This window comes from Brevibacillus nigriterrae, assembly GCF_049846925.1.
In the GTDB taxonomy this organism is placed as follows: domain Bacteria; phylum Bacillota; class Bacilli; order Brevibacillales; family Brevibacillaceae; genus Brevibacillus_H.
In genome coordinates, this window is record NZ_JBNCMT010000032.1 from 1 (window position 1) to 57,671 (window position 57,671).

Consider the following 57,671-nt stretch of genomic DNA (forward strand, 5'->3'; position numbering starts at 1 on the left):
GGTGGCTTCCTTCAAATCTGGAGAATATATTGCAGAAGTTCTCGACATTATTGGACCAAAAGTGTTGATTCAAACATTAGCAGTACATAAGTTTCCTCTTCAGGGAGACCTCCATCATCCGTATCAGGCAAATGTACCAGTTTTTCACCAACGCAAAGCACTTTCCTATAGAGAGCGTGTGATGGTTCCACAAAACACGATCATCCCGTTTAACGGAGAGGTTCCTGATTATACAGATTCACTGAAGAGTGCGTTGGAAGCTGACCTGCAAGAGTTCCGATCTAGATCAGGGAAATGGGAAGAGATGGCTGTTACAGCCTTAGAAGAATTGAAAAAAGAATACTTCCCGAAGTAATGTCAAGAAAACCACCTTGTTTTGAGGTGGTTTTTTCTATTTCCGAACTTTTCCTGGGAAAGCGCAGATTCAGACAAAAGACGCATATAACATCTGATCTTGTCGTAAAAAGACAGAATATTCAGCTTGTTAGAAGTACGGCAACTCTATTATTCTAGTTGTATATTCTACTAATGGATCTGGAATCATAGGAAGGAGCAAAGGACATGTCCATCGAACGGAAAGAAATTATCAACATACTTCAGGGTGAGAAGGAAAGATACGACCAACTGATCGAAAACAGTAAGAATGAAGAGGAAATCAAAATGCTACAATCACTTTTGAATCACATTCTGTTCAAGTTAAAAATTCTTGAAATCAAAAACCACGCCTCCTAGAAATTTCAAGAGAGGAACAAACAAATGGAAGGTTCCAATTGGTCACAAATCGTCGTTATTCTGATCGCTATATTCTTGCTTGCAGGTGTTGCCTACTATATTTATAAATGGAGATGAGGGAGCTGTTGGGGCTCCTTTTTTGTGTGGGCAAACACCTATCTGAAATCATCAGAATATACTTCATTATCCCGATAAGAAGTTCAAAAAGTCCGGGAAACATAGCGTTCGAATTTCTGCGTTGCGTTGCCCCTCCGCTGCTCACGTAGACTCACCTACGTTGCGCTGCTCGGTTCTTCCGCGCCTTGAACTTCGAGGCTCTGTTTGTCCTCCTTTTTGAACAAGATCCTCATGGGAAAGCAGTCTGTTAGGAGTGAATCTGATGACAGCAAGGCATATTTTTGCGTCAGGCAACACAGCAAGGGGCTACTTTGATCTTTATGACTCCGTTTTGCAAAATGTAGAGCTTGTTCATTTTCTGATTGGAGGTTCAACATTTGCCAAATCAAGAGTCATTCAATCAGTGGGAAATCGTTTGGAGGAAAATGGAATACCCGTCGAATATATTCATTCCCCGATGCACCATGAACAGTTGGAAGGGCTCGTGTTACAAGAGCAAGGAGTTGCAATCGTTGATGTCCTTGCACCACGCCACTGGCAACCCAGAGCGATTGGGGTAATTGAACAATATGTCAGCATCAGCAAAGCGTTTAACCATCTGGAACTTTCGAAAAAGATCAACAATATTAGACAAAACAATGAGAAGATGAGAGCAGCCAAGCTGAAAGCGTATGATACTTTTGCTCATGCCCTGCGCATCCATGATGAGTGGGAAAAGTACTTTATTTCCAATATGGATTTTGAAAAGGCAAATCAAGTGACGAAAGAAACGATCTCGCTTCTCGTCGGTTACCAGCAAGTCGGTGCAAAGACACAAGCTCGGGAAATGTTTTTTGGAGCGGCTACACCAAGTGGCGCTGTTGATTTTATTCAAAAGCTAACCGAACATGTTCCGAAGCGATATTTCATCAAAGGCAGACCGGGCTCAGGAAAGTCGACCATGCTCAAGAAAATTGTAAGCGAAGCAACCAAGCTTGGCTTGCAGGTAGATGTCTATCACTGTGGTTTTGATCCCAACAGCTTGGATATGGTGGTACTTCCTGAAAAGGGTTTTGCTATTTTTGACAGCACCGCTCCACATGAGTATTTTCCTGATCGAGAAACAGATGAAATCATTGATATGTATTCACTGACAATCAATCCAGGGACAGATGAAGAGTACGCAACACAAATAAAAGAAGTCGCCGAGCGGTATTCGAAGGCAATGAAACAAGCGACAGCCTACCTGAAAGAGGCACAAACGTATTTCCTGCAAAATGAACAAATCTATGAGAACTGTCAAAATGCCGAACAGCTTGAAGCGATCGCAGAAGACATCACTTCTTCCATCTTGTCAACAGTTTCATAATAAAACAGACGATTTCCATCTGAAGGAGGACTCCAATAGGGAGCCCTCCTTTTGTAGTGTGCAGTACTGGAAAGATTTGTTATAATAAGTTCTGTGCATTTTCCCGGTAACTATCGTGCAGAAAGGAGTAGGTAAATGAAACATCATACACTTTGGATGTTAATCAATATTGTGATTCTGCTCGTATCTGTTGTTGTTACATGGTTTATCCGCCCACATGATTCACAGTCAGAAGTTTTTGGGGTGTTTTTTGCTCAGGTAAGTTTTATTCTTTTTTTAATTAATGCAAACATGTATTTCATTTTTCTCGTCATTCGCAAGTCGCCCGATCGGGATGTTAAAAAAATGTTTGCAGCGCTTTCGAGACGAGTCATGCGAGGGCATGTTCCATTTGCCATCGTTGGTACCATTCTCATTCTGATCCACGCAGGTGTCATGCTGCAAACAGCAGGGGTGGTGCTCGGTCTTACACACCCTAAAATAGTGACTGGGTTCACGGCACTTGGCATTCTCGCTGTCACTTTATTTGCAGGTAATTTGCGTCGCAGACGTGCCTCTGGATTTCGCAGGAAGTTTCATTTGGTTGTGGCCTTAACCTTTGCAGCGTTCATGTTGCTCCACTTGTTAACACCAATTACTGCCAAGTTTTTCTAAGGTCGTAATAAAAACAAAAATAATGATATAATAGAAGTCCTTTCAACAGAGGAAAGGGGATAGGAGGTTTGTTGTCATGAGTGAACAACAAATTCTAGAAGAGAAATATAGAAAAAGAGAGAATAGAAGTATTGGAAAAAGTGTCACCAAAAACATTGCAACGAGTGATCGCAAACGAATGATGACAATCGGACTCTCTGTTGCGCTTTGGGTAATTCTGGTTGTCGGAGGATTTTTCATGGCGAATCAGTACGTCCAGGATACCCAGAACTACATCGATCAGCGTTTAAATCAGATCGAGGCAACTAACCAGGAACAAATGAATCAGGTGGAAAAACAGATCGAGTCAGTACATGATGAGATTTCCAATATTCATCAGGGACTAGCCTATATCGATGAAGAATTGAAGCTTACGGGTAAAACAATCGGTGGTTCTGATAAAACCAAACAGGCGCTGCAACAACGAATTGACCAGCTTAACACACAGCTTGTTGAGTTGAAAGCTTCGCTCAAAAAATTGGAGGAAGCAACTCGTGCATACTAAATTGCATGTATTTCTTTTATTTTTGATAGCGCCTATTCTTGGATTATCATTCGCATTTTATCAGACCAATCCCGTACAAAGCTTAGGCGACCAACGATTACAAATACCCGTCACACAAACATTGAATAAACTGGACTCGATGTCCGAGCAATTGGAAGAAACAGATGAAGTGATTTCATCAACAACGGAGTCACTCGAGCAATTAAAAGGCAAAGCAACTTCAGAAAAGAAAGAGTTAGAGCAACAGAACAAAAAGGTTAACGACTTGCTAACCACGAGTAAAACAACTGTGAAACAATCAGGAGAAGTATTGGACCAGATTCTCTCTAACATGTTAGGAGAGCCTATTGGACAAACCTTTACGGACAATGCCACGGTCAAAGTGTATTCTCTAGAAGAATCAGGCTATCGTGGCTACATGGCAAAAGTCCGCCTGAAAAACCCGAATGCTCTGAAGGTTGTACTAGCTAATGATCGACTTGTTAGCAAAGGAGAAACGACCAGTCATGCCGGAAAAAGAACGGGAGCTATCTTGGCGATCAATGCAGGTGGTTTTAATAAGGATAGCAAAGGCTATCTCAGTCCGATTGGTATTACAGTAGTGAATGGGCAGATCAAGACCTTCTCTGACAACAAAAATGTCAGCTTCGTCGGATTCAACAACCAGGGCAGGCTTGTAGGGGGCAAAATCAGTTCCCAAGCTGAACTGAAGAAAAAAGGTATTTTACAGGGTGCCAGCTTCCTGCCAACCTTGTTAAAGGACGGGAAAAAACAACCAATTCCTCGAGAGTGGGCACAGGCACGACACCCGAGAACATTAATTGGTCACTTTGATAATGGAGATCTGTTGCTAATCGTCATTGACGGTCGCCGCAAAGGCTGGAGCGGTGGTGTTACTTTGGAAGAGGCCCAACGAAAACTGCTTGAATTCCATGTACGTGATGCCTACAACCTGGATGGTGGCGGTTCTAGTGCGTTCTACTATAAAGGCAAAGTGTTGAATCGACCATCAGACGGAAGAGAGCGTCCAGTTATTAGCAATATTGTAATTACACCTTAGTGAACTAAGCCGAAACAATAGGAAAAGCCGCTGGCGTTTATGCGCCAACGGCTTTTTTGTTGTTGCTGTGGGAGAGAGCTTACTTTGCCTCACCAAGGAATTTCTTACCAGTGCCTTCATATTTGTACGCATATACCGCAGCGTATTTGTTATCGCCTTTTTCATCGAAGGATACTTTTACGAATTGACCTTGGAAGTCAGAGATTTTGTGTACAGCATCCAATACTTGCTCACGTGATGGTTTTTTGCCACCGTTTGCTTTGATTGCTTCTTCCACACCGTGCAGGATTACGTTCATAGAATCAAATCCATAGGAAGTGAAGATACCGGATTTTTTGCCAGATGCCTTTTCGTATTCAGCAACCCATTTCTTGCCTTCTTCTGTAGAAGCTACATCGTCAACAGTTGACGTGTATACAACGCCTTCCACCGCAGGGCCAGCAATCTTAGCCATATCAGCAGAATCAAGACCGTCGCCACCCATGAAAATACCTTTGTAGTTTTTCTCACGAGCTTGTTTTACAAGGATTCCACCTTCAGCATAATATCCACCGAAGTAGAGCAGGTCAGGGTTTTTACCAACAACCTGGTTGATTACAGCACTGTAATCTTTTTCACCTGGAGTGATCCCTTCGAAACCAAGAACTTGTACACCATCTTTTTCTAATTGTTGTTTCACTTGGTCAGCCAGGCCTTGTCCATAAGCACCTTTATCATGGATGATGAATGCAGTTTTCACGCCAAGTTGGTTTTTCGCATAGATAGCCGCTTTGGAACCTTGTTGGTCATCACGAGCACAGATACGGTGAACGGTCTTTTTGCCATCATCCGTCAATTTGGAACCAGTGCTGGATGGGGATACCATGACCAATTTTGCTTCTTCGTATTTTGCAGAAGAAGGAATGGAAGAACCAGTTGTAATATGACCCATTACAGCAAGTACGTCAGGGTTAGAGATAACCATCTCTGCACTAGCAACGCCTTGCTTCGGATCTGCCTGGTCATCTTGTTTTAACAATTCTAGATCAAAACCAAGCTTTTTGAACTCTTCTTTTTTCAAGTCAAGCGCATATTGAGCACCAGAGATTGCAGAGTCACCGTAGTCAGAAGCAGAACCAGAAAGCGGCCCAATACCTGCGATTACGATTTTACCACCCGCACCGCCAGCACCGCCTGTATTTTCTCCACCGGATTGTTGAGGTGCAGGAGTGCTGGTTTGGCTACCACAGCCTGCCAGAGCAGTACTTAGTGCAACTACAGAAGCAATACCAGCAAAAGTTGATTTTTTCATCATATTAATCTCTCCCCTTTTTCTTTAAAAATAAATAATTTTCAAATAATTCTGATACAACACATTTCCTATGCTATTAAATAGTTTTGTATGGAAAGTAAGTATCTTCGGCTCTTTTCTTATTTTAATGAAAAATGAAAAAATTGCAACAAAAATAATATTGGTAATTCAGAAAAATAAATTTATTTGCAAATAACATATACAAACTAGAGATAGTATAGAATTTCCAGAGTTTTTTGCTAAAGGCATACAAAATTCAATCTGGGTTCACAATACTAGCGAACAATACCGAAAAAGGGGATATTCTTATTTTTACATTAAAGAAAAGAAACACCGAATTCGCTTTGGAGACAGGCAGTTATCTGGAATCGATCGTCAAGGTAACGTCTGCAAAAATCATGCTGGGATCTATGCTTTTGTTTACAATTCCATTATCGCCTGCAGAAGCACATGTGCAAGCGAACCCAATTTACCCATCAATCAGCTACACAACACATCAGGTAACCCAAGGAGATACGATCTGGACAATCAGTGTACAATACGGTGTTCCGATGAGTGAATTGCTGCAGAAGAATCATTTGACGATGAATTCAAATTTGAGCATTGGACAGAAGCTATCTATCCCTGTTCATTTTGTGCCTACCAAACCAGTGATCACACCGAATCATGGGGAACTGCTCAATTGGTGGACAGAAGCGCAATATGTCTTCACCATTGGTAAAACGGCAAAGATTATCGATTTTCAAACAGGCAAAACATTTTATGTGAAGAGAACGATTGGAGCCAATCATGCTGACTGCGAACCACTTACAGTAAAAGATGCAGCGATGATGAAGGAAGTGTGGGGAGGGGCTTATTCGTGGAAACTACGGCCTGTGCTTGTAGAAATAGATGGAAGAAAGATTGCGGCATCGATGGCATCCATGCCACATGGGATTGAATATATTACGGATAATCAGTTTACCGGTCATTTTGACATTCATTTTCTAGAAAGCACCAGGCATAAGGACGGAAAAACTGACTGGAAGCATCAGCACAATATAAAAATTTCCGCAGGGTTGCAATCACTTTAAATGAGCAATGTTCTAAGGAGGTTACAACAGACATACATAAGTAATGAAGCATACATTCTTGTTTCCTCCCACATATCCCCGCATCCATTCTGCAATACTCCCTATAGCAAAAGGAAGTTCTCTACATATTTATAAAAGGGGGGATTCCATTTTACTCTTTTATGATAAGGGGAGTGATCGAATGCAAGGGCAGTACTCACCCAAGAGTGATCCTGCTGATGTAGAGAAGAACAAGGTTATGGCATTACTATCCTATCTGATCTTCTTCATCCCTTTGTTAGCTGCAAGAGAGTCTCCGTTTGCCATGTATCATGCGAACCAAGGACTTATTCTATTTTTAGCTGCGCTCTTTATTAATGTAATTGGAACCATCATTCCGATTATTGGCTGGTTTATCCTCATTCCAATCGGAAATTTACTCGTTCTAGTCTATGCAGTCATGGGAATTATCAATGCGCTCAATGGGCAAACCAAACCACTGCCCTTGATTGGAAAATTCCAGTTAATAAAATAGCTGCCGATTGTCTCGGCAGCCTGACTCCCACCCAAAGAGGGCGGGAGTTTTTATTTAGAATCAATCAACATTTTCCTCAAGCACAGAATGCAAAAATTGATACAAATTCTTCATTTCGAAGTAACTCAGAGTAATGCTTCTCGCAGGCTTGTATCCATCCTTATCGGAGGTATCAGATCGGAGTAGAACAAGTGTCTCGCTGGCGCCTGTAAACGTGGCTGTCAAAACTTGCATTCCGTGGTCGTTCAAGACAGCAGATTTTGTCTTGTTATTCATGTTACCCCTCCATATAGACATGCATTTGTAATGTAATGTATTCTGCATAGTATCAATACATGCCAGTTATCTGAATGGTTGTGAAAAATGTAAAGATAGAAACAAGATATTCGAATCGATATTATTAAATTGACATTATTGAATCGCGCCTATAGCATTGGGGATATATGTCATCAATATGAATTAAAGGTGATGGGTTTGACAACATATCGTACTCCTGAAGGGCTTTCTATTGATATATGCATTTTCACAATTACCTCAGAAAATAAAAAGAGTGTCACGAAATCATTGCCACGACGTGAGTTGTCTATCTTGCTCAAGCAGCGCAAAGTCCCCCCTTTTAAGGATTTGTGGGCAATTCCTGGTGGTTTTTCAAAGGAAGATGAAACACTGGAAGAAGCCGCGTTCCGAGAACTGCAAGAAGAAACAAATTCGGGACAAGAGGTTCATATTGAGCAACTGCAAGCCTACTATTCCCCTGGTCGTAACCCGAGAGGCTGGATTCCTTGTGTCGTTTATGTGGCATTGATAAACGAAAACCTACTTGCCAGCCAGGAAGCGAGGGACGAAGCTGCCGCTGTCAGGCTCTTTCCTGTATCTCAGGCTTTGCAGATGGAGCTTGCATTTGATCATAACCATATCCTTGCCGATGCAGTGCGACACGTGCAACAGAAAATGATGACAACTACCATTGCCAAAGAGTTGTTGAATGAAACATTTACTATCGGCCAGTTGTACCAGGTAATCCAGACCGTCGTGCCTGAATTTCAGGAAGAAAAGCCAAACTTCATCCGTAAAATGGTTTCAACCAAGACGAGGAAAGGATTGTTGGAAGAAGTGCTGGATGAAGAGGGGCTGCCGCTATACTCGGATCAGTTTTCCCAGCGAAAAGCCAAACTGTATAAATTTAGTAATTACCAACCTCATTTATCGATTTATAACTCATACATCTATTAAACAGGTACTTACTTGAGGAGGAGAGAGAATGACGAAAGCATTGCTTGTGATTGATTACACGTATGATTTTGTAGCAGATGACGGGAAACTGACATGCGGGAAGCCAGCGCAAAAAATCGAGCATCGAATCGTAGAACTAGTGGATCAATTCTTGAATGAAAATTATTGCGTTGTTCTTGCGGTTGACGGACATGAGGAAAATGATCCTTATCATCCAGAGACGAAATTGTTTCCTCCCCATAATATTTTTGGAACGAAAGGCAGGGAGCTCTATGGCGATCTGCAGCAGATTTATGAACACAACAGGCAAAAGTTGGTCTGGATGACCAAAACACGCTACAGTGCTTTTGCTGGCACCGATCTGGAGATCATGCTTCGGGCAAGAGGGATCAATGAGGTACACCTGGTTGGGGTGTGTACCGACATTTGCGTCCTTCATACAGCAGTTGATGCCTACAATCGAGGATACACCATCGTTGTACATGAAGATGCCGTACAAAGCTTCAATCCTGCGGGACACGAGTGGGCATTGCAGCATTTCACAAATTCACTGGGGGCAATTGTAATCAAGCAAGAGGGATAGAGCATGTGCGACGAGAAACTTGCACTCCATAATTGTCCTAAGGAAAGGAACCCATGCTCACGCATGGGTTCAAGAGCAACCAACCAAATTCAAATTTCTCAAAAACAAAATGAACAAATTGGCATTTTCTTGCAAAAAGTCATTTGTAAGTTGTAGGATGGTTCTAGGAGCAGGTATTTTTTGTGCGAAAAGAAGGGGGGTTGAGCGTTGTGAGGGAAAGAGGCATACAAACAGGTTATGTAATGGGAGTTGCAGCACTGCTTTCCTCCATTATTTACTTCTTTGCGGCAAACTGGGGCGGGCTTGATCGTTTTGGAAAAATCGGGTTAAGTGTGGGTTTGCTGGTCATGTTTTATTTAGCATCTTTCGTATTGGGATGGTTTAGTAGACGTAACTTTTTGACCAATATCCTGCTTTTGTCAGGCTGTATTGCCTATGGGGTAAGTACTGCTTTATTAGGCCAAATTTACAATTCACATGCAGATAGTTACCTTCTTTTTCTGATTTGGCTTATCCCTGCGTTGCTATTATCGGTGATTACCCGTTTCCAGACGTTTTATGTCCTGAGCTTCTTGTTAACCCAGTTAACCATGTGGTTCTATCTGTTTCCATCATCTGTTCGAATAGATAGACCGGAGACAGAGTTGATGCTTTATTTGCTTGGTGCAGCTTTGGTAAACGGTTTCGTTTTTCTGATAACCGAGCTTGGCCGCATCCAATCAGAAATTCTCAAATTTTTAAGTTTTTTCATCGGACAATCCATCCTGTTGATCTTGGCAAATACTTTGGTATTTGAAAGCTATCAAGTGCTAAGCAATGTTCTGTTTGTGGCTGTCATTTTGGGTGAGATCTTCTATTTTTTACGATTTTCAGTGCAAAAGTCATATGCGATGCTAACCGGCTTGTTTGCTTCTTTTTACGTCATATCCAAGTATATTGAACTCGCGGCAGAGCATTACTCGGAGCTGTTTTTTCTCTTCGGGATTTTCTTTTTCATCATCATCTTATTGCTCAATTTGGCTTTTCTCCGCTTCGTCCAAACCTATCATGCAACGACCAACGAAACGGAAGAAGTTGAACAACCGAAGGGGCGTGTCAAGCGAGATAGTGGTTTACTTGGCCATGTAGTAAGCATCTCGTTTACTGTCGCAGCCATTTTTATCGGGATTATCTCCATTGTCGGATTCACGATGATGATCTTTGAGTCTGAGCTTACCTTGCTGATCATATCGTTCTTAATGCTGGTTGGAACTTTGCTTCAGAAAAATGCACAAGCTCCTGTTCGGTATACTTTCTTGACGACGGGTCTCGCCATCGGATTAATAGGTAGTGGAATGCTTGAGGCAGGTTACATAAGTTTATGTTATGTAATCTTGTTGGGAGTTTGTTGGGTCAAAGCAAATAACATTGTGGAGCGAGTTCTCATCTATTCCACATTTGCGATTCAAATACTCCTTCTCTTCTTTGAGTTTGACTGGGAGCCTTACCTTGTGATTATGGGGGCAGTACTCATTCACGCGGGTTTATTCATCCTTCACCTGGTTTCAAAAGATAACCGATTCCTAAGCAACTTGAAAGAGCTGAGTTATCTGTTTTTCCTTGGGTTTTTCTTTGTGCTTACTTTTATGCGGGAGGATATCTCTCATTTTCATCTTACAACGAATGTATTGTTCTTTATCGTAGCTACACTTGCTGTATTTATCTTTTTGCGCAACCATCAAAGGTATTTCTTCGCAGTTAGCTTAACATTCTGGTTCTTGTACATTGTCTACAAGTACTATGATGTGTTTTGGAGCCTGTTGCATAAATCCATTACGCTGCTGTTTGTAAGTGCCCTGTTTTTGTTCGGCACATATGTTTACGAACGAAGGGGTCAACTCATCCTTGATTCAGCAAAGAGCATTATTCAGCTTAAAAAACTACCGATCCTCCTTGCCATTGTCATTCAGTTTGTGTTTATTGGGACACAAATCGTTAAAAGTGAAACGATTTTAGCAAAAGGTACAGAAGTCACACTTTTGCTTGCACCAATTGATCCTCGATCGCTATTACAGGGAGATTATGTGAGATTGAATTACGAGATCTCCTCTCCTGAGGGCTTGATTACTGTAAAGGAGGATTTCCTCCAGCGTGAGAAGGTTCAGGCTGTGTTACGACCAGACAACAAGGGAGTTTATCATGTAGAAGAATTGTTCCGCTATGGTGAGCGCAAACCGTCGGATACCGTCTTTATCAACGGTGTGACAACAGGCGGTCAGCGAGTGATTTATGGTATTGAGAGCTTTTTCATTCCCGAAGGTTCAGGCCGGATCGTCGAGGAGAAAGCAAAATATGCGTTAGTCCGGGTTGCTAGTAATGGAGATGCCATCCTTGTACGTCTTCTCGACCAAGACAGAAATGCCATCATGCTGAAATAACGGGTTGTTATAAATTTTTTTTGGTAATAATAGAGAAATTCGTTATAATCAATTGCATGTAGAGGGTTTTTAAAGGATGAGGGAGGGTTTTTTAGCATGTCGTTGGAGCAGACACAGACTATTCACCAATACGATCACCGCAAGATCGAAAAAAAGTGGCAGACTTATTGGGAAGAAAACAAGACATTCAAAGTAGTTGAAGATCCAACCAAGAAAAAATTTTATGCCTTGGATATGTTTCCGTATCCATCAGGAGCGGGTCTGCATGTAGGTCATCCTGAAGGGTATACGGCGACTGACATCGTTTCACGATATAAAAGAATGAACGGGTATCAGGTTCTTCATCCAATGGGTTGGGATGCGTTTGGGTTGCCAGCAGAGCAACACGCACTCGATACGGGAAAACACCCAAGAGACATCACCAAACAAAATATCGACAACTTCAGAAGACAGATCAAATCATTAGGATTCTCTTACGATTGGGACCGTGAAATATCAACAACGGATCCTTCATATTACAAATGGACACAGTGGATTTTCCTCCAGTTGTACAAAATGGGGCTTGCCTATGTTGATGAAGTGCCTGTTAACTGGTGCCCTGCTTTGGGAACAGTGCTTGCCAATGAAGAAGTAATCGACGGCAAGAGTGAGCGTGGGGGACATCCCGTCATTCGTAAACCGATGAGACAATGGATTCTGAAAATTACTGCTTACGCAGAGCGTTTGCTCGAAGACCTGGAAGAAGTGGACTGGACAGAAAGCATCAAGGACATGCAACGCAACTGGATCGGCAAATCAGAAGGGGCCGAGCTTGACTTCCCGATTGAAGGTCACGAAGCGGCATTAACAGTATTCACAACCCGTCCGGATACATTGTTCGGTGCTACCTATTGTGTAATTGCCCCTGAACATAAACTGGTGGAACTCATTACGACTTCAGAGCAAAAAGAAGCTGTCGAGGCATATGTCAAACAAGCGGCAAACAAGAGCGACCTGGAGCGAACTGACCTCGCGAAAGACAAGTCAGGCGTATTTACAGGTGCCTATGCGATTAATCCGGTAAATGGTGAAAAGCTTCCGATCTGGGTGGCAGACTACGTATTGGTAAGTTATGGAACGGGTGCTATTATGGCAGTTCCAGGTCATGATGAACGGGACTTTGAGTTCGCTACGAAGTTCTCTCTTATGATTAAAGAAGTAGTTTCTGGAGGCAACGTGGAAGAGTCTGCATACACCGGTGACGGACCACATGTCAATTCAGACTTCTTGAACGGTCAGGATAACAAACAAGCAATTCAAACGATGATTGAATGGTTGGAACATAATAATAAAGGGAAGAAAAAAGTAACGTACCGCCTGCGTGACTGGTTGTTCAGCAGACAGCGTTACTGGGGAGAGCCAATCCCGATTCTTCACCTGGAAGACGGAACCATGAAGCCGGTTCCAGAGGATCAACTGCCGCTTTTATTGCCAGAGGTTGATTCGATTAAGCCTTCTGGTACAGGTGAATCTCCGCTTGCGAACGTTTCAGATTGGGTGAATACTATCGATCCTGAGACAGGAATGAAAGCTCGTCGGGAAACGAATACCATGCCACAATGGGCAGGCAGTTGCTGGTATTATCTGCGCTATATTGATCCACACAACGATCAGGAATTGTGCTCTAAAGAGAAACAACGCTACTGGATGCCAGTTGATCTATACATTGGTGGAGCCGAGCATGCGGTGTTGCATCTGTTGTACGCTCGTTTCTGGCATAAGGTTTTGTATGATCTTGGTGTGGTTGATACCAAAGAACCATTCCAGAAGCTGGTAAACCAAGGGATGATTCTTGGCGAAAACAACGAAAAAATGAGCAAATCTCGTGGCAATGTCGTAAATCCAGACGATATCGTAAATGAATTCGGTGCCGATACGCTTCGTGTGTATGAGATGTTCATGGGTCCATTGGAAGCTTCGAAACCTTGGAATGCGAATGGGGTAGAAGGTAGTAACCGATTTATCCAACGGGTATGGAGACTGTTTGTTCAACCGGATGGAACACTCTCGAACAAAATTACTGATGATGAAGGTAGCGAATCGTTCCTGCGTACCTTGCACAAGACAGTAAAAGCGGTAACCAATGATATGGAACACCTGCGATTCAATACGGCGATCAGCCATTTGATGGTGATGATGAACGAGGCGAACAAAGAAGATCAGTTGCCAAAAGCAGCGATGGAAGCCTTTGTTAAAATGCTCTCTCCAATTGCACCTCACGTAGCAGAAGAATTGTGGAGTCTGTTGGGCCATTCAAATACCGTGGCTTACGAGGCATGGCCTACCTACGATGAAGCGTTAACAGTAGATAATGAAGTAGAAATCGTTATCCAGGTAAATGGAAAAATCAAGGATCGCCTGTTAATTGCTGCAGATGCGACAGAAGATTATATGAAAGAAAGCGCTTTGGCTCTAGAAGCGGTGAAAGAAGCAATCGAAGGAAAAACGATCCGTAAGTGCATCATTGTTCCGAAGCGACTGGTCAATATCGTGGTAGGATAAGCAAGAACGCAAAACTAGCGGGTAAATGGAAAGAGGATGCCGAGTAGGATGGCATCCTCTTTTTTCAGTCTAAAAAACAGTGGAAAAATAATTGATTCATTTGTCTCGTGTGGTATAATGCAATCTGGTGCTTTTTTGTAAAGCGCGGGTGGGAGAGGGATGACAGAAAAAAGAAGGAGTTTCATTGCGTACCAGTTTGAACCAACTATTTCGGTTGAAGGAGCATCAGTCTTCAGCGAAACAGGAAATGCTAGCAGGTGTTACTTCATTTTTCACGAGCGCGTACATTATGGTGGTCAATGCCATGATTCTCTCAGATGCAGGCATACCACTTGAAGCAGGAGTCATTGCGACGGCACTAACTTCATTTATCGGTTGTGTCATCATGGCTTTCTGGGCGAATTCACCCATTGTTCTGATTCCAGGAATGGGGATCAATGCTTTCTTCACGTATACCATCGTGCAATCAATGGGGTTGTCCTGGCAGAGCGCACTGGGAGCCGTATTTGTTTCAGGGCTCATCTTTACTTTTATTGCGTTGACAAAATTTACCCATCTGTTGTCACAGGCCATACCGCAATCGCTGAAAGATGCGATAACTGTAGGAATTGGATTGTTTCTTACGTTTATCGGTTTGCAAAAAGGCGGCATCATCGTCAAACATGAATCAACGTTTGTTGCATTAGGTAATTTGGGTAGTACTCATGTAATCATTACGTTGATTTGTCTCTTGATCGCATTAGTTCTGTTCGTTCGAAATGTGAAAGCTAGCTTTCTGATCAGTATGCTCATCGGCACAATCCTGGCGATTGCAACCGGAGAAGTCAGCACGTCATCAATTACGTGGGAATCGTTTCATTTTACGACGTACGCTTCGGTTTGGGGAGCATTTTCTTTCGCTGATTTTGTTTCCTTGTCGTTTTGGATTGCTTGCTTTTCCTTGCTGATGATTATTGTGTTTGAGAACATGAGCCTCATTCACGGTTTGCTGCCTGATCAGTCGAAATTTACTCGCAGTTATCGGGCGACAGCAGTCACTACAGTTGTATCCGGCATTTTCGGCACAAGCCCGACTGTCGGTTCTGTAGAAAGTGCTGCAGGGATTAATTCGGGAGGAAGAACTGGGCTTACCAGTATGACGACAGGGGTTTTGTTTTTACTCTCTGTATTTGTCCTGCCTTTCGTGAAGTTGATCCCGGATAGTGCAGTAGCACCCGTTCTGATCATTATCGGCGCATTGATGATCCAGCATATTCAAGGAATTCCGCTTCATGATTTCTCGGAAGGATTTCCTGCTTTTCTCATCATTGCCCTGATTCCTTTAACTGCCAGCATCGCTGATGGAATTGCATTCGGATTTATTGCCTATCCGATCTTAAAAATAGCATTAGGCAAGGCGAAGGAAATTCCGGCACCATTGCTCCTGATTTCCAGCCTGTTTTTCCTGAATTTCTTGCTTCATTTTACAGTTTAAATGAACAAAAACAGCTACCTTCGTATGGGGTAGCTGTTTTTTCTATTCATCAGTAGGAATTTGATGACGCCGATACTCTTGTGAAAGTTTCCCCAGCAACATGCACAGATACATACGGAAGTCTGCTCGAAGGGACCACAATGGGTAGCCAAATGTGGCCGGTTTGTTTCCCTCGATAAAGAAATGGCTGTACCAGGCAAGGTCGTAATATTTTAAATATTCTTTCATGTGATAAGAGTGTTGCATGAAGACCCGTCCAAATAGAAAATCCGCTCTTGCCCATGAACGTGTGAAATGGATTGAAATATACTGCAATTATCTCCAATGAATTGGAAAGGAGGGGAATTCTCTGCCCGATGAACCGGTCATTGGAAACATACACCACTACGGAAGAAACAACGTTACATGGGCAATTGCCAATCGTTCAAATGGAAGAGGGGAATTGCAGGTATCTCTTAATACAGCAACCTGTCTCAGGGCAAGCGGATTTGAATGAGCAGGGAGCGTTCTCTTATACTCCCAATGAGGGCTTTTCGGGAACGGACCAGTTCATTGTAGAGCTCATCGGAGTGAATACATGTTGTTCCACGACTATTCTCATACATGTTACCCCTGCACAAGATGATCAGGATTTTCAGGAAACTGCCATCATAACTACTGAAAATACTACATTCAAAGGTTGTTTGGCGGGTAAATACCGAGGGAAGTCTTCTTATCGTTTCAGTTTGGCCTCTTCCCCAAGGAATGGGTCAGTTATCCTTAGCGATGACGGGAGCTATATATACACTCCTAAAAATTGTTACTGCGGAAATGATTCCTTCACTGTTTTTGTGACAGAAGATAAAGATAATACAGAAGAGGTGCAAGTAAAAGTAACGATTACTTCAGGTGATAAACCATTCCAGGCAGTTTCAACGAAAAGACCAATGATTGTTTTTCCTGCTCCCATAACCATCACAACCAGAAAGCGAAAAAACCCGATCATCTTTGCGCCTGAAATAACGATTACAGAAGCTGGCATGTCTGTACAAGGTAGGGTTAGCAGCAAACATCGACGGAGGTTGCGCAGGTCCTATCAATTGCATAAATCACCTGCAAATGGATTCGTCTTGTTAAGGAAAAATGGTCATTTTCTATACGTCCCGGCACCAGGTTTTGTGGGAAAAGACTATTTTGTTGTGATCATCTCGGATCGCCTCGGTAATTCACTGATTACACCAATCGAAATTGAAGTATCAGATACGGAAGAGGAATAGATGAGGATGGGTGTCTCCCATCCTTTTTATTTTTGAGTAATGCGTGGCGAAGCTGGGAAAAAATATAAGGGCAAATAACGAAAGGGTGATGTTATGAGTGTAAAAGAAAAAACATCCACATCCGTGTCATTTTCAAGTGAAAATACCAACCGTGGAATCCTGATCACCGGGCTCATCGTTGCCATGTTATTTGCCTCTCTGGATAATACCATCGTGGGTACTGCGTTACCTCGGATTGTAGGGGAACTGGGTGGGTTGGGTGTGATGACCTGGCTTACCACGGCGTATATGCTCAGTTCTACTGCTGTGATTCCCGTAGCAGGCAAGTTGGCTGACATGATCGGTCGCAAGTCTGTTTATCTGACGGGTCTAGTCATTTTTATCGTGGGCTCTGCCTTATGCGGAACGTCCGAGACCATGGGACAATTGATCGGGTATCGAGCATTGCAAGGGATCGGTGGAGGGGTCATGATGCCAATGGCCATGATCATTGTTGGAGATATTTTCACAGGTGAACAACGAGCGAAATGGCAAGGAGTTTTTGGAGCTGTCTTTGGGTTGTCATCCATCATTGGTCTGCAAGTTGGGGGATGGATTGTTGACTCTCTGAATTGGAGATGGGTGTTTTACATCAACCTGCCTGTGGGTGTTTTAGCTATGGTATTTATAGCGATTGGACTAACCAATCAAAGACAATCGGAAAAAGTGACAATCGATTATGCCGGTATTGTCACCATGATCTTGGGTGTGATCAGTCTCTTGTTGGCGTTAACGTTTGGAGGCAAGGATTATCCCTGGACATCGTGGCAAATCATCTCACTTTTTCTGTTTTCTGCAATTATGATTATATGGTTTATCCGCATTGAACAAAAAACATCGGAACCGATTCTTCCGATGTCATTATTTGCGAATAAATTATTTTCGATTTTAAGCAGTGTTGGTTTTCTCATGTCAGTCGGCATGTTTGGGGCAATTATGTTTGTTCCGTTGTACATGCAAGGAATTCTCGGTGTGAGTGCAGCCGATTCGGGAACGGCCATGTTTCCGATGATGATAGCGATGATCGTGGCCAGTGTCATTGGAGGAAGAATCGTTTATAAAATTGGGTTTCGTCCACAAATAATTGCTGGCATGATTACGATGGCTATCGGTTTCTGGTTGTTGTCGACTATGCAGCTTGACACCTCTGAGTACGTAGCGATGAGTTATATGGTTGTGCTGGGTCTTGGGATGGGGCTTGTCATGCCCTTGCTTACCTTGGCACTGCAAGAGTCTTTTCCTAAATCGGAATTAGGTGTAGTAACCTCTTCCAGTCAATTTTTTCGTCAGATCGGAGGAACCTTTGGGATGACGATCCTGGGAGCGGTCATGAATCATCATTCAACTACTTTGTTATCAAATCAGCTAGTTCCGTTACTGGAAGACTTACCCCCGCAAGCAAGCGAGATAGTAACTGAATTTGAGTCGATGATCCAGACGAACCCCCAAGGGATGTATTCCATACTGTTAAGCCCAGAGACAATGCAACAAATACCCGACGAAATCAAGACGATTTTGCTTCCCATTCTAAAGACATCTCTTGTCGATTCCCTGCACTATGTTTTTCTTTATGGATTGGGCTTCATCGTGTTGGGAGCGATTCTGACGCCGTTCATCTCAGTTAAGCTGACTCCAAAGAGCAAACAAGCGAGCAGTTAACTGTTTTCTTTCCATGCGGTAAGACCACCTTCGAGTGAGAGGGCCTGGAATCCTTTTTCTTGCAGGAACGCTGCTGCTTTTTGTGCTTTATTGCCGGAAGTACATACGGTGACGATTGGCGTATCCGAAGGCAGTGAGGCGAGTTGCTTTACTGCTTTTTCTTCACCGTCTCTCATGGCAACAAAGGGGATGTTGCGATTTTCTGTATTCTCCAAAACCAACGTTCCGGTATTGTATTTCTCTTCATCTCGAACATCGAGGATGAGCACGGGTTGGTTATTTTTGATTCGGGCAAGTAATTCTTTAACTGTGATTTGAGTGGACATAAGTATCGCTCCTGTCGAGTGAATTCTTTCCTATACTGGTACTCTATTAGGTTATATACTGAAACTGATACATTAGCGATTGTAACCAATAGTCGCTAGAATGAATAGGCTAATACCTAGAATGGTACGTTACCAATTTACTGGATGAACCGATTGAAATCAAGAAACGATTCGCAGTTATGTAAAAGGAGTTGAAAACGAAAAATGGGTTCTACATTTATTTATTCGAAGAGAGAAGAGATTGCCAATGCAATTACTCATGGCATCGGTATCGTATTCAGTGTGATTGCGCTTGTCCTTCTTCTGCTCAATTCCATACCGACCGGGTCTCTGTGGCACATTGTCAGTCTGACGATTTATGGTGCAACAATGATTCTGCTGTACGTATGTTCGACGCTGTTGCACAGTTTTCCTGAAGGCAAAATCAAGGATTTCTTTGAAATTCTCGATCATTCTGCCATTTACCTGTTTATCGCAGGGACGTATACACCGTTTTTATTTTTGGTAGTGAAAGGCTCTCTTAGCTGGGTCTTGTTTGGCCTTGTCTGGGGTCTTGCTGTATTCGGAGTAGTATTTAAGGCGTTTTTCGTCAAGCGATTTAATTTACTTTCAACACTGGTGTACATTATCATGGGCTGGCTAATCGTCATTGCCTGGCGTTCCTTGGTAGAGACGTTGCCAACTCCTGGCATGACACTCTTAGTTATTGGCGGATTGTTGTATACGATTGGAACGATCTTTTATGTGTGGAGAGCATTTCCGTTCCATCATGCAGTATGGCATATATTCGTACTGGGTGGGACAGCAGTTCACTTTTTTGCCGTATTGTTTTACGTACTTCCTTTACCAATATACTAACTTCGTGAAATTTTTCACATAACGATCACCTTATTCTGCCATCCTGGCTTCCAGAATCAGTTATACTAGGCGTGTACCTACATAAATAGAGAAGTGGGATGGGATCTTGCTATGGAGAGAAAAGAAAGCAAAACCATTTATCAGGAAATAATTGAAGCAGGAATAAGTCGCAGAAAGTTTTTAGACATGTGTTCAGAAGCTGCTGCCATGCTCGCTTTGGATCACTCGCAAACCGATCAGGTCGTCTATGCGCTGGAGACGAGAGAGAAAGTGCCTGTCATCTGGCTGCATATTCAGGACTGTACTGGTTGTTCTGAATCATTTGTACGATCCAATTATCCTTCAACAAGTTCTTTGATTCTTGATACGATCTCGCTAAACTATCATGAGACATTTACTGCTGCTGCGGGAGACGCAACCGAGCATGCGAAAAAGCAGACAATGGAAAAGTACAAAGGGAAGTATATTCTTATAGTAGAGGGGAGTATCCCGTCTCCTGAATTTTTCTTTTCGGCAGGTCAATCCGCATACGAACAAGTGACGGAAGCGGCTGAACATGCGATGGCGATTCTTGCCGTAGGAAGCTGTTCGGCATATGGAGGAATTGCTGCCGCGTATCCTAACCCGACCGGAGCAAAATCACTGAAAGAAATTCTCCCGGATAAAACAGTCATACAAGTGCCAGGCTGCCCTCCGATCCCTGAGGTCATTGCAGGTGTAATCGCCCATTGCGCCATTTTCGGTGAGCCTCCTGAAGTCGATCGCAGAGGACGTCCAAAAGGATACTACAGCAAATCAGTTCACTCGACTTGTGAGCGATTGGATGCGTTCAAAGCAGGGCTTTTCGTGGAATCTTTCGACGACGAAGGTACCCTCAAAGGCTACTGCCTGTACAAAGTAGGCTGTAGAGGAATCACGACTTTTAATGCTTGTTCATCTGTTTGCTGGAACGATGGACTTAGTTTTCCAGTTCATTCTGGTAATACCTGTCTAGGGTGTTCGGAAGAGAACTTCTGGGATACAGGGTCGTTCTATGAACCGATGAAAAAGAAAGCAAAAGCCGCAAGTTCATAAACAAACGAAATGGAACTCTCATGCGAGTAATCGTGTGAGGGTTTTTGTTTTATCAGAAAAAAGTTTTTTATTCAAGCAGAATTAAAACTGATTTTGTCTTGACGAAATAAGTGAGAATGAATATCATCATAGTAGTTATTAGTGAAAATGATTATCATTATCGAATAGCTTTCCCTACCTCTCAGTAAGGAAGCAGAAAAGGAATGGTTATGAAGAAGAGATACCTTTTGCCCCTGCTCGTTCTCTTATCGGTAACTTCACTCTTTGTCGGCGTAAAGAATATTGCGCTTACTGACATTTTTCATTTGACTGAAGACCAGGTAGAGACACTTTTCATAAGCAGATTTCCCCGATTAATCAGTATTATTGCTGCTGGGATCAGCCTCAGTATTAGTGGCTTGATCATGCAACAACTAAGTAGAAATAAATTTGTTTCACCAACGACTGCCGGAACGGATGATTCTGCCAGGTTGGGAATTCTGGTTGCGATGATGCTGATACCTGCTGCCAGCCCGTTGGAGAAAATGGGTGTAGCATTCGTATTTGCACTTGCGGGAACATTGTTGTTTATGAGAATACTCGAAAAGATCAAGTACAAGGATGCCGTATTTATTCCACTCGTTGGATTGATGTTTGGAAGTGTGATAGCGTCTGTTACCACTTTTTTTGCTTATAAGCACAATCTGATTCAGAGCATCTCTTCCTGGTTGCAGGGGGATTTCTCAGCCATCATGAAAGGGCGTTATGAGCTGATTTACATAAGCATTCCGCTTGTCATCATCGCCTATCTGTATGCCAATCGTTTTACCGTTGCGGGAATGGGTGAGGAATTCTCCAAAAACCTGGGTCTTAACTACCAGGCGGTTGTCAACTTGGGAATGATCTTAGTAGCTCTCATCTCGTCTGTAGTGATGCTTACGGTGGGGATTATACCCTTCCTGGGATTGATCATCCCAAACATAGTTACGCTTTATCAAGGCGACAACCTGAAGAAAAGCCTTTCTCAAACAGCATTACTAGGGTCAATTTTCGTTTTGGCATGTGACATTCTCGGGCGTCTCATTATTTACCCGTATGAGATTCCGATTGGTCTCACGGTTGGAGTACTCGGCAGCGGAATCTTTCTTTATATGCTTATGAGGGGAAGGGCCTATGAATCCGAAAGGTAAGATTGGAATTCTTGCAATACTTGCAGCGATCCTTGTTATTCTGTTTCTTTTTGTGAATGTGGGTAGCAATTGGGGATATGTTTTCCCTCGCAGGGTTGTGAAAATCCTGGCGATGATACTGACAGGCATATCAATCGCTTTTTCTACAGCAATTTTTCAAACAATAACCAACAATCGAATATTAACACCTAGTATTCTTGGTCTTGATTCGCTCTATATGTTGGTTCAAACGTTTGTCATCTTTACTTTTGGTTCGATGAGCTTGACAGTAACCAATGCCAATCTGAATTTCCTGCTTTCTGTCGGGATGATGGTACTGTTTTCCGCGATTTTGTATCGGATGCTGTTTCGGGAGGAAAAAAGTCTTTACCTGCTGCTGCTGATTGGAGTTATCTTTGGGACTTTATTCCAAAGCGCAACGACATTCATGCAGGTGTTGATTGACCCAAATGAGTTTCTCGTCGTTTCGGACCGCATGTTTGCGAGCTTTAACAATATTAATTCTGACCTGCTGTTGACATCCTTCATTGGATTGCTGCTTGTATTTCTGTATTTCATCCAATTTTACAAGTATCTGGATGTCCTTTCGCTTGGCAGAGAGCAATCGATCAATTTGGGGATTGATTATGACTACGTAGTAAAACGGTTGCTCATTATCGTTGCCATTCTCACTTCGATCTCGACTGCATTAGTTGGCCCGATTACGTTTCTCGGACTGCTTGTGGTGAATGTGGCTTATGAATTCCTGAAATCCTACCAGCACAAATACCTCATAACTGGCTCCATCTTTCTGGCGATCGTTGCATTGGTCGGTGGGCAGTATCTGGTAGAGAGGGTTTTTTCCTTCACCACAACTATCAGCGTCATTATCAATTTCATTGGCGGTGTCTATTTTATTTATCTTCTTGTAAGGGAGCGAAAGCCATGATCGAAGTGAGAAATGTGTCAAAACGATACGGAAATATACACGTTGTCGATCAGGTCACATTACAAATTGACAAAGGAAAAATCACTTCATTTATTGGTCCGAATGGTGCAGGAAAAAGCACGCTCCTGTCCATGATTAGCCGATTGATCCAGAAGGATAGCGGAGAAATTCTCATTGAGGGTAAAGAGATAAGCGAATGGAAAAGTAATGAGCTTGCAAAGAAAATCTCCATTCTGAAACAGTCCAACCATCTCAATATTCGCTTGACGATCAAGGATTTGGTGAGCTTTGGGCGTTTTCCTTACTCACAAGGAAAACTGACTGATGAAGATAAGAAGTATATCAAGGAGTCCATTCAATTTATGGAATTGCAAGAGATTCAGGACAAATTTATCGATCAGTTAAGTGGTGGGCAAAAGCAGCGAGCCTTTATTGCAATGGTTCTTGCTCAAAATACCGAGTACATCTTGCTGGATGAGCCACTGAACAATTTGGATATGAAGCATTCTGTCCAGATCATGAAAGTGCTGAGAAGGCTGGTCGATGAGCTGGGAAAAACGATCATGCTTGTCATCCATGACATCAATTTTGCTTCCTGTTACTCGGATACGATCGTGGCGCTGAAGGACGGAAAAGTGGTCAAGGAAGGTACGACCAATGAAATCATTCATTCGCCGACGCTACGGGATGTCTATGAGATGGACTTTCAAATTGAAGATATCAATGACAACAAAATATGTGTGTATTACAGCTAGGTTTAAGCTCGATGGTATTCCATCGGTTTAAATAAATGTACATAAATAAAGGGTAGAGGTGAATCAAATGAGAAACAGATTTACGTTCGTATTTGCGCTCATTCTCTTAGCTATGATTTCAGTAGCTTGCGGTGGAGGGAATGCAGCAAACAATAGTTCACAACCGGCAGCGACGAATGAACCAGCAGCAGCTCCTGCAACTTCCACGCCTGCTCCTGCCGAGACAGAACTAACTATTAAGCATAAACTGGGGGAGGCCAAGGTTAAGAAAAACCCACAAAAAGTGGTGGTTTTTGATTACGGGGTGTTGGATACGCTTGATGAAATGGGCGTGGAAGTGACGGCTGTTCCGCAAGCAACGCTTCCGTCCTATCTGGAAAAGTATAAAGATTCCAAGTATGTGAATGTCGGCAGCGTAGTCGAACCTGATTTTGAGAAAATCAGCAGTGTACAGCCGGACCTGATCTTAATTTCTGCCAGACAACAAAAAGCGTATGAAGAATTAAGCAAGATTGGTCCAACCATCTTCATGGGTCTGGACACAACCAAATACATAGAGTCCTACACAGAAAATGTGAACACACTGGCGAAAATTTTTGACAAACAATCAGTAGTAAATGAAGAGTTGGCGAAAGTGAACGATTCCATCAAAAAACTACATGAGAAAGCAGCAGCAACCAAGAAAAATGCTTTGATTATCTTGGCTAACGACGGAAATATCAGTGCTTATGGGCCAGGCTCACGTTTTGGTCTCATCCATGACGTATTTGGGTTTACACCGGTAGATGACAAGATAGAAGTGTCTACACATGGACAAAGCATTTCATTTGAATATATTGCAGAAAAGAACCCGGACTATCTGTTTGTCATTGACAGGGGAGCAGCAGTATCTGGCGGAACTCCTTCGGCCAAACAGTTGGTTGAAAATGAACTGGTGAAAAAGACGAAAGCATACGCCAATGGAGCGATTGTCTATCTTGATCCGAACTACTGGTATTTGTCTGGTGGCGGCTTGATCTCTGTTGCTGAAATGGTGAAAGAAGTGGAAGCAGGTTTGAAATAGGGTTGTGAAAGGATGAGTCTGCATGTTCATTGAAACCAAGACCATTTTGGTAAAGGAAGGCAACTCAGAAAAGATCGTCAGCCGATTCAGTGCAGAAGGCGACATCGAAAAGGCGGAAGGATTCATTGATTTAAGCATTCTCGTCAAGCAAGTCAAGCGCGGAGATGAAGAGGTAATCATTCTGGTTCGCTGGGAGTCAGAAGAAGCATGGAAGAACTGGGAAAAAAGCGAGCCTCATCTCGAAGGTCATCGCAGAAGCCGGGGAGTGCCAAAGCCGGAGTTTGTGATCAGTTCCCAACACAGTACGTATGAAGTAAAAGCAGTTAAAAGCGTTTAGCAGAAATACAAAAGAAAAGGACTGTACCCGCAGTCCTTTTCGTGTGCTTTGCCGTACATTTGCATTTATTTATGTCCCAACTGATGAAGCAGTTGAAAAATATGACCTCGATGATGAGCCTCATGCTCAATCAGATGATAGATGACCCATTCTGGAGTCACATCGTACTGGGGAAGCACCCGAGGCTTACGCCAATCTGTGATGTCCATTTGCTGAAAATGAGCAAGCAAAATGTTCCGAACGGTATCAAGGCGATGCCAATGCTGTTCCAGGCTTTCGCCTTCCACATAGACCAATGATTCATCTGCATTGCGGCAATCGAAGGGGAGAAGCTTGAGAATCTCAGGCGGAAATTCGGTTTCAAGCACTTCTACATAAAACCAATCAGCTTCAATTAGGGCAATGTGATATAAAAGGGTACCAATTGAATCTAGTCCATCCACTTTCATGTCGATGATTTGTTGGCTTACTCCTTGTAACCTGGTTTTGATCGTGCGGCGGACATCCTCCAGACCCCATAACCAACGACCAATTTCGGGCTCATATCCAGGCAGTGGAGCAATGATGTAAGATTTGCGTTCGGTCATTAATCAAGCCTCCTGTTTTCTTGCATTCTTTCATGGATTATTACTTTTTTCGTGCTTGAAGGAAAAAACGATGGGACTGAAACTGAATATATCCGTTTTCCTGAATCGTTTGATGAAATTTCTCCAATGGATCCCTGTACTTTTCTACGGTAAAGTCAGGTATTTGCCACAGGATGGCTTTGAGGTAGTAAATGATCGCACCGACATCATAGAAACGGGCATAAGGGAAAGCTTCTGCAGAGCGCTCAATAACGAAGCCAGCCTCTTCCAATTGAGCACAGGCTGACGCAAGATTCCACGTACTGTACATGTGTTCCGCATTTGCCCCCAAGGCGTCATTTAGCTGGATCATATCGAGACCACCAACCTGCTGGGTATAGAAGACCCCTTGAGGTTGCAAAATACGATTCACTTCGGATGGCGAGAATGATTCGTGTTTGTTAATAATCATTTCAAAATGACTCGAAGGTAGAGGGAGGTGTTCGTCGTCAATTACTTCATAAACCTGAACGTGAAGCGGTTCAAGTCGATTTTTCGCAATCGGAACATTGGGGGCATACCCTTCAGTAGCACAAGTTAGTGCTGGAAGTGGGATTAATTTGGCCAGATACTCACCACCGCCTGTTCCCATGTCCAGGAGTGAAGTGGTTTTCCTGAGATCGCCAAGAATTTCACTTGTGTAGCACCAGGACAACGGTTCACTCTGCATTCTGCCCGTATCAGTTATGTACGAAAAGTCCCAACCTTCGAAACTTCTGTTTGTTTCCGATAACAAGAGTTCAAATAATTCTTCTTTCATCTGGGTTGCTCCTTACAAAAAATGTTTATTGCCATTATATAACAGTATTTATCGCAAAGCGGATAACTTTATATTACTTTGTTTTGTGATAATTCAGAAAAAAACTAGAGCGAAATGGTAACCGAATCGTCATTTACAGGAAATAACTAGTTGATCAATCATAGGATAATCAAAACTGATAGCGAGATAGAGTAAAATTGAACGTTTATATTACCAGTTATTACCTCAGTTTTCAACATCCAAAAATCCTTCAAAACCTTGATATATCAACAAAAAGTGACAGCACATCAAGATGGTAATTTCTGTTTGACATATCATCTGTATTGTTGTATTCTAAATGGGCAGAGATTATCGTAAATCAATTAAATATAGTGTTTATCGGGAAAATAATTGACGTATTATAAAGATTATCAGCTCGATTTGATGTTCTTTATAATATGTTAATTTTCTATTTACGATGTAAATGTGATCAGCATATTAATAAATTTTTGGAGGTTTACGTACATGCAAACAGGAACAGTTAAATGGTTTAATGCAGAAAAAGGTTTTGGATTCATCTCTGTTGAAGGTGGAGACGATGTATTCGTACACTTCAGCGCAATCCAAGGCGAAGGTTTCAAATCTCTTGACGAAGGACAACGCGTTCAATTCAACGTTGTTCAAGGCAACCGTGGTCCTCAAGCTGAGAACGTTGTAAAATTGTAATCAACTGCAAAGAACGAACTGCTCTTCTAGAGCAGTTCTTTTTTTATTTTTACGAGAATCACCAGCCGCTTTCATGCTGGTGATTTTTTATTGTTTTCATGGATGTTGTCATTTGTTGTTCATCGTCCGTTCATATTGAGGGTTTACTATAGAGCAGCAAGATGATTGATGCAGTGTGTGATAAATTTCTGGCACTGGGGAGGGAGAAGTTCTAGTGCAGTGGTTAACTAATTTTTCAATAAAAAATCCTGCAGCAGTAATCATCGTCTCTTTACTAATCACACTCGGTGGATTCTATTCGTTAACGGTGATCAATATTGAAAGTGAACCTCAGGTCAAATTGGGGATTCTGACCATTTCCGCGTCTTATCAAAATGCATCAGCAAATGATGTTCTGGAGAATGTGACCAAACCTTTGGAAAAAGCTGTCCAGTCAGTAAGTGGTGTGAAATCATTTGTTTCCCATTCGCAGGAGAATTACTCACAACTGACTGTTTCACTTGAACCAAACGTCAATATGAATTTGATCCAGGATGAATTGGAAACAGTGGTTGCTCGTGTCAATTTACCGCTAACAGCGAGTCGCCCCGAAGTGAAGGCACGGACAATTGGCAGTGAACCGATGTATTTTCTGGCGATAAGTAACAAGGACAAGATACGCTCCAATGAAAAGTTTAACCAAATCGTAAATGATATCGTTCTGGATGAGTTAAGGAGGATTAATGGTGTAGAATCAATTGAAATTATTGGTTCGGAAGAAAAAATAGTTCGTATAAAACCGAGAGCAGAAGAACTTCTGCATTACAAGCTGACACCATCCGAGTTGAAACAGGTGATTGTCGGCCAACATGTTGCTGCTTCTGTGGGAAGTGTTTCCTCAAAGGACAATGACATGCTCGTTCGCATTGATAATGAGTTTAAGAATCTGGAACAAATCAAGATGACCAAAATTCCTTTGTTAGACAAAGGAAACCATATTCAAGGATATATTCAACTTCAAGATGTTGCCGAAATTGCCTGGAGTACGAACCGCTCATCAATCAGCAGATTGAATCAGAAATCGGCAGTTGCTTTGGAAATTTCCAAAGCCGCAGAAGGAAATATCGTCGAAATTAGTAAGCAGATTCATCAAAAACTGGATGATTTCCGTAAACATTATCCCGATCTGCAATTTGAAATTGTCTCTGACCGTTCTGATTTCGTAAAAGAATCGATAGGAGGCATGGTACAAGAAGGAATAATAGGCATTGTTTTGTCTGGAATGGCACTGTTTTTCTTCTTGCGACATGTGAAGTCCACGTTGATTGTGTTGGTTTCCATACCTCTCTCCATGCTTGTCAGTCTCACGGTTATGAATTATTACGGAATCAGTATCAACTTGATGAGTTTATTTGGAATGACGGTAGCTATCGGAAGGGTCGTAGATGACAATATTGTGGTCATCGAAAGCATCAACCGGCATGTTCAGAAATCACAAAGAAACAAGAAGGCTATCCAACAAGCTGTCAAGGAAGTTTCAGGAGCAATCACTTCCTCTACGCTAACCACTGTCGCAGTCTTCTTGCCTATTGCATTTGTCAGTGGGATATTGGGTGATTTTTTTAAGCCTTTTGCAGCTTCTGTCGTCTGTTCTTTGTTGGCTTCCTTGATAGTTGCAGTTACAGTGGTGCCCATGCTAGCAAGTGTTACCTTATTGCAAGATCGAGAGAACACACAAAGAGAAAGTCGCCTTTCAGCTATTTATACAAAGCTAATCACCTGGTCATTAGGACACAAGAGAATCATCGCAATTGTCACCATCGTGCTATTTATCGGAAGTATCAGCTTGGCTGTCAGAATGCCAAGTGGTTTTTTACCTGAACTTCGTACTGATCTGCTGTATATAAATGTGACCTTGCCAATCAATACCTCATTGGAAACAACAAGTGCCAAAGTAAAAACAATAGAAGAAATCATTCAGCGTGAACATGAAGTGCTCTATGTCCAAAGCAGAATCGGCGCAAATGCAGGGGAAGCCAAACAGTCACACATAGCAAACCTTACTGTCAAATTGAAGGCGGGTTCAGATGAAAACAACATAATGGTTCGTATTAGAAAACAGGTAGAGCCCTTACTCTCTCCAGATACCCTACTTACCATCAGAAAACCTGCATCTGGCGGCCAGGGAGGCTACCAGATCGAATTGTATGGAGCAACTCACACGGAATTAAAAAAAGCTGCAGAAATGGTAAAGGAAGCATTGGAGAAAAATCGACGCTTTGCAAACGTCAAGGAGAATACCGCAGATACAAAAGAACAATTGACGATAAAGGTTGATCGGGATCGTGCAGCGCAATGGGGATTGTCACCCGATCAGGTAGCAAAAGAAGTGACAGCAAGTCTTGGCAGCACCAAATTGACAAGCATTTGGTTAAATGATAAGGAGTTTGATCTTGTGTTTGGTTCAGGAGAATCAATTGCACTGGAACAAGTACCAAAGCTTTGGATTCATACACCAGCAGGGCAAGCCGTTTTATTGGATGAGATTGTATCTCTAAAAAAAGGGGAACAGCCATCACAATTATTGCGGAAAGACGGAAAACCATTTATTCAGATTACTGCCGATATTCTTGATGCTGACAAAGGCGGTGTCTCTCAGAAACAGACCAAAGAACTGCAGCAATTGAAGCTTCCAGCAGGGGTCACCATTCATTCGGAAGGATTGCAGGAAGATATACAGCAAGGATTTATAGGGATGTTTGCTGCAATGGGTGCGGCCGTTCTGCTGGTCTTCTTGGTTATGATTATTTCCTTTGGAAACCTGATTTCACCTCTTGCCATTCTGCTTTCTCTCCCACTTGCTTCAGTAGGTGGGGTGACGGGCTTGTGGTTGGTAAACGGAACACTGGATATGACCGTATTGATTGGTTTTCTGATGTTAATCGGGATTGTAGTAACCAATGCTATTGTTTTAGTTGATCGTGTTCAGCAACTTCTTGCGAGTGGTAAACCTGTCCGTGAAGCACTTCTGGAAGCGAGCAGTTCACGCCTTCGGCCAATCATCATGACAGCTATCGCAACGATTGCAGCCATGCTTCCGCTAGCACTTGGTTTTTCAGAAGGCAGCTTGCTTTCCAAAGGACTTTCCACTGTTGTCATTGGTGGATTGCTCACGTCTACTTTGCTGACTCTGATTGTTGTTCCGGTTGGTTATGAATGGCTCTATCGCTTGAACAAATCATTTCGCACCCGGGAACATGCTGCTTTTCAAACCATGTCAGGGGGCTATGAGATATGAAGAAAAAACTGATTAAATCTTTCTTCTGCTTATTTTTGTGCTTTGGTTTATATGGATGCTCTTCCCAAGATACCTCTATTGAAGAAATAAACACATTATCACAACCCGTTTCTGTCAGTGTCATGGAAGCCAAAGAAGGCATTCTCGCAGACAACCAGACACTGATCGGCGAAATTTCAGCCGAATCAACAGGAAAGGTCTTTCCCCAGGTAGGAGGGACCATTGTGAAACTGTACAAAAAGAAGGGTGAGTCTGTAAAAAGAGGAGAAATCATCGGAGAGATAGATAATAGCGAGCAAAAGCTGGCGTTACGGCAAGCGCAAAGCAAGCTAGATGAAGCAAAAGCACGACTGGCACAAGCCAGATCACCCCAAACAGTTGATACCGGCATCTCTTCTTCCACACTTGCGAATCAGTCGTTAGAAAGTGCGAGAAAGAGTTATGAACGGATCAAAAAACTGGTTCAGGAAGGAGCTTTGCCAGCAGCACAGCTTGATACCGCTGAGGCTGACTGGTTGCGTGCCCAAAGTGCATTTCGAGCAGCAACCATTTCTGATGCAAAGGATGAATCAGGTATTACGATCACCTCCAGCGGTGTTTCTGAGGCAATGATCGCACTCGAAAAGGCAGAAAACGCTCTACAAAATACAAAAATCCCTGCACCCATTGACGGAGTGATTAATCAACTGTCTGTGGTTGTAGGAGACACAGTAAACTTGCAGACCTCAATTGCAGAAATTATTGATCTGGATTCTGTGATTGTCAATGCACAGGTTCCTGAAAAAGACCTTCCGCAATTTATGGAAGGGGAAAAAATAGAGGTTTATATACCAACTTTGCAAAGAAAAACGGAGGGGGTTGTTCTATTCGCTGGATTTTCAGCCTCTCCAGAGACAAAACTGTTTCCGATTGAAATACGTCTTGCTAATCCTGATCATTCACTTCGTTTGGGAATGAGGGCGGATATAAAAGGAAATGGTCGAAAAGGTACAAGGGGTGTGCTCCTGCCAATTGAATCAATCGTCGATGAAGATGGCAAATCTTGTGTCTATGTGGTTAAAGGGACAACGGCTTATAAACGGGAAGTTGAGGTGCTTGAAGGCAACACTTCAGAAGTTCTCATCAGAGATGGAGTTGCTGCTGGAGAACAAATTGTAGTACGTGGGCATTCTGATCTTTTTGATCAGGCCAGTGTGAAGATCAACCAATAGCAAAACGGTTATACATCGAGATGTTTTTTTCACAGAAAGGGGAACCTATTTTATGTACGCAGGATTGTTGTTTACGCATGTCATTAGTTTATCTGTTTGGTTGGGTGCACTAGTAGTTCTCGTCGTCTTTATCCGAAGTGCAAACCAGTCAGGGGTTTTGCAACAACTAGGCACAGTAGTATTTACAGGAGGAATCATGAGAGTTATGCAAGGAGCAGCTCTTGCCGTTCTCCTTTCAGGTATCGGAATGCTCGTATCAATGGGGATGATTGGTAACAGTAAGCCACTTTGGTTAAAGCTGATGGAAGACGGAGGCGGGCTGATTGCTTTACTATTTGTCATCCTGATAACATGGATGATGAGAATCCTGAGCAAAACAAGTGATAGTGAAAGAGAATGTAAGTTGAAACAACTGTTGAATACCTTCTCAAAGATTGCCATTGCTTTTATATTGCTCATTTCTTCCATTGTTTTCATCGTTTGCTTGAGATTTACCTGAGGTACAGGAAAGCAAGGGGGATTATGGTGAAGGTTAGTATACTGATCGCCGATGACGATTCACATATTCTTGAGCTTCTGCGATTCTATTTGAGTAAAGAGGGGTATCATGTGTTATCTGCCACCGATGGAGACCAGGCTCTGGCTATTCTGGAGAGTGAGCAAATTCATCTTGCAGTAATTGATGTGATGATGCCAGGCAAAACAGGATTGGACATCTGTGGCGAGATTCGGGCACATTATGATATTCCTGTTATTTTGCTCACTGCCAAAGGAGAAGTAAGGGATAAGGAAAAGGGTTTCTTGTCAGGGACAGATGATTATGTAACCAAACCATTTGAACCATCTGAATTGTTGTTTCGCATCAAGGCGCTTCTCAGAAGATATCAGATGGTAAGCAAGCAGGTTATCACTTTTAATCAAACGGTAATTGACCGAAACAGCTATGTAGTTAAAGTTGGAGATGAAATCATTCACTTGCCTTTAAAAGAATTTGAGTTGTTATCACATCTGGCGAGCTTTCCTGATCGGTTGTTTACGAGAGATCAGCTTCTAGAACAAATTTGGGGGATGGATTTCGAAGGGGACAGTCGTACTATTGATGTTCATATCAAGCGACTTCGTGAGAGATTTGCGGATAAATCGGATGATTTTGTGATTACCACTGTACGGGGATTGGGCTATAAACTGGAGGTAAGTGGTTCATGAAGTCCTTATATGTGCGTATGGTTCTTGCCCTCATTTCCATTGTGTTTGTCAGCGGAGTGTTCAGCTTTCTCTTGTCCAATTGGTACTACCAGCAAAACTTGAAGGAATATAATGAAAAAAAGATTGCCCGGATTGGCAATGAAATCGTCCAAATGTATGAAAAGAATCCTGCCACTGATTTGCACATGTATTTAACACAGATAGGAAATATGAATTTTCAACTCTATCTTGTGGATCGAGAGGGCCATGCCACATCATTTGGCGGCCCTTTTCGAGAGGATGTAATTAGTCCAGAGATTATCAAGAGGGTGCTTTCTGGCCATGTGTACCGAGGAATTACCGAAGAAAAACATGGATTGTTCGTTACCGGTTTTTTTGAGAATACGTTAAAAAACAGTATCGGCTTGCCCATTCAAGCGCAAGGGCAAACCTACGCTCTCTTCGTCAGACCAAATATTGAGCAACAGTTTGGAGAAGTGCATATTATATTTACCCTTTTATTTTATACGACCTTTTTTCTCAGTATCATTTTAATTCTTGTTTTTACAAGATATATTGTCAAACCTATAAAAAGCTTGACAAAAGCGACGAAAAAACTGGCTGAGGGGAATTACGATATTAAACTGGATATTTCACGGCGAGATGAACTGGGCAATCTGGCAAACTACTTCACTCAGATGACGGAATCGCTAAAACAACTGGAAGAGATGAGGCAAGAGTTTGTCTCCAATGTTTCGCATGAAATTCAATCACCGCTTACATCCATTCAAGGGTTCTCGCAAGCAATCCGATCAGGTGGCGTGACGGACGAAGAGAGGGAAGCGTACCTTGCCATTATCGAACAGGAGAGCAGGAGACTTTCATCACTGAGCAAGCAATTGCTGACTCTGGCTTCTCTGGAAAAAGAGACAAATTTGTATGAGCCCGTTCGTTATCGGTTGGATGAACAAATTCGACAAGTATTGGTGATTCTTGAGCCCCAGTGGAGAGAAAAGAACTTGAAGATCGAATTGGATCTTCCTGAAACCTATCTATTTGCAGACCCTCACCTTGTCAACCAGGTGTGGATCAATTTGGTCACCAACAGTATTAAGTTTACTGACGCTAATGGCTCTCTTTTTATCGGGATTGAGGTTGACAAGGCAATCACTGTAACTGTGAAAGACACAGGAATCGGTATTTCTTCGAACGATTTGCCGCAAATATTCGACCGGTTCTATAAAGGAGACAAATCACGCAACAAGCGACCGGGCAGTGGACTAGGTCTGGCGATTGTAAAGGAGATTATCAATCGGTCAAAAGGCAGTATCGAGGTAAGCAGTAGCGAAGGCAAAGGTACCTGTTTTTGTGTGCACTTTCCTTTCCTGCAAAAAGATGATAGAGCAAGGATATGAATGGATTTCGGAAAGCCTCTGAAAAGAGGCTTTTTTTGGTATGAGTTTGTTCGATTGGTAAATTTTATTGAGTACGATCATGGAGATTAGTAAATAATAGCAAGGATCATTTCTGAGGGGGTTCTTGACTTGGTTCGTCTATTCTTTCAGAAAAAGAAGAAATCTAAATCTTCCTCGGAAACTCCACTGTCTCTTGATCTCCAGCAAAATATCAATCAAATCAAAACCATTCTCGGTTCGCCCCGTGACTTAATTATCAGGGAAATTTTGTTAAATGGTAGTCTGTCATGTGCTGTGGTTTGTATCGATGGCTTGGTAGATAAACAAACGATCAATGAGATGGTATTGAAAAATATTGAGATGAAACATTTCGAAGTCGATAGGGAAGAAAAGCCAGACGCTAGCGTTATTCTGACCCAAATTAAAAATGAAGTTCTCTCCATCTGTGAAGTAAAGCAGACCATGTACATGGAAGAACTCTTGTTTGCTCTCTTGTCCGGAGACACGCTGCTTCTTCTCGACCAATCTGATCAGGCTTTGCTCATGGGAGTTCAGAAGTTTCCAACTCGTAATGTCGAGGAGCCACTGTCAGAAGGTCTTGTTCGTGGCCCTCGGGATGGCTTTGTGGAAAATATCCGTGTCAATACGGTTCTCATTCGCAGACGGATCCGAGATACTCATCTTCGCTTTGATTCTTTCACTGTAGGACGACGGGCCAAGAAAGAACTGATCATTGCCTACATAGAAGGAGTCGTTCATCCTGCACTGGTTGAGGAAGTAAAAAGACGAGTAGCGACCATTGATATTGATGAGGTGGAAGAATCCGGATATGTAGAACAATGGATTGAAGACAGCACGTTATCCCCGTTTCCTCAAATCCAGAATACCGAGAGACCAGATCGGGTTGCCTCGTCATTGGTTCAGGGAAGAGTTGCCATTTTTCTCGATGGGACTCCATTCGTGCTCATTGCACCAGTTACGTTAGGTATGATGTTTCATTCACCGGAGGACTTTTATCTTCGTTGGTATATGGGTACTCTTGCACGAATTTTACGTTATATTTCTGCTGCAATAGCCGTTTTTCTTCCCGCTTTATATATAGCACTCGCTTCTTATCATCCAGGAATGATCCCTTCCGATTTAGCTTTTTCCATTGCCGGTGCAAGAGAAGGGGTACCTTTCCCTGCGTTCGTGGAATCGATCATGATGATCGGTACAATGGAGTTGTTGCAAGAGGCAGGTATACGGTTGCCTAAGCCGATCGGACAAACCGTCAGTATCGTCGGAGGTTTGGTCATCGGCGAGGCTGCTGTTTCTGCAGGTATTGTCAGTCCTGTCATGGTTATCATTGTTTCCGTTACTGCAATTGCAACATTTACACTGCCTTCCTATAATTTCGCTATTTCCCTTCGAATCATCCGTTTTGGAGTGATGTTTGCAGCAGCCATGTTCGGACTGTTTGGGATCGTACTGTTTTATATCATGATTAACATTCATCTGGTTAATCTTCATAGTTTCGGAATTCCCTATACGACACCTTTTGCTCCGGGACTATTACAGGATTGGAAAGATCTCGTTGTACGAGCACCCATTACGTTGCTTTCCAAACGACCGAAAATGATGCAGCCATTAGATGAAAAACGGATAGAAAAGGGGTAAACGATGAAAAGATTTGAATATGCTGACGCAATTATTAGCAAAAAAGAACTTTATATCAGTATTTCCTCGATGGTAATCGGTGTTGGTATCCTAACTCTACCACGGACAATTGCCACAGATATAGAATCTTCTGATGGCTGGATATCCATTTTAACAGGGGGGGTGATTGCACTGATTTTTGCCTGGCTGTTGGCAAAATTAGCGGCACGATTTCCCCGAATGACGTTTTTCGAGTATACAAGTAAGATTGTTTCCAAACCGGTATCGTATGTCCTTACTTTCTTGATGAGCGCCTATCTCTTATTGTTTGTTTCCTATGAGATACGCTCCGTTGGAATTATAGCGAAGCAGTATTTGTTTGATATCACACCCGTTGAAGTGATTACTTTCGTATTTTTACTTGTCTTGATTTATGCAGTATCAGGACCAAGTATCGGGATCATACGGCTAAACGTGTTATTCTTCCCAATCGTTCTTTTGATTGTCATTTTTGTTTTGATATTTACGATTCAATTAATAGAGAAGGAAAACTTGCAACCGATGTTCATTACAGGAGTAAAGCCGATTTTGTCTGGAATAAAGGATTCCGTTTTTTCTTTTCTGGGATTTGAAATCGTTTTGTTTTATACAGCACTTATGAAGCGACCACAAGATGCACCGAAAGCAGCAATGATTGGATTATCAATACCAATTCTCTTATATACGATTATTTATTTGTTCACGGTTGGGGTATTTTCATCTTTTGGAACGAAAAATTTAGTCTTCCCCACAATTGAATTAGCCAAAGAAGTGGAATTGCCTGGAGCTTTTTTAGAGCGGGTGGATTCCATCTTCTTTACTGTCTGGATCATGACGATCTTCAATACATCATCGATGGCGTACGACTTGTCTGTCATGTTGATTCGCTCCATACTTCCACAGTGCAAGAAAATCACCCTCATTTCTGTTTTGGCATTCATTTCTTATGTTTTGTCCATGCTGCCACAAAACTTTAACCAATTATCTTCCTTTGGCGAAATCATCAGCATCTCAGGTGTGGTAATTGGTCTACTAATGCCAATGATTCTCTTAGTAATAGCAATACTTCGCGGGGTAAAGGCAAATGCGTAAATTTCTGTTAGTCCTTTTAATTGTCTCTTTGACGTTGGTTGCAACAGGATGCTGGGATCAGGTGGAAATTGATGAGCGAGGGTTCGTTATTGGTGTTGCGATTGATCTTCCCAAATCAAAAGAATTGAAAGAAAAGGCGAAGAGAGAAGCTCCTGACAAACCACACGGCAAGCATCGGTTTGTAGTGACGCAGCAATTTGTTATTCCAGGAGCATTAACGCAAAATACTGCAAATAAAACCGATCAGGCATTTTTGAATATTACGTCGGAAGGTGGAACCATGTTTGAGGTTACTCGGGAACTCGCAACGAGAACGAGTCGCTCTCCGTTTTTTCAACATCTTAAGGTTCTTGTAATCTCTGAGGATGTTGCTCGCAAAAAATATGCATTCGGTGACACTCTTGATTTTTTCATTCGTGATCAGGAAATGCGGCGCAGCACAAAAGTGTTGATATCCAAGGGTAATGCGAGAAGTACAATTGAAATCAACCCAAAGAATGAAAAGTTGCCCGTTATGTACATTGATTCAATTGTACGAAATTCAAAAAAAAGTGCCAGAATGTTGAAGGAGACGAGAGTCGGCGATGTGCATGAATATCTTCTGAGTGGGGAGAGTTTTGTTATTCCGAGAATTATTGCTGACACCAAGGAAGTCAAAGTGGCTGGTGGAGCTGTTTTTAATGGGTCAGATCATCGAATGGTCGGTTTTCTCGGAGAGGAGGAGACAGAGGGGCTGAATTTTATTCGTGGCAATATCACTGGAGGGTTATTAAAGGTTGGTGTATATGATAACCTGGTTATTTTTGAGATTCAGGAATCAAAACAAAAGATCAAAGCAAATGTGAAAGACATCAATCAAATGGAGATTGTTATTTCCATCGATGCAGAGGGAAATCTTGTAGAGTCATTCGAACGTATCGATTTTCTTCGTGAGGATGTCAGCTCGAAATTGGAAAAGAAGATTGCAGAAGAAATAGAGCGGTTGGCAAATGATGCCATTCGTAAGTCTCAAAAAGAGTTCAAAATAGATTTTCTTGGTCTGGGTAAGTACGTATATCAGCATCATTACAAACTCTGGAAAACGATCAAAAATGATTGGGATCAGGGAAGAAACTATTTCACAAAATGTAAAATACGAGTTGAAGCAAAGGTAAAGCTTAGGCAGACTGGCGGTATCATCAATAAATCAGAACGTTTGCGAAGCGGGTGATAGTATGTGGAAAACGATCTCGGGATTTTTGCCGTCGAAGCTTATTTTATTTATCGCCATCCTCTCATTTCTTGTTCCGCTTATCTGTTACAAAATCAATCAAAAGTTACACAAGCTGATCGATCCTCCCTGGAAGAAGAGCAAGCCATAACTCTTTTTCAATATTTCTAAAAACGTTTGGAGAAACTACCATAAGTGTTTTATTTTTGGAGGTGCAACCATGCAGGAAAATAAGCAGATCAAATTAACATCAGCAGAAATCTCACAGCTTTGGTCTATGTATATGAATGACAGTGCTGCTTTTCCGATACTCACTTACTTTTTGAACAAAGTGGAAGACAGGGAGATAAAATCACTATTAGAGTCGAGTGTACAAATATGTCAACTTCATCTTCAAAAGTTCGCAGAATTTTTTAAAGGGGAAGGAATTCCTGTTCCACATGGATTTACAATCGAAAAAGATGTAGATTTGCATGCACCCAAACTGTTCTCAGATACTTACGTTTTAAACTTTTTACATCATTTGCTTAAAGTAGGCCTGCATGCGCAAAGTATCAATTTATCGGTTGCAACGAGGAAAGACGTTTCAACCTTTTTTGCAGATTGCATAATCCGGGATATCGAGTTGTATGAGAGGATCAAGGATGCTTTACTGTCAAAAGGGTTGTATATCCGGGCACCGCATATTCCTGCACCGAAGCAGGTTGATTTTGTGAAAGATCAAGGATTCTTAACAGGATTCTTTGGCGAAAAAAGACCACTTACGGTTACGGAAATCACTCCTTTATATACAAACCTAATCAGAAATGCTTTAGGTGTTGCTACTATGATCGGATTTAGCCAAGTTTCACAGGACCGGGAAGTCACTCAATTTTTATTAAGAGGCAGAGACATTGCCAAAAAGCATTGTGACATTTTTGGCTCAGCCTTAAAAGAGAGTTATCTTCCTGTACCGATGACCTGGGATTCTGAAGTTACCGAAACAACGCAGCGTGTTTTTTCTGACAAGTTGATGATGCATGTTACAACTGCTTTAATCGGCGTGAGCATTCAGTATTATGGTCTTGCGATCACGATGAGTCCGAGAAGAGACTTAGGCCAAATGTACAATAGACTCATAGCGGAGATTCAATTATTTGCGGAGGATGGAGCAAATCTCATGATTAAGCATGGATGGTTAGAAGAGGCACCAAAAGCACCAGACAGAAATGAATTAGCAAATGAAAAAAGGGAGACAGAAATCTATGCACTTTAAAGATTGACATAAAACCAAAAGGTTTCATATAATCAAAAGCGAAACCAAATGGTTTTACTTTAAGGGCAAGAAGGAGAATACATCATGGAAACAAATAACGCGAATACAATTCAGGACATCAAGCAAACGGCAACTTTCAATGCGCCTATCCAAAAAGTATGGGAAGCCGTATCCTCTTCAGAAGGCATTGCATCCTGGTTTATGCCGAATGATTTTCAGCCGGTTGTCGGTCATGAATTCCATATCCAATCACCTTTTGGACCGTCACCTTGCAAAGTATTGGAAATTGAAGCTCCTCATCGTCTCAGCTTTGCGTGGGACACAGATGGTTGGATTGTAACCTTTCAATTGAAGGAAGTAGGAAATCAAACGGAGTTTACGGTTGTTCATGCCGGATGGAAGCAGCCGGGAGAAATGGTTCCAAAAGCAAAAGAAGATGCATCTGTCATTCGTGACCGCATGAACTTTGGATGGCAGTCTCTTGTTAATGACAAGCTTCGCAAAGTAGTTGAGGAATAATGTCGGCATTACAAAAACATGATGTTTTTCAAGCGATAGCCGATCCTACACGAAGAGAGATTCTGAAATTACTATCACAACAAGATTTGCCTATATCCGAGCTGACTTCCCATTTCCCGATGAGCCGTACCGCTATTGCAAAGCATCTGCACATTCTTGCAGAGGCAGAGTTGGTCAGTGGACAGAAGGTAGGGAGAGAAAAGCGTTTTCGGTTGCATCCCGAACCGCTCGCTGAATTACAAGAGTGGTTGTCCTATTACGAACAGTTTTGGAATAACAAGTTATCCATGCTGCGATTTGTGGTGGAATCCAAGGGGCAGGATGGGGGATAACTAAAGAAGACACTATCAGGTGTCTTTTTTTATTTTACCATTTCAGTCTTCAAAAATAAGAAGAGAAAACACATCGCCCGATTATTACGATTCAAGAGTATGGCTGATGGCATTCAACAAATTGCTTTCATACTATTGAAGTAATTCGCGTACGAATCGGAGGTGGCTTCTATTATAAATTTCACCCGTCAATTTTTCATAGATAAGAATGATTTGGCGTCGGTTGGTACAAACCCTTACTTCATCCTACAACCAGGATATCAGCTTGTATTAAAAGGAGAAGAAGAAGGAAATAAAATCAAGGTAATTATCACCGTACTAAATCAAACCAAAATGATTAATGGGGTAAAAACAAGAATTGTAGAAGAAAAAGAATTTCAAAATGGACGAATTGTTGAGATTTCTAGGAATTTCTTTGCTATTTCCAAAACAAATAACAGCGTATTTTACTTCGGTGAAGATGTCGATATTTTTAATGAACAGGGCAAAATCGTCAGTCACGAAGGGTCCTGGCGTGCCGGAAGAAACGGCGCAAAAGCAGGACTAATCATGCCAGGAATCCCGCTAAATGGCGCAAAATACTTTCAAGAACAGGCAACGGGTGTCGCTTTGGATCGTTCTGAAATAATCACTGTGACCGCTACCATTCAAATACCGAAAGGGACATTCCGTAATGTTCTGAAAATAAGAGAAACTACACCATTGGAACCTGGCGTAATAGATTTCAAGTTTTATGCTCGGGGAATCGGATTAATCAAAGATGGGCCGGTGTCATTGGTGAAACGTTGTTTTATATAAATAAGGAATATATATTCGAGACGCCACTACATTTGTAGGCGTCTTTTTTCTTTGCAATTGAATGGGTAGAGTACTTTGCGATAAAAACAAATTGGGCACTTCAATCAGAACTTCATTGGCATTTGCCTAATATCATAATCAAAAGCCTAGGCTATACGGAATGTATGTTCGTAGATGTAGCTAAAGCTTATGTGTATATTGCCTCGCGTATGGCGTGGTCGACGTACTTCAGAATCATTAGGTAGACTGGAGGACTCATCATGTTTTTTGAATTTCAGCTTTCTTCCCAGATATTCGGACGCATTGTCAGGAACCGAATCAGGGCAATTCAGCCCTGTATTGACCAAGAGTTCGACTTTGAAGGAGCAAAGTTTGTCATCGACCACATCGATGTACCAGATGTGACCACTGTGCAGAAGCAGTCGAATCCCACCCAGATCGTGTGGATTTTATTTCCACGAAATTATACCTTTTTCACTGTCCCTTACTTGCAAGTCAAACAAGCGTTGACCGTACGATTAGTGAATAACATTGATCTCGTGCAGAACGGGCCCAATCCAAGCCAACTACAAGAGTTTACTGTCTTTCCAGTTTTCAATGTATGGGTAGAGGTTATGTCACCTCGGGTTGGACAAGGCGGGCCCATCCAACTTCAGTATAAGTTAGACCATATCGACTATGGAACGTTGAGTGACTTGCTGCCCCCTGCAATCAAGTCACAAATCGAAGCTGTTTTTGCCAGTTATCGTTTAGCTCCTACACAGATCGATCTGTCGCCATTGTCCAGAATATTGAACCGTCCGGTGACTGCCATCAATGCTGGAATTACGACTAACAGCGGGGGGGATTTCGTTGCTTTGCGTGTGGAGATCCGTCCTGACGAAGACCTGAGACCTGAATTCTTTACTCAGGATCCAGTGAACCTGTTAAACGGAGGCAGCTGGGCGATGCTTGCGGACGCACGTATTTTCCAAGAAGAAGCAACTAACAAGATCAGAAAGGGTCTGGCTAACGTAGCGAAGTTCAAGCTGAGGAGGGGGCCGTCGGTATCTTGGGATCCCAGAGGTCCCGCTCTGGATATCAGCTTCGGAGGTGAGCTGATAGATGCCTGCCCTTTTTTCATAGACGATATTGACATGGACGTTGAAGCCAAGATCCGTGCGGTTTTATCAGTTCCGATGACAAATGTATTGAGGACACACTATCACATCGATGCTGCTGCGTCAGACATAGTAGAAGAGGTTGCATGTGCGGTGACTGCTGCTTTACTGTGGCCAGGCGTTGGGGCGATTTTGTTCGATCGTGACAAGATCGACTTGCCGAAATTCCTGCTTGGTGCGCTGATTGGTCCACTAATTCGGCTCATTGCCGCCATCTTTACAATTGAGACGCAAGGATTGGAGGATGACATTTCTAGGGATCTCGGGAGCAACTGCAAAAAGCAAAACGACGAGAATTATGAATGCGATGACAATATAAATCTTACCCTATCTGGTCTCGGCGGACGCCTAAATCTCATGACGATCCGAGGGGTTCCCCAGGGTCCCGTCCTTGGTGGTGTCGTAGTAAACCAACGCGAATTGCCTCCAGGGGGAATCATTAGCGTGGATGTCATCCCATTCGAATGGACAGTTGAGGGCAGATGTCGTTCGGGCTTCTCCATCGTAAACAAGGCCACTATCCTAGTTGCTGTACAACCCCCAGTCGCCCTCTGTTCAGCGAGGATTATTGACGATCCGCTGGATGAATTCACGCTGACGATTGGTAACAATGAGGTTACCATTCGACCCAAGTTCAAGCCGGAGTACGTGAATAACCCTTATCCTTGCCATGTTCGCTTAATTACCACAAGAGGGGTACGGACAATCACGATTCCACCGCCACAAGCGATAACAGGCCAAGAAGCTCGTGAGCTGGAAAGAGAAAGGGTGGTGGCAATTGCCTCTTGCTATAGATGGGAGCGACCAATCACGCCGAGACAGGAGATTGAGTGGCTCATCGACCCGCCCTTCCGAATCAGACGCTTCCTTCAACTCTGGCAGGTGGTGGTAAACAACCTCCGATCGATCGATCAAATTCGGGTGATTGACAGGGAGGGTAGGAGGATACTGTCCGCTCTACCTTCGTGGTCTGGAGTGGCGCATCTGGCCCTCATTCGTGAAGGGGAGAGTGCACCTTCGGAGTTGTTGCTTGAGCTTGAAGGCGTAAGCGATGAGAACCAAAAGCCACTGGAATTGGCTGTACAACAGGTTCTGTACGTTCATCGAGCATCTGTTTCTGCACCCAGAGGTTTACGTAACCTTTCATTCGAGAGGGAAGGTGGTAGACATCTGCTAGTCCATACTTCACCTTACGAGGAACGCCGATGGGATGTCAGCACCCCAATAGCACCAGTGCTAATGAGCGTCATGGCCAACAGCGGACGGGTCGATTCGGAAATGGCGGTTATGCACAGTGGCAAGCAAGTCACCTCTTCCGTGACACCGAGAGTATCGGAAATGCTAAAGAGAGTTCGCCCGCAACTGAAGGAGATCAACACGATCGGCAACCCTAAAGTTGGAGGATTCAAGGAAACCTTGTATTTGGGATCGAAGCAAGGAGGTTCGCTGTTCGACCTCTCCGACCCGCTGAAACCTCGTGAAATCCAAACCTTCTATAGTAAGCCCTGGTTCGAGCGCACGGCGCTTTCAGATCGTTTACTTGCCAGATATGATCCAGAAAGAGGAATGATTGACATATTTGAAGCAATTGCATCTCGAACCATTTAGTGTTTTATCAACAATTTATGCACGAACAGACTATCTTCCCAAAGGATAGAATAACTTAAGCTCGCCTTGGATGGCGGGCTCTTTCTCGTTCGTTTCTATTTTCATTTCGGATGGGTAATTAAGATCTCGATTGATCACCCTTTTGACCCTCAGGCCTATCTTTCTTAGGATTGCTATAGCATCTTTTTGTTCTTTCTTTCAAGCTAAGTGCGGCTTTATTAGGCAACTAAAGTAAAAAAATTGGCAAGGCATGATAAAAAGGCAATTTATTGAGTAACCATTAGCGGATGCTGTTACATAAATTTAAAGTATATTCGTCTGAGTATTCGTATAGTGGTCGGCTTCGTCCGTCCGGCTATTGTATCTCCGGGGTATATTCGTCATGTTGTTTTTCTGATTTATCGTTAAGTGGATGAAAAAAGCCATTAACTTAATGCTGGAGGCGGAAAAAAATGGATGATTTCAAAAAAGAACTAAAAAAGTTGAAGGTTGATCAATTCAAGGGTGGAGAAGTAACGCCTTGGGACAATGAAAAACAGAAAGATGCCATTTTGGTTCAGGGAAGATGCGGGCGTGGCAGTTGTTCTTGCAGATGTTCGTGTAATTGCTCCTGCAATTGTTCTTGTAACTGTTCCTGTAATTGTTCCTGTAATTGTTCTTGTAATTGTTCTTGTAATTGTTCTTGTAATTGTTCTTGTAATTGTTCCTGCAATTGCTCTTGTAGCTGTTTTTTTTGCACTTGCATTTTCCTATGCAGCCGTTGTTCCCGTCGCCGTTGACTTCAGGTTCCTAATGGAAACTGTGACTGCCTGAGAAAAAGAGGTAGCCTTTGCATAGGTAAGTAGTTATCTGGCATAGGCTGCCTCACTAAAGTTTTGGAATGAGGGACAAATAGCCATACATAAGATTACTGTGCAAGTGATGGTACAGATTTGATAAAGGCTCATGTAAGGAGGAGTGACATGACAAATTTGGACCCTTCTATGCGTCTGAAAGTAAAAAGGGACACGTTTTTTCTCCCTGATCCAAATGGCAGCGTGTATTTTCGGAACAACGTCGGCTCGTTCCGTATGGAAGGCAGTGATATCGATCAGTGGGTTGAACAACTGATACCGGTATTCAATGGCGAGCATACGTTGGAGCAACTGACAGACGGATTGCCGGACGATTATCGGGACCGGGTGATTGAAATCGCAGAAAGCTTATTCCAAAACGGTTTTGTTCAGGATGTGAGCCAAGATCTTCCGCATCAATTGACGAACAATGTTCTTAAAAAGTATGCTTCTCAAATTGAATTTTTGAATAATTTTGCAGATTCTGGTGCTTACCGTTTTCAGTCCTATCGGCAGGCTAACGTGTTGGCTGTAGGCTCTGGTCCATTCTTTGTCTCATTGGTTGCGGCGTTGCTGGATTCCGGCTTGTCGAGATTTCACATGCTGATCACAGATGGGGTGCCAACCAATCGACAGCGGCTGGAGGAACTGGTGGAACATGCCCACAAACTGGACTCTGAGGTAGCGATTGAGGAGCTTGCCTTAGTGAAAAAGGAAGTGAGTGGTTGGCGAGAGGCTGTGCAGCCGTTTGATTCGATTTTGTACGTGTCGCAGGAGGGTGATATAGAGGAACTGCGGGTCCTTCATGCGGTTTGCAGGGAGGAGGGCAAGATGCTTTTGCCGGCTATCTTTTTACAGCAAGTGGGTTTGGCGGGTCCGTTGGTCTATCCAGAATTTGAGGGATGTTGGGAGTCAGCGTTGCGTCGTATCCACCAATCCGCACTCTGCAAATATCCACAGCTGCAGGCTTTCTCTTCCACAGCAGGAGCAATGCTGGCAAATGTGATCGTATTTGAATTGTTCAAAACGGTTACGGCTGTGACGGAATCGAACCTGAAGAATCATATATATCTGCTTGATCTGGAGACGTTGGAAGGGAACTGGCATTCGTTCATGCCTCATCCGTTGGTAAAAGAACAACCTGAAGTCAGATGCATTGATAACCTCGATCTGCTCTTTGAACAGAATTCGGTCAGCAGTGAAAAGAACGGATTGTTTTCTTATTTCAGTACATTGACATCGTCGAAATCAGGGATATTCCATATTTGGGAGGAAGGAGACTTGAAGCAGCTTCCGTTGGCCCAGTGCCGCATTCAGGCAGCCGACCCACTGTCTGAGGGGCCCGCTGAATTGTTGCCGGAGATGGTCGTTACCGGTTTCTCACATGAGGAAGCGCGAAGGGAAGCAGGGCTTATTGGACTTGAAACTTATATTTCTCGAATAGTCAGTACATTCACGACGATACTTCCCTCTGATGAAGTAGTAGAGGGATGTATGGCAGAACCGCAGGAATATATCGGAGTCGGAGTAGGAATAGGAATAGGAGAAACCGTTGCGGAGGGTGTTTGCCGTGGTCTGCAAAAATGTTTGTCTGAAGAATTGGGCAAGCAGCAGATGGATCAAAAGCCTCAAGTAACTCGGATTCAGAGTACAGTAGAAGATGAACGTTGTCAGTTTTATTTGCAAGCATTGACCACGATGCAAGGAGCGCCAGTGATCGGTTTGGGAACGGAAGTATTCGGCTTTCCAGTTGTTTGGGTCGGTACGGGCGATAACTGGTATGGAAGTGTAGGCTTGAATGTAACAATGGCGTTGCGTAAGTCGTTGCAACAGGCATTACTTGAAGCACAAAACAAAGCGGAGTTCATTGCGACGCATGTGTTGAAGGTACCTTCCCTTCTGGTGAAAGAACAGGAGCAACAGAGCCTTTTGATTCCTGCGGTTGAAGAAGCGGCACAAAAAGAGGATTTGCAGTCAGCCTTGCAGGTTTTGAAACAGAATGGTAAGCGGATACTCATCTTCGATTTGGCACTGGAACCATTTTTGAAAGAGGAAATAGCTGGAGTGTTTGGCGTGTTGTTGCGAGAGGAGGTGTCCGGGTGAGCTCTGTCGTTATGGTTGTCGGAGCTGGGCTGTTGGCGGACTTGGTGTGCAAAGAACTGTCCCCTCAATACCAGGTCGTACATCAGGCCGATTTGAAGGCAGAAGTACCGAAAGCTGTTGATTTGGCTCTGGTGTTAAACGATTCCTGGCATCCCTCCATCCATCAAGAGGCAGAAGAAGTGTTTCAGCGATCCGGCATCCCCTGGCTTCGTGGTTTCGTTTCATTTGGTGAAGGCGTGGTCGGGCCGTTGGTTCAACCTGGTAAGCCGGGGTGTTCCCTATGTGCGGACCTGCGGCAGCTTATGGCGGGACGCGACCGCACGGAGATGTGGGAGCTGCAACAGAGGCTCGGGGAGTACGGGGGGATGCTGCATGACGCATGGGCATCGAACACTGGACTTTTGCAAATGAGCTATTTACTCGTGGCAGAGGCAGAAAGGGTGTTGAAAGGCGATCAAGCCCACTCACAAGGGCGGGTGTTTTTAATCAACCTGAAGACACTAAAGAACTCACTTCACTTCTTTCTGCCCGATCCGTCATGTCCGGTTTGCGGTCACTTGCCTGATGACTCAAAGGAAGCGGCACAAATTTCGCTACAACCTAGTCCAAAGATCAGTGTCGACAGTTACCGCTGTAAACCGATGGATGACCTAAAGAAAGTTCTGAAAAAAGACTATCTGGATTATCGGATAGGCTTTTTGAATGGGAAAATGCGTGATCTCGTGTCACCGTTTGCCGATGTGGGTGTGAATCTGCCGATGTTTACGGGAGACGAGTCAGCATCAGGTCGGACTCATTCCTATGCGGAAAGCGAATCGACAGCCATTTTGGAGGGCTTGGAGCGGTACTGTGGCATGGCACCTCGTGGCAAACGGACAGTGATCAATGACAGTTTCCACAATCTTGCGGATCAAGCGCTCGATCCTGTCAAGGTCGGGTTGCATACCAAAGAACAATATGACAGTCCTGATTATCCGTTTAAAATGTTTGATCCTGACCGACCCATCGATTGGGTTTGGGGTTATTCATTTTTGCAGGAGCGTCCGATTTTGGTTCCGGAGTTGCTTGCCTATTACGGCTTGGGCTGTGGTGATGGTTTTGTCTTTGAAACTTCGAACGGATGTGCGTTAGGCGGAAGTTTGGAAGAGGCTATTTTCTACGCTATTTTGGAAGTGGTGGAGCGAGATTCGTTCCTGATGACCTGGTACGCAAAGCTACCTCTCCCACGTCTTGACCCTTATTCCGCTAATGACCTAGAGTTGAATTTGATGATCGAACGGTTGCAGGCAGTAGCGGGATTCGATGTCTTTTTGTTTAATGCGACGATGGAAAATGGGATTCCAAGTGTTTGGACGCTGGCAAAAAGCAGGAAACAAAAGGGAGTAAATCTTATTTGTGCTGGTGGTGCCCATCCGGACCCTGTGCGTGCAGTGAAAAGCTCGTTACAAGAAGTGGCAGCCATGTTGCTGACACTTGACGATAAATTTGAGAAAAACCGGGAGAATTATGTACGTATGTTTCATGATTCGTCTCTGGTGAAGAAGATGGAGGACCATTCGATGCTATACGCTTTGCCGGAAGCGGAAGAGCGCATGCATTTTTTACTGAATGATAATCGTCCATTGCGAACGTTTGATGAGGAATTCAAGATGAGGGTGAGGCATGCCGATCTGACCGAAGAGCTGAAGGACATTCTTCAGACATTCCGCCGATTGAATCTCGATGTAATCGTGGTGGACCAGATGACACCTGAAATCTCGCGAAACGGACTGCATTGCGTGAAAGTACTGATTCCAGGGATGTTGCCCATGACGTTCGGACATCATTTTACCCGTGTGACGGGACTGGAGAGGGCATTACATGTGCCGGTGGAACTTGGGTATGCGAAGCAACCGCTCACGTATGAACAGCTCAATCCACATCCACATCCGTTTCCATAAGGCGTGATTAGGAGGCAGAAGGATGAATTTGGATGAATTTCTGTACAATCTGCATTTCGAGCCTGACAAGACCAGGCCTCTTGACTTTGAAGTGGATTGGGAAGATGCGCCACTTCCATTTAAGCTCTACCGTGGCTTGCCTGTAACTCAATTTTCTCCAGAAATACCACTTTCACTAGTAAGACTGGAAGCACCTGCGACACCCGATCTACACGATATCGGTCATTTTCTTTGGTACGTATTCGGACTGACTCAATTCAGCCATTCTCCCCCTGATTTGGACTCCACAGAACCAGCTTTTGGGCCGATACAAACGTACCGGAGGTTTATTCCCTCCGGTGGTGCAATGTATCCAAATGAATTATATGTTTATCTAAAGCTAGAAGATTTTCCCGCAGGAATTTACCATTATGATGTGGCACACCACCGATTGGTGTTGTTGCGGAGCGGAAATTTCGATTCGTATATTGCTCAAGCCATGGGTGAGCGCTGTGACATTTCAGCTTGTTTTGGTACTGTTTTTGTGTCGACCATGTTTTGGAAAAATTTCTATAAATACAATAACTTCTCCTATCGCTTGCAAGGACAAGATACTGGCGTGCTGATCGGACAATTACTGGAGGTCGCGAAACGGTTTGGCTTTGAATCGGGGGTGTACTTTCAGTTTCTTGATCGGGCAATCAACCATCTGCTCGGGCTGTCCGAACAGGAAGAGAGCGTCTATGCGGTCATTCCGCTCTCAATTGACTCTGAGATCACGTGGTTTGGGAAAGAGAATGGCGGTGATGGGATTGTTTCTGCCACCAATTTGTGTCAGGAGTTGCCAGCGATTCAGCATAATCACTACGTTCGGTCACAGAGAGTCTTGGAGTATCCGATGCTATTAAAAATGAACGAAGCGTCTTTTCAGGACTCGCCGCGATCGTTTCGCCAGATTGAAGGGGAGAAGAACTATACCTTTGAGGACCATGAAGTGACACTGCCAAAGGTGAAGCGCATGTCATATGATCTGGCATCGGTCTGCCGAAAGCGGTTTTCACCGGGACTGAATTTCTTTTTAAGCAAGGTAAGCGAAATGCAACTAGCTACTCTGTTGCAAGAGGTGACCGCTTCCTTCGTTTATCGGAATGATTTGGATGAAGAACAGGCTAATCCCCGCTCACGTGTTGCGTTGTACTGCTGTTTGTATAACGTAGAAGGCATTCAGGACGGTGCTTACCACTATGACAGTGCTAATCATGCGTTGCGTTTGGCACGTCTTGGAGATCATCGGTACTGGCTGCAAAAGGGAATGTATATGGACTTTGTAAACTTGTTCCAAACACCACTCTGCTTTCATGTGTCAGGGGCTAAGGATCACCTCATTCCAGCACTTGGATATAGAGGATATCGCATCCAACAGATGGAAGCAGGTATGCTCGTGCAACGTTTACTGTTAGCCGCGTCTGCCATCGGGATGGAGGGACACGCGCTCCTTGGATATGATTCGAACACCTCTGATGAAATCTATCAGATGGCTCCAATTGGAGAAACTAGCCTGATTCAAATTCCTGTTGGTCACCATCGTGCTAGTCCCAAGTTGGAGGGGAGCTTGCGTAGCTAGGGGCAAAAGAAGAGAGTGAGGACGAAAAAAGGAGCTGCTTCTGTGGCTCCTTTTGTTTTTTTATTTCTGTTCTGTTCGATCTCTAAATTACATTCGACAAAAAATCCTTCTTTTCACAAAAGTGATACCTGTGTTACATTTTTTATTAGAATAACAAAAAGGGTTGGGGAGTGGGGATATGGAGATGTTCAATAAGCTTACGTACATGATTATGTTAAAAGCAACATGGACAAAAGCGTTCGCATGGCTCATTCCTTCACAAATGATATATTTTTTTATGTTGTATGTAACAATTCCAATCGTTGAGAAACAAGCCGATGGCATGAAAATATTTGATTTAATGCCTTTTGGTTATTCTCCTGAATATGCTGTAAATCTGTTGCAGCAACTCGGAGAGTAGGGAAGAGAAGTGTATTTGACTTACCAGATTCCTTTGGATTTATTTTATCCGGGTTTAATGGGCATTGCTGGAGCTTTATTCATCGCCTTATTTACGAAGAAAGTAAATCCAAGAATTAATGTACTTATGTACCTTCCTTTACTAGCAGCTTTCTTCGATTATCTTGAGAATGGTATGGTGTCTATCCTGTTATTGTCTTTTCCGCACACTTCGGATGGCATCATTATAATAGCCAGCAGTTTTACTATACTAAAAAGCCTTTTGACTACTTTATACATAAGTGTACTCATGTTGTTGTTCATGTTTTTTCTTAAGACTTTGTTTCAGCACAAAGAAGAACGAAGTATGAAAAGGTAAGGTGGAAACCATATGGAGCAAAAGCTTTCCCTAAGAGAGCGGAAAAAGTATCTAACCATGTCATCCATCTTGAAGGAGTTTATTCTTTCACTTGAAGAACAAAATTTTCACGAAATCCTTCTCGAAGATGTATGTAATAAAGCAAATGTATCCAAAGTGACGTTCTTTCGTTATTTTCATTCGAAAGAAGAAGTGCTTGATTATTTTGTATTGAGATGGTGTTTTCAAAGAAGTCTTGAAATCAACTCGAACGCTTATACTGGTTTAGAAGGCATTCAGAAAGTGTTTCAATCTGCAGCAGAAATACCCAATGCCGAGAAAATACTGGTTTCCTTGCTCTATTATTACTCCAAGTTAAAAGAAAAGCCGACACAGAAACAATTAAGCGAGTACGAGCGCTATGTGATTGCAAACGGATCAACGGATGGACTTCATATACAGATATATTCCTTGAGGGAAATTATTCTATATTATCTGAGACAGATAACTGAACTGGATGTATCCAAAAGGTTGATTGTTACCGAGCATTTGTTGGCCCTTTTTTATGGGATCCCTTTTCAGGTTCATATTCAGATGCTAGGAGCGAGGTCATTATCAGAGGCCTATAAGGATCATTTGGAAATTCTGTTCAATGGATTCTAAAAGATATCGAATAATGAATAACTTTTCAAAGTCAACAAAAGCAGCAACTGATTTCCTTCCATTTGTCAGATCATAATTTCGAAAAAAACGAACCCCCTCCGCCGTACATGGCTGTGAGGAGGTTCGTTGTTCATGCCATTTTTAAATCAAAAACATAGCAACAATCGTTGTGACCACAAGCCCAATCGAGACAGGGATCAGATTGCGCCTTGCCAACTCAAATGGATCGACGCCACAGATGGCAGCAGCAGGAATTAACGCCCACGGGATCAGTGTACCGCCACCTACCCAGATCGCTGCGACTTGACCAAGGGCAGTTAAGGTTGCGATTCCAGCCCCGATGGTGTGTGAGAAGAGCTGAGCAACAGATCCAGCCAGTGTAATACCAGAGAAGCCCGATCCATCCAAACCGGTGATAACACCAACGGAAGTCAAGGTGACTGCTGCTATCTCTTTGTTGACCGATATCGTGTGGGCAAGAGCAATGCCAAGGTCATTCACGATTCCTTGAGAGCCTTGGGGCAATGTTTCACCGAACACTTTGAGGAACCCGCTGTCTCCCATATAGAAGAAGGCAGCGATTGGAATGACGGGTCCAAAGACTTTAAATCCGAATTGGAAGCCCTGTATGAGATAATCTGTAGTTTTTTCTAATCCTGCTCCTTTGTGAGCCAGCAAAGAGGATACCAGAAGGATGATCATGGATGTCCCGCCAACAAGAGCAGTTGCGTCTCCGCCTTTGAGATCGAACATGAACATGGCGATTACGTCAAACAAGAACAGAATAGGGACTCCAATCGCAAGGAAACGCCTGGTTTGATCGGTGAGTGCTACTCGTTTGTTGCTAAAGAGTGCTTTATCTTGTCCGTATGTTGCTTTGTTGTTCTTTAACTTCCCATTCTTCAAATCACGCTTTAAGAACCAGAAAGCAAGCACGGTTGTAACCAGACCCATCACGAAAACAAGCGGCACACTGGCTGCGATTACGTCCTCAACTGGAATGCCGGCAGCTTTTGCTGTTAACGTAGGAGCGCCTTGGATAATGAAATCACCTGATAACGCAATTCCATGCCCGAACAGATTCATGGCAACGGCGACACCCAAAGCAGGAAGACCGACTCGGATCGCAACAGGAAGCATGACAGCACCAATCAGGGCGACAGCCGGAGAAGGCCAGAAGAACCAGGAGATAACCATCATGACAATCCCGATCACCCAATAAGCAAGCGCAGGAGTACGGATCAAGGCGGTCATTGGCCGAATCATCGTCTCATTGACACCTGTTTCCGTCAATACATGACTCATGGCGACGATAATGCATATGATGAGAATCGTTGGCAGCAATTCTGTTATTGCATAGATAAAACTGCCGAAGATACCACCCACGGAGGAAATAATGGAGCCAGTTGCAGTAAGTCCTAACAAACCAACACCAATAATACTGATTATACTGGTGTCACGACGCAGGACCATCAACAAGATGATGAGAACAATGAATATCACATATACCCAGTGCAACAATGTCAACTCTATTCCCATGTAACACCCTCCTCCTGTCAGAATGTTCTTTCTAGGAGTAGGGTATTCATAAGGCCTATTTTGGGTGAAAGCGTGACTCAATCATTGATTAATCAACTTGCTGTGATATAAAAGACGCCAGACTTCCCATACATAATGATGGGTTACCTGATCCAGTTCTTCTGTTCGGGCAATAATTTTATAAATTCGTTCCATCAATCGTTCGTACTCTTCTTCGGACATTTGAAATTGAGGCATATCCATTCCTCCTACCATCAACAAGTGTTTCTTCCTATTGTTTCCAACCGCAAACGATCTAGTCGCTTCCTACCGGGATCTCACTAGCTTTTTCCATCTGAATATGTCACTATAGAGCCGTAAACATCTTTGTAAGAAGGTAGAGTAGGAGGGAGGCGACTCTCACAGGCTGGGAGGTACGCCGCTTACAAGTGAAGTCAAAAACAGAGCAACTGCAAGCAAAATTGGATAAAGCGATTCGTCTGTTAGAGAGTCGATTTCTGGAGCGAAACGAGCTGATTCGTTTATTACTGTTAGGGATGATGAGCGGGGAAAATGTTTTATTGGTAGGCCCTCCAGGAACAGCAAAGTCTCAATTGGCACGAGCCATTTCCCAGTTATTCGGATCGGAGCATTGGTTTGATTATTTGTTAACCCGCTTTACGACACCCGATGAGATTTTTGGGCCTGTATCACTGCAGCAACTGAAACAGGATCAATACGTGCGCAAGACAAAAGGGTATCTTCCTTCCGCGCAGTTTGCATTTTTAGATGAGATTTTCAAAGCGAATAGTGCAATCCTGAATTCGCTCTTATCGATTTTGAATGAGCGCATTTACTTCAATGGAAGGGAAAAGGAACAGGTTCCATTGCAATTTTTGATTGCCGCATCCAATGAGCTGCCAGATGAAAATGAGCAGTTAGCCGCGTTATTCGACCGATTCCTGATTCGTTATGAGGTAAATTATTTACAGACAGCAGCCAGTTATGAATCCATGTTTTCATTGCCAACAGAACCGCTTCCTGTCATTTTCTCATTGTATGATATTAAAGATATTCTAGCCGAAAGCAAACATGTAACGATCCCGGAGAGTATCATTTATTTCCTCTACAAATGTAAACAGGACATGGAGGAAAAAGAGTATGCTCTTTCGGATCGACGTTGGAGCAAAATTGGTCAAGTCTGGAAAACCTCAGCATTTCTACATGGTCGTGATACAGTAACGATTTGGGATACGGTATTTACACCGCATATGCTGTGGGATTTCCCAGAGGATTTACCAACCTTGCAGGACCTTTTTGACAAACGATTTACGGAGCTATTGAAAACGGAAGTAGAGAAGGAACTTCCGCTTCGAGCCTATAAGCAAGTGGCTGAGAAGTGGATGGACCGGGAAGATGAATTGCATGCATTTCAATTCCGCAAAGAGGTCGGCGGCAAATTGAGCAAAGATGCGCAGGAAAACTTCCGTGTGATACTGGAGGAATGTCGTCTGGAGCTGGAGGAAACAGCAAGAGCCTTGCGCAATCGACTATTGGATTGGCAATCAAAAGAGAAGGATCTTCCTGCCTACATAAAATCAAAGAACATGCTGATTTATCAAGTGGAGAAATACACAGTAAAATATACCCATCTGCGAATTGAAGGGGAACGGTTATTGCAAATGCTGCAAGGGGTGTACCGGACGGTGTTTGATCGGGAGATTGCCGGAGCCGAATACGATTATACTTTGTAAAGGTGGAGGACATGCCTTGATCATTCGTTGCAAACGCGTCGATCGATACGTGTTCGACGCTTATTTTCGTTCATCACGGGTAGCGAGAGAATGGATGGAACAGGCAAAGGAGCGTGCCCCCTGGTTTGATGATGAGCTGTTGGCAGATTTTTTTCTTTGTTTTTATCTGCAAAAACCAGAAGTTGATGGAACCAAGGAAGCGACTCCCTTTCATCGATGGATGGTGCGGACGCTGATCAAGCAATATTTTTATCAAATGATTCATCCCCGCACCGTTAATCAAGAGACAGCAGCATTCAAAACAGCGGTCAAAGCCATGATGTGGCTAACCGAGACATATGCGGAAGAAGTAAAGAAACGGGAAAAAGAACAGAATCAGATGGCCACTGGACAACAGCCAAAACAAGGACAGCAGGGCGAAGAGATGTCCAACTTCTCACAAAGGCTAACTTCCGAGCAAGTGGAACGACTAAAACTGGTCGGCTATACTTTGCAGCAAGGAAAACGAGTGGTCGAGGAAAAGCAGACAGCCTCTGATACAAAACCACTGGTATTAGAAGAAATTAAGGCGCTGAAGGAAAAAATCGAAGAACTTCAGGATGAAATGCGCAACCAGTATACGAAGCGGGCCAAGCTTGCATTGAAGGTAAAGAAAGCTGAGGAAGAACTGCATCAGCGTGAAAAGCAGTATGAACGACTGGATCGGCAAGAGAAAGAAGCTATTGAATCATTGGAAAACGAACTGGGACAATGGCTTGACCAGTCATTTAAGGAAGCACTGGAAGGGGAAGAGTCCGAGAGCCAGTTTGTGAGTGAGTTGATTGAAGCAAGTCAACGCATCGCCAATCGCAGGTGGGGCAGCGAACTGGGCAAGCTTCGTCGTCAGGCATTCGAAAAGTACATGATGTGGGTTGAGAAGCTCAAAAAGTACCCGGACATCATTGAATTCATTCAGGAAGTAGGACGCAATATTCACCTGTTCCGACTGAAACGCAAGGAGATTCGTTCCAAAAGTGTCCCCGAGGAGTATTACGATTTGCGACACTCCGGTGATATTTCACACCTCTTACCAAGTGAAGCGGTACTGTTGGCTGATCCTGATCTGGAAGCTTACTTTCAACTGAAGTGGATCGAACAAAAGCTGATGACTTATGACACAACGGGCTGGGTAGAAGAGCCTCCCAAGGGGCCTGTGATTTGTATGCTTGATACGTCACATTCCATGCGTGGAGGAAAATTGCGTCTTGCCCAGATTTTTGTCATGACATTTGGTGCGATTAGCCTGTTGGAGCAACGTGACTTTCATCTGATCCTGTTCGGAGCAAAAAATGAGCTCGTGGAATCATCCTTGTTCGCTCGTAAACCAAATTGGGACAAATTCTATGAAATCGCCAAGTTAGCCTTCGGTGGAGGAACACACTTTGACAACCCGATCAAAAGAGGGATTGAAATTGTTGAGAATTCTCCAGCGTTTCGAGGCGCTGATTTTGTCATGGTGACAGATGGTATTGGTCGAATTTCTCCTTATGTACAGGATATGCTGGCTGATTTGGGGAAGCGTAAACAGGTGAAGCTGCATTCCTTGCTAATCGGTGCTGCCCGTCAACATCTGGTACAGCAGTATGATATTTTGGGTGTTTCTCATCAGATTCGTTTTGCGACCAGTTGGGAGACCAGGGATGAAGAAAATACTGGTGTTCTATTGGATGTATTTGAATGATGCCAGCACTTATGATTAAGGCAGAAGGGAAGGGAATCACAGCGTGCTACTCATTGGTGTACTTTTTTTCGTGGTCTGGTTCGTGTTTATTGTACGTGGACTGCCCGGATTGCTGAAGATTACGCAGCTCCTTCCCTCTTCGTCACGAGAGTTGCCTCATCCAGAAAAAGAATGGCCACTGGTCAGTGTCATCGTAACTGCCTGCAATGAAGAAAGAGGGATCAGGCAAGCGCTTCAATCATTGCTTTCACTTGATTATCCGCATTACGAGATTATTGCTATCAATGACCGCTCGACTGATCGAACCGGAGATATTCTTGCATCTCTTGCTAAACAGGATCCGCGAATTCTGGCTGTGCATATTGACGAGCTTCCTGCGGGGTGGCTCGGGAAAAATCATGCGCTCTTTCATGGGGCCTGCACGGCCAAAGGAGAGTGGATTTTGTTTACAGATGCCGATGTGGTTTTCCATCCGTCTGCGCTGACCATTGCGATGTCTCATGCACTTAAGAAGCAATTGGATCATCTGGCATTGGCACCTCGCATGATCTCCCATTTCTTTTGGCTGCGAGGATTTATCTACTTTTTCCTGTTTAATTTATTGCTTGTCTTTCGCCCGCAAAATGCCAAAAATCCAAAATCGGATGCACATATGGGCGTAGGGGCTTTCAATCTGATTAAATCATCAACGTACAAGGATATCGGCACTCATCAAGTGATTCGTAATCGACCTGATGATGACCTCAAACTGGGTGAGTTGGTGAAGCGAAAAGGGTTTGCCCAGGATTTCGGTATTGCAGAAGAGTTGCTGCAGGTGGAATGGTACCAAACCATACCTGAAATGATTCGTGGATTAGAGAAAAACACGATGGCCCCATTCGAATACCAGCCTGTGCGATTGGGTCTGTCATTGATTCCGTTTGCTT

54 protein-coding genes (1 of these 54 running past the window's edge) are annotated in these 57,671 nt (G+C 43.2%); 46 read left to right on the forward strand and 8 right to left on the reverse strand.

What is annotated here, in order from left to right:
* The 6 genes from kapB to ACPW7N_RS20500 form a co-directional block, all read left to right on the forward strand.
* Positions 1 to 355 (forward strand): kinase-associated lipoprotein KapB (gene kapB / locus ACPW7N_RS20475; protein ID WP_425653083.1); only part of this gene is annotated, 355 nt, incomplete at its 5' end.
* 206 nt (positions 356 to 561) lie between these two features.
* Positions 562 to 732 carry a hypothetical protein gene (locus ACPW7N_RS20480; protein ID WP_425653084.1) on the forward strand — a complete coding sequence of 57 codons (171 nt, stop codon included), beginning with the start codon at positions 562 to 564 and terminating at the stop codon, positions 730 to 732.
* A gap of 379 nt (positions 733 to 1,111) precedes the next feature.
* Complete coding sequence (locus ACPW7N_RS20485; RefSeq protein ID WP_425653085.1) at positions 1,112 to 2,197, forward strand: hypothetical protein; 1,086 nt, start codon at positions 1,112 to 1,114, stop codon at positions 2,195 to 2,197.
* A gap of 135 nt (positions 2,198 to 2,332) precedes the next feature.
* The gene (locus tag ACPW7N_RS20490; protein ID WP_425653086.1) at positions 2,333 to 2,851 is read left to right on the forward strand and encodes a hypothetical protein; all 519 of its coding nucleotides are present in this window, start codon (positions 2,333 to 2,335) and stop codon (positions 2,849 to 2,851) included.
* Positions 2,852 to 2,927: 76 nt separating this feature from the next.
* Positions 2,928 to 3,395, forward strand: coding sequence for a hypothetical protein (locus ACPW7N_RS20495; protein ID WP_425653087.1), 468 nt, complete (start codon positions 2,928 to 2,930; stop codon positions 3,393 to 3,395).
* The gene (locus ACPW7N_RS20500) at positions 3,385 to 4,455 is read left to right on the forward strand and encodes a phosphodiester glycosidase family protein (RefSeq protein ID WP_425653089.1); all 1,071 of its coding nucleotides are present in this window, start codon (positions 3,385 to 3,387) and stop codon (positions 4,453 to 4,455) included. The genes ACPW7N_RS20495 and ACPW7N_RS20500 overlap by 11 nt, the downstream gene beginning before the upstream one ends.
* Before the next feature lie 79 nt (positions 4,456 to 4,534).
* Here ACPW7N_RS20500 and ACPW7N_RS20505 read toward each other — a convergent pair whose 3' ends face one another.
* The gene (locus ACPW7N_RS20505; protein WP_425653091.1) at positions 4,535 to 5,749 is read right to left on the reverse strand and encodes a branched-chain amino acid ABC transporter substrate-binding protein; all 1,215 of its coding nucleotides are present in this window, start codon (positions 5,747 to 5,749) and stop codon (positions 4,535 to 4,537) included.
* Positions 5,750 to 5,982: 233 nt separating this feature from the next.
* On the opposite strand from ACPW7N_RS20505, the gene ACPW7N_RS20510 reads away from it, so the two are divergent.
* Positions 5,983 to 6,819 carry a LysM peptidoglycan-binding domain-containing protein gene (locus ACPW7N_RS20510; RefSeq protein ID WP_425653093.1) on the forward strand — a complete coding sequence of 279 codons (837 nt, stop codon included), beginning with the start codon at positions 5,983 to 5,985 and terminating at the stop codon, positions 6,817 to 6,819.
* 181 nt (positions 6,820 to 7,000) lie between these two features.
* On the forward strand, positions 7,001 to 7,333 hold the full coding sequence (locus tag ACPW7N_RS20515) for a DUF4870 domain-containing protein (RefSeq protein WP_425653095.1): 333 nt from the start codon (positions 7,001 to 7,003) through the stop codon (positions 7,331 to 7,333).
* 60 nt (positions 7,334 to 7,393) lie between these two features.
* On the opposite strand, the gene ACPW7N_RS20520 is transcribed toward ACPW7N_RS20515, so the two are convergent.
* Complete coding sequence (locus tag ACPW7N_RS20520; protein ID WP_425653096.1) at positions 7,394 to 7,609, reverse strand: hypothetical protein; 216 nt, start codon at positions 7,607 to 7,609, stop codon at positions 7,394 to 7,396.
* Positions 7,610 to 7,807: 198 nt separating this feature from the next.
* Here ACPW7N_RS20520 and ACPW7N_RS20525 point away from each other — a divergent pair, with 198 nt between their 5' ends.
* The 5 genes from ACPW7N_RS20525 to ACPW7N_RS20545 all read left to right on the forward strand — a co-directional run bounded on the left by ACPW7N_RS20525 (position 7,808) and on the right by ACPW7N_RS20545 (position 15,581).
* Positions 7,808 to 8,566 (forward strand): NUDIX domain-containing protein, encoded by a 759-nt coding sequence (locus ACPW7N_RS20525; RefSeq protein ID WP_425653098.1) that lies wholly within the window; start codon positions 7,808 to 7,810, stop codon positions 8,564 to 8,566.
* 28 nt (positions 8,567 to 8,594) lie between these two features.
* Positions 8,595 to 9,149: a cysteine hydrolase family protein gene (locus ACPW7N_RS20530; protein WP_425653099.1), complete on the forward strand. Its 555-nt coding sequence runs from the start codon at positions 8,595 to 8,597 to the stop codon at positions 9,147 to 9,149.
* A gap of 209 nt (positions 9,150 to 9,358) precedes the next feature.
* A complete protein-coding gene (locus tag ACPW7N_RS20535; protein WP_425653100.1) occupies positions 9,359 to 11,566 on the forward strand; it encodes a GDYXXLXY domain-containing protein in 2,208 nt (735 codons plus the stop codon).
* 96 nt (positions 11,567 to 11,662) lie between these two features.
* Complete coding sequence (leuS, locus tag ACPW7N_RS20540) at positions 11,663 to 14,107, forward strand: leucine--tRNA ligase (protein WP_425653102.1); 2,445 nt, start codon at positions 11,663 to 11,665, stop codon at positions 14,105 to 14,107.
* A 184-nt stretch (positions 14,108 to 14,291) separates the two neighbouring features.
* Positions 14,292 to 15,581 (forward strand): NCS2 family permease, encoded by a 1,290-nt coding sequence (locus ACPW7N_RS20545; RefSeq protein ID WP_425653103.1) that lies wholly within the window; start codon positions 14,292 to 14,294, stop codon positions 15,579 to 15,581.
* A 42-nt stretch (positions 15,582 to 15,623) separates the two neighbouring features.
* On the opposite strand, the gene ACPW7N_RS20550 is transcribed toward ACPW7N_RS20545, so the two are convergent.
* Positions 15,624 to 15,896, reverse strand: a complete 273-nt coding sequence (locus ACPW7N_RS20550; protein WP_425653104.1) for an Mpo1-like protein — start codon at positions 15,894 to 15,896, stop codon at positions 15,624 to 15,626.
* 41 nt (positions 15,897 to 15,937) lie between these two features.
* On the opposite strand from ACPW7N_RS20550, the gene ACPW7N_RS20555 reads away from it, so the two are divergent.
* On the forward strand, positions 15,938 to 16,837 hold the full coding sequence (locus ACPW7N_RS20555) for an Ig-like domain-containing protein (protein ID WP_425653105.1): 900 nt from the start codon (positions 15,938 to 15,940) through the stop codon (positions 16,835 to 16,837).
* Between the two features lie 93 nt (positions 16,838 to 16,930).
* Positions 16,931 to 18,535, forward strand: coding sequence for an MDR family MFS transporter (locus tag ACPW7N_RS20560; RefSeq protein WP_425653106.1), 1,605 nt, complete (start codon positions 16,931 to 16,933; stop codon positions 18,533 to 18,535).
* Here the strand turns inward: ACPW7N_RS20560 and ACPW7N_RS20565 are convergent.
* Entirely contained in the window at positions 18,532 to 18,861 is a 330-nt protein-coding gene (locus tag ACPW7N_RS20565; protein ID WP_425653108.1) for a rhodanese-like domain-containing protein, read from the reverse strand. The genes ACPW7N_RS20560 and ACPW7N_RS20565 overlap by 4 nt on opposite strands.
* 204 nt (positions 18,862 to 19,065) lie before the next feature.
* Between ACPW7N_RS20565 and trhA the strand changes: the two genes are divergently transcribed.
* The 7 genes from trhA (at position 19,066) to ACPW7N_RS20600 (ending at position 25,045) form a co-directional block, all read left to right on the forward strand.
* Entirely contained in the window at positions 19,066 to 19,719 is a 654-nt protein-coding gene (gene trhA / locus ACPW7N_RS20570; RefSeq protein WP_425653110.1) for a PAQR family membrane homeostasis protein TrhA, read from the forward strand.
* Positions 19,720 to 19,830: 111 nt separating this feature from the next.
* The gene (locus ACPW7N_RS20575) at positions 19,831 to 20,793 is read left to right on the forward strand and encodes a hydrogenase small subunit (RefSeq protein WP_425653111.1); all 963 of its coding nucleotides are present in this window, start codon (positions 19,831 to 19,833) and stop codon (positions 20,791 to 20,793) included.
* A gap of 209 nt (positions 20,794 to 21,002) precedes the next feature.
* Positions 21,003 to 21,962, forward strand: coding sequence for an ABC transporter permease (locus ACPW7N_RS20580; RefSeq protein ID WP_425653112.1), 960 nt, complete (start codon positions 21,003 to 21,005; stop codon positions 21,960 to 21,962).
* Positions 21,946 to 22,890, forward strand: coding sequence for an iron chelate uptake ABC transporter family permease subunit (locus ACPW7N_RS20585; protein ID WP_425653113.1), 945 nt, complete (start codon positions 21,946 to 21,948; stop codon positions 22,888 to 22,890). The genes ACPW7N_RS20580 and ACPW7N_RS20585 overlap by 17 nt, the downstream gene beginning before the upstream one ends.
* Positions 22,887 to 23,645, forward strand: a complete 759-nt coding sequence (locus tag ACPW7N_RS20590; RefSeq protein WP_425653114.1) for an iron ABC transporter ATP-binding protein — start codon at positions 22,887 to 22,889, stop codon at positions 23,643 to 23,645. The genes ACPW7N_RS20585 and ACPW7N_RS20590 overlap by 4 nt, the downstream gene beginning before the upstream one ends.
* A gap of 67 nt (positions 23,646 to 23,712) precedes the next feature.
* Positions 23,713 to 24,708 (forward strand): siderophore ABC transporter substrate-binding protein, encoded by a 996-nt coding sequence (locus ACPW7N_RS20595; protein WP_425653115.1) that lies wholly within the window; start codon positions 23,713 to 23,715, stop codon positions 24,706 to 24,708.
* Between the two features lie 22 nt (positions 24,709 to 24,730).
* Complete coding sequence (locus ACPW7N_RS20600; protein ID WP_425653116.1) at positions 24,731 to 25,045, forward strand: antibiotic biosynthesis monooxygenase; 315 nt, start codon at positions 24,731 to 24,733, stop codon at positions 25,043 to 25,045.
* A gap of 65 nt (positions 25,046 to 25,110) precedes the next feature.
* Here the strand turns inward: ACPW7N_RS20600 and ACPW7N_RS20605 are convergent, their stop codons facing one another.
* Both ACPW7N_RS20605 and ACPW7N_RS20610 read right to left on the reverse strand, forming a co-directional pair.
* Positions 25,111 to 25,632, reverse strand: coding sequence for a DinB family protein (locus tag ACPW7N_RS20605; protein ID WP_425653117.1), 522 nt, complete (start codon positions 25,630 to 25,632; stop codon positions 25,111 to 25,113).
* Positions 25,633 to 25,672: 40 nt separating this feature from the next.
* A complete protein-coding gene (locus tag ACPW7N_RS20610; protein WP_425653118.1) occupies positions 25,673 to 26,431 on the reverse strand; it encodes a class I SAM-dependent methyltransferase in 759 nt (252 codons plus the stop codon).
* Positions 26,432 to 26,935: 504 nt separating this feature from the next.
* On the opposite strand from ACPW7N_RS20610, the gene ACPW7N_RS20615 reads away from it, so the two are divergent.
* The 21 genes from ACPW7N_RS20615 to ACPW7N_RS20715 all read left to right on the forward strand — a co-directional run bounded on the left by ACPW7N_RS20615 (position 26,936) and on the right by ACPW7N_RS20715 (position 51,753).
* Complete coding sequence (locus ACPW7N_RS20615; RefSeq protein WP_425653119.1) at positions 26,936 to 27,136, forward strand: cold-shock protein; 201 nt, start codon at positions 26,936 to 26,938, stop codon at positions 27,134 to 27,136.
* 214 nt (positions 27,137 to 27,350) lie between these two features.
* Positions 27,351 to 30,413, forward strand: a complete 3,063-nt coding sequence (locus ACPW7N_RS20620; RefSeq protein WP_425653121.1) for an efflux RND transporter permease subunit — start codon at positions 27,351 to 27,353, stop codon at positions 30,411 to 30,413.
* Positions 30,410 to 31,624 carry an efflux RND transporter periplasmic adaptor subunit gene (locus ACPW7N_RS20625; RefSeq protein WP_425653122.1) on the forward strand — a complete coding sequence of 405 codons (1,215 nt, stop codon included), beginning with the start codon at positions 30,410 to 30,412 and terminating at the stop codon, positions 31,622 to 31,624. Before ACPW7N_RS20620 ends, ACPW7N_RS20625 begins: the two co-directional genes overlap by 4 nt.
* A 52-nt stretch (positions 31,625 to 31,676) precedes the next feature.
* Entirely contained in the window at positions 31,677 to 32,123 is a 447-nt protein-coding gene (locus tag ACPW7N_RS20630; RefSeq protein WP_425653123.1) for a hypothetical protein, read from the forward strand.
* A 26-nt stretch (positions 32,124 to 32,149) separates the two neighbouring features.
* The gene (locus tag ACPW7N_RS20635; protein ID WP_425653125.1) at positions 32,150 to 32,830 is read left to right on the forward strand and encodes a response regulator transcription factor; all 681 of its coding nucleotides are present in this window, start codon (positions 32,150 to 32,152) and stop codon (positions 32,828 to 32,830) included.
* Positions 32,827 to 34,224 (forward strand): sensor histidine kinase, encoded by a 1,398-nt coding sequence (locus ACPW7N_RS20640; RefSeq protein WP_425653126.1) that lies wholly within the window; start codon positions 32,827 to 32,829, stop codon positions 34,222 to 34,224. Before ACPW7N_RS20635 ends, ACPW7N_RS20640 begins: the two co-directional genes overlap by 4 nt.
* Before the next feature lie 129 nt (positions 34,225 to 34,353).
* The gene (locus ACPW7N_RS20645) at positions 34,354 to 35,883 is read left to right on the forward strand and encodes a spore germination protein (protein ID WP_425653127.1); all 1,530 of its coding nucleotides are present in this window, start codon (positions 34,354 to 34,356) and stop codon (positions 35,881 to 35,883) included.
* A gap of 3 nt (positions 35,884 to 35,886) precedes the next feature.
* The gene (locus tag ACPW7N_RS20650) at positions 35,887 to 36,993 is read left to right on the forward strand and encodes a GerAB/ArcD/ProY family transporter (protein WP_425653129.1); all 1,107 of its coding nucleotides are present in this window, start codon (positions 35,887 to 35,889) and stop codon (positions 36,991 to 36,993) included.
* Positions 36,986 to 38,203 (forward strand): Ger(x)C family spore germination protein, encoded by a 1,218-nt coding sequence (locus ACPW7N_RS20655; protein ID WP_425653131.1) that lies wholly within the window; start codon positions 36,986 to 36,988, stop codon positions 38,201 to 38,203. Before ACPW7N_RS20650 ends, ACPW7N_RS20655 begins: the two co-directional genes overlap by 8 nt.
* Before the next feature lie 4 nt (positions 38,204 to 38,207).
* On the forward strand, positions 38,208 to 38,354 hold the full coding sequence (locus tag ACPW7N_RS20660; protein WP_425653132.1) for a hypothetical protein: 147 nt from the start codon (positions 38,208 to 38,210) through the stop codon (positions 38,352 to 38,354).
* 69 nt (positions 38,355 to 38,423) lie between these two features.
* Positions 38,424 to 39,458 (forward strand): DUF3231 family protein, encoded by a 1,035-nt coding sequence (locus ACPW7N_RS20665; RefSeq protein ID WP_425653133.1) that lies wholly within the window; start codon positions 38,424 to 38,426, stop codon positions 39,456 to 39,458.
* A gap of 84 nt (positions 39,459 to 39,542) precedes the next feature.
* Positions 39,543 to 39,977 (forward strand): SRPBCC family protein, encoded by a 435-nt coding sequence (locus tag ACPW7N_RS20670; RefSeq protein WP_425653134.1) that lies wholly within the window; start codon positions 39,543 to 39,545, stop codon positions 39,975 to 39,977.
* Positions 39,977 to 40,309: an ArsR/SmtB family transcription factor gene (locus tag ACPW7N_RS20675; RefSeq protein ID WP_425653135.1), complete on the forward strand. Its 333-nt coding sequence runs from the start codon at positions 39,977 to 39,979 to the stop codon at positions 40,307 to 40,309. The genes ACPW7N_RS20670 and ACPW7N_RS20675 overlap by 1 nt, the downstream gene beginning before the upstream one ends.
* Before the next feature lie 162 nt (positions 40,310 to 40,471).
* Positions 40,472 to 41,107 carry a hypothetical protein gene (locus tag ACPW7N_RS20680; RefSeq protein WP_425653136.1) on the forward strand — a complete coding sequence of 212 codons (636 nt, stop codon included), beginning with the start codon at positions 40,472 to 40,474 and terminating at the stop codon, positions 41,105 to 41,107.
* Between the two features lie 260 nt (positions 41,108 to 41,367).
* Positions 41,368 to 43,875 carry a hypothetical protein gene (locus ACPW7N_RS20685; RefSeq protein ID WP_425653137.1) on the forward strand — a complete coding sequence of 836 codons (2,508 nt, stop codon included), beginning with the start codon at positions 41,368 to 41,370 and terminating at the stop codon, positions 43,873 to 43,875.
* 573 nt (positions 43,876 to 44,448) lie between these two features.
* Positions 44,449 to 44,688: a hypothetical protein gene (locus ACPW7N_RS20690; RefSeq protein WP_425653138.1), complete on the forward strand. Its 240-nt coding sequence runs from the start codon at positions 44,449 to 44,451 to the stop codon at positions 44,686 to 44,688.
* Positions 44,689 to 44,837: 149 nt separating this feature from the next.
* Positions 44,838 to 46,811, forward strand: a complete 1,974-nt coding sequence (locus ACPW7N_RS20695; protein WP_425653139.1) for a putative thiazole-containing bacteriocin maturation protein — start codon at positions 44,838 to 44,840, stop codon at positions 46,809 to 46,811.
* Positions 46,808 to 48,751, forward strand: a complete 1,944-nt coding sequence (locus tag ACPW7N_RS20700; RefSeq protein WP_425653140.1) for a TOMM precursor leader peptide-binding protein — start codon at positions 46,808 to 46,810, stop codon at positions 48,749 to 48,751. Before ACPW7N_RS20695 ends, ACPW7N_RS20700 begins: the two co-directional genes overlap by 4 nt.
* A 22-nt stretch (positions 48,752 to 48,773) precedes the next feature.
* Positions 48,774 to 50,354, forward strand: a complete 1,581-nt coding sequence (locus tag ACPW7N_RS20705) for a SagB family peptide dehydrogenase (RefSeq protein ID WP_425653141.1) — start codon at positions 48,774 to 48,776, stop codon at positions 50,352 to 50,354.
* 178 nt (positions 50,355 to 50,532) lie between these two features.
* Positions 50,533 to 50,754 carry a hypothetical protein gene (locus ACPW7N_RS20710; protein WP_425653142.1) on the forward strand — a complete coding sequence of 74 codons (222 nt, stop codon included), beginning with the start codon at positions 50,533 to 50,535 and terminating at the stop codon, positions 50,752 to 50,754.
* A gap of 369 nt (positions 50,755 to 51,123) precedes the next feature.
* Complete coding sequence (locus ACPW7N_RS20715) at positions 51,124 to 51,753, forward strand: TetR/AcrR family transcriptional regulator (protein WP_425653143.1); 630 nt, start codon at positions 51,124 to 51,126, stop codon at positions 51,751 to 51,753.
* Between the two features lie 141 nt (positions 51,754 to 51,894).
* Here ACPW7N_RS20715 and ACPW7N_RS20720 read toward each other — a convergent pair whose 3' ends face one another.
* Positions 51,895 to 53,292, reverse strand: a complete 1,398-nt coding sequence (locus ACPW7N_RS20720) for a hypothetical protein (protein ID WP_425653144.1) — start codon at positions 53,290 to 53,292, stop codon at positions 51,895 to 51,897.
* Between the two features lie 81 nt (positions 53,293 to 53,373).
* A complete protein-coding gene (locus ACPW7N_RS20725; RefSeq protein WP_425653145.1) occupies positions 53,374 to 53,529 on the reverse strand; it encodes a hypothetical protein in 156 nt (51 codons plus the stop codon).
* 191 nt (positions 53,530 to 53,720) lie between these two features.
* Between ACPW7N_RS20725 and ACPW7N_RS20730 the strand changes: the two genes are divergently transcribed.
* The 3 genes in view from ACPW7N_RS20730 to ACPW7N_RS20740 are tightly spaced (at most 43 nt apart) and all read left to right on the forward strand, a layout consistent with a single transcriptional unit that may run on beyond the window.
* Positions 53,721 to 55,025, forward strand: a complete 1,305-nt coding sequence (locus tag ACPW7N_RS20730) for an AAA family ATPase (protein ID WP_425653146.1) — start codon at positions 53,721 to 53,723, stop codon at positions 55,023 to 55,025.
* A 16-nt stretch (positions 55,026 to 55,041) separates the two neighbouring features.
* On the forward strand, positions 55,042 to 56,745 hold the full coding sequence (locus ACPW7N_RS20735; protein WP_425653147.1) for a hypothetical protein: 1,704 nt from the start codon (positions 55,042 to 55,044) through the stop codon (positions 56,743 to 56,745).
* Between the two features lie 43 nt (positions 56,746 to 56,788).
* On the forward strand, positions 56,789 to 57,671 hold the 5' portion of the coding sequence (locus tag ACPW7N_RS20740; RefSeq protein ID WP_425653148.1) for a glycosyltransferase family 2 protein. The gene runs 275 nt beyond the window's last position; 883 of the gene's 1,158 nt are visible here — the first part of the coding sequence; its start codon is at positions 56,789 to 56,791; its stop codon lies beyond the right edge, outside the window.

What these genes read in the sequence shown, in the direction of transcription:
- ACPW7N_RS20515 (WP_425653095.1), top strand. Translation starts at nt 7,001, where the DNA reads ATGCAAGGGCAGTACTCACCCAAGAGTGATCCTGCTGATGTAGAGAAG.
- ACPW7N_RS20630 (WP_425653123.1), top strand. Translation starts at nt 31,677, where the DNA reads ATGTACGCAGGATTGTTGTTTACGCATGTCATTAGTTTATCTGTTTGG.
- ACPW7N_RS20675 (WP_425653135.1), top strand. Translation starts at nt 39,977, where the DNA reads ATGTCGGCATTACAAAAACATGATGTTTTTCAAGCGATAGCCGATCCT.
- ACPW7N_RS20595 (WP_425653115.1), top strand. Translation starts at nt 23,713, where the DNA reads ATGAGAAACAGATTTACGTTCGTATTTGCGCTCATTCTCTTAGCTATG.
- ACPW7N_RS20670 (WP_425653134.1), top strand. Translation starts at nt 39,543, where the DNA reads ATGGAAACAAATAACGCGAATACAATTCAGGACATCAAGCAAACGGCA.
- ACPW7N_RS20625 (WP_425653122.1), top strand. Translation starts at nt 30,410, where the DNA reads ATGAAGAAAAAACTGATTAAATCTTTCTTCTGCTTATTTTTGTGCTTT.
- ACPW7N_RS20490 (WP_425653086.1), top strand. Translation starts at nt 2,333, where the DNA reads ATGAAACATCATACACTTTGGATGTTAATCAATATTGTGATTCTGCTC.
- ACPW7N_RS20560 (WP_425653106.1), top strand. Translation starts at nt 16,931, where the DNA reads ATGAGTGTAAAAGAAAAAACATCCACATCCGTGTCATTTTCAAGTGAA.
- ACPW7N_RS20665 (WP_425653133.1), top strand. Translation starts at nt 38,424, where the DNA reads ATGCAGGAAAATAAGCAGATCAAATTAACATCAGCAGAAATCTCACAG.
- ACPW7N_RS20585 (WP_425653113.1), top strand. Translation starts at nt 21,946, where the DNA reads ATGAATCCGAAAGGTAAGATTGGAATTCTTGCAATACTTGCAGCGATC.
- ACPW7N_RS20685 (WP_425653137.1), top strand. Translation starts at nt 41,368, where the DNA reads ATGTTTTTTGAATTTCAGCTTTCTTCCCAGATATTCGGACGCATTGTC.
- ACPW7N_RS20640 (WP_425653126.1), top strand. Translation starts at nt 32,827, where the DNA reads ATGAAGTCCTTATATGTGCGTATGGTTCTTGCCCTCATTTCCATTGTG.
- ACPW7N_RS20495 (WP_425653087.1), top strand. Translation starts at nt 2,928, where the DNA reads ATGAGTGAACAACAAATTCTAGAAGAGAAATATAGAAAAAGAGAGAAT.
- ACPW7N_RS20605 (WP_425653117.1), bottom strand. Translation starts at nt 25,632, where the DNA reads ATGACCGAACGCAAATCTTACATCATTGCTCCACTGCCTGGATATGAG.
- ACPW7N_RS20575 (WP_425653111.1), top strand. Translation starts at nt 19,831, where the DNA reads ATGGAGAGAAAAGAAAGCAAAACCATTTATCAGGAAATAATTGAAGCA.
- ACPW7N_RS20655 (WP_425653131.1), top strand. Translation starts at nt 36,986, where the DNA reads ATGCGTAAATTTCTGTTAGTCCTTTTAATTGTCTCTTTGACGTTGGTT.
- trhA (WP_425653110.1), top strand. Translation starts at nt 19,066, where the DNA reads ATGGGTTCTACATTTATTTATTCGAAGAGAGAAGAGATTGCCAATGCA.
- ACPW7N_RS20580 (WP_425653112.1), top strand. Translation starts at nt 21,003, where the DNA reads ATGAAGAAGAGATACCTTTTGCCCCTGCTCGTTCTCTTATCGGTAACT.
- ACPW7N_RS20610 (WP_425653118.1), bottom strand. Translation starts at nt 26,431, where the DNA reads ATGAAAGAAGAATTATTTGAACTCTTGTTATCGGAAACAAACAGAAGT.
- ACPW7N_RS20485 (WP_425653085.1), top strand. Translation starts at nt 1,112, where the DNA reads ATGACAGCAAGGCATATTTTTGCGTCAGGCAACACAGCAAGGGGCTAC.
- ACPW7N_RS20720 (WP_425653144.1), bottom strand. Translation starts at nt 53,292, where the DNA reads ATGGGAATAGAGTTGACATTGTTGCACTGGGTATATGTGATATTCATT.
- ACPW7N_RS20480 (WP_425653084.1), top strand. Translation starts at nt 562, where the DNA reads ATGTCCATCGAACGGAAAGAAATTATCAACATACTTCAGGGTGAGAAG.
- ACPW7N_RS20565 (WP_425653108.1), bottom strand. Translation starts at nt 18,861, where the DNA reads ATGTCCACTCAAATCACAGTTAAAGAATTACTTGCCCGAATCAAAAAT.
- ACPW7N_RS20520 (WP_425653096.1), bottom strand. Translation starts at nt 7,609, where the DNA reads ATGAATAACAAGACAAAATCTGCTGTCTTGAACGACCACGGAATGCAA.
- ACPW7N_RS20590 (WP_425653114.1), top strand. Translation starts at nt 22,887, where the DNA reads ATGATCGAAGTGAGAAATGTGTCAAAACGATACGGAAATATACACGTT.
- ACPW7N_RS20660 (WP_425653132.1), top strand. Translation starts at nt 38,208, where the DNA reads ATGTGGAAAACGATCTCGGGATTTTTGCCGTCGAAGCTTATTTTATTT.
- ACPW7N_RS20710 (WP_425653142.1), top strand. Translation starts at nt 50,533, where the DNA reads ATGGAGATGTTCAATAAGCTTACGTACATGATTATGTTAAAAGCAACA.
- ACPW7N_RS20715 (WP_425653143.1), top strand. Translation starts at nt 51,124, where the DNA reads ATGGAGCAAAAGCTTTCCCTAAGAGAGCGGAAAAAGTATCTAACCATG.
- ACPW7N_RS20600 (WP_425653116.1), top strand. Translation starts at nt 24,731, where the DNA reads ATGTTCATTGAAACCAAGACCATTTTGGTAAAGGAAGGCAACTCAGAA.
- ACPW7N_RS20505 (WP_425653091.1), bottom strand. Translation starts at nt 5,749, where the DNA reads ATGATGAAAAAATCAACTTTTGCTGGTATTGCTTCTGTAGTTGCACTA.
- leuS (WP_425653102.1), top strand. Translation starts at nt 11,663, where the DNA reads ATGTCGTTGGAGCAGACACAGACTATTCACCAATACGATCACCGCAAG.
- ACPW7N_RS20725 (WP_425653145.1), bottom strand. Translation starts at nt 53,529, where the DNA reads ATGCCTCAATTTCAAATGTCCGAAGAAGAGTACGAACGATTGATGGAA.
- ACPW7N_RS20555 (WP_425653105.1), top strand. Translation starts at nt 15,938, where the DNA reads ATGAACCGGTCATTGGAAACATACACCACTACGGAAGAAACAACGTTA.
- ACPW7N_RS20650 (WP_425653129.1), top strand. Translation starts at nt 35,887, where the DNA reads ATGAAAAGATTTGAATATGCTGACGCAATTATTAGCAAAAAAGAACTT.
- ACPW7N_RS20695 (WP_425653139.1), top strand. Translation starts at nt 44,838, where the DNA reads ATGACAAATTTGGACCCTTCTATGCGTCTGAAAGTAAAAAGGGACACG.
- ACPW7N_RS20530 (WP_425653099.1), top strand. Translation starts at nt 8,595, where the DNA reads ATGACGAAAGCATTGCTTGTGATTGATTACACGTATGATTTTGTAGCA.
- ACPW7N_RS20705 (WP_425653141.1), top strand. Translation starts at nt 48,774, where the DNA reads ATGAATTTGGATGAATTTCTGTACAATCTGCATTTCGAGCCTGACAAG.
- ACPW7N_RS20615 (WP_425653119.1), top strand. Translation starts at nt 26,936, where the DNA reads ATGCAAACAGGAACAGTTAAATGGTTTAATGCAGAAAAAGGTTTTGGA.